The 55,172-nt window shown below is 71.7% G+C and carries 59 protein-coding genes and 1 rRNA gene (1 of these 60 running past the window's edge); 33 read left to right on the top strand and 27 right to left on the bottom strand.

The features are described from left to right. From ACF073_RS15445 to ACF073_RS15425, 5 genes are all read right to left on the bottom strand, one after another. Positions 1–297, bottom strand: the 5' portion of a protein-coding gene (locus ACF073_RS15445) for a phosphotransferase (RefSeq protein ID WP_392070116.1). Its footprint begins 1,992 nt before the window's first position; the window shows 297 of its 2,289 coding nt (coding positions 1–297); it begins with the start codon at positions 295–297; the stop codon falls past the left edge of the window. 391 nt (positions 298–688) lie between these two features. Then, complete coding sequence (locus ACF073_RS15440; protein ID WP_392070114.1) at positions 689–1,426, bottom strand: HAD family hydrolase; 738 nt, start codon at positions 1,424–1,426, stop codon at positions 689–691. Continuing rightward, positions 1,426–2,307 carry a GntR family transcriptional regulator gene (locus ACF073_RS15435; RefSeq protein WP_392070112.1) on the bottom strand — a complete coding sequence of 294 codons (882 nt, stop codon included), beginning with the start codon at positions 2,305–2,307 and terminating at the stop codon, positions 1,426–1,428. Before ACF073_RS15435 ends, ACF073_RS15440 begins: the two co-directional genes overlap by 1 nt. Positions 2,308–2,477: 170 nt before the next feature. Next, complete coding sequence (locus tag ACF073_RS15430) at positions 2,478–3,386, bottom strand: winged helix-turn-helix domain-containing protein (RefSeq protein ID WP_392070110.1); 909 nt, start codon at positions 3,384–3,386, stop codon at positions 2,478–2,480. 414 nt (positions 3,387–3,800) lie between these two features. Beyond that, the gene (locus tag ACF073_RS15425) at positions 3,801–4,403 is read right to left on the bottom strand and encodes an aerial mycelium formation protein (protein ID WP_392070108.1); all 603 of its coding nucleotides are present in this window, start codon (positions 4,401–4,403) and stop codon (positions 3,801–3,803) included. Between the two features lie 159 nt (positions 4,404–4,562). Here ACF073_RS15425 and dtd point away from each other — a divergent pair, with 159 nt between their 5' ends. Further along, positions 4,563–4,988, top strand: a complete 426-nt coding sequence (gene dtd, locus ACF073_RS15420) for a D-aminoacyl-tRNA deacylase (protein ID WP_392070106.1) — start codon at positions 4,563–4,565, stop codon at positions 4,986–4,988. A gap of 36 nt (positions 4,989–5,024) precedes the next feature. On the opposite strand, the gene ACF073_RS15415 is transcribed toward dtd, so the two are convergent. Genes ACF073_RS15415 through ACF073_RS15405 form a run of 3 tightly spaced genes read right to left on the bottom strand, consistent with a single transcriptional unit; the run spans position 5,025 to position 7,068 of the window. After that, positions 5,025–5,990 (bottom strand): YgfZ/GcvT domain-containing protein, encoded by a 966-nt coding sequence (locus ACF073_RS15415; protein ID WP_392070104.1) that lies wholly within the window; start codon positions 5,988–5,990, stop codon positions 5,025–5,027. A gap of 9 nt (positions 5,991–5,999) precedes the next feature. Next, positions 6,000–6,437, bottom strand: coding sequence for a Fur family transcriptional regulator (locus tag ACF073_RS15410; RefSeq protein WP_392070102.1), 438 nt, complete (start codon positions 6,435–6,437; stop codon positions 6,000–6,002). 55 nt (positions 6,438–6,492) lie between these two features. Next, on the bottom strand, positions 6,493–7,068 hold the full coding sequence (locus tag ACF073_RS15405) for an FABP family protein (protein ID WP_392070100.1): 576 nt from the start codon (positions 7,066–7,068) through the stop codon (positions 6,493–6,495). Positions 7,069–7,365: 297 nt separating this feature from the next. Here ACF073_RS15405 and ACF073_RS15400 point away from each other — a divergent pair, with 297 nt between their 5' ends. Then, on the top strand, positions 7,366–7,728 hold the full coding sequence (locus ACF073_RS15400) for a DsrE family protein (RefSeq protein WP_392070098.1): 363 nt from the start codon (positions 7,366–7,368) through the stop codon (positions 7,726–7,728). Positions 7,729–7,827: 99 nt separating this feature from the next. Here ACF073_RS15400 and ACF073_RS15395 read toward each other — a convergent pair whose 3' ends face one another. Then, a complete protein-coding gene (locus ACF073_RS15395) occupies positions 7,828–8,091 on the bottom strand; it encodes a DUF3099 domain-containing protein (protein WP_392070096.1) in 264 nt (87 codons plus the stop codon). 129 nt (positions 8,092–8,220) lie between these two features. On the opposite strand from ACF073_RS15395, the gene ACF073_RS15390 reads away from it, so the two are divergent. From ACF073_RS15390 to ACF073_RS15375, 4 genes are all read left to right on the top strand, one after another. Further along, positions 8,221–8,958 carry a DUF2993 domain-containing protein gene (locus tag ACF073_RS15390; RefSeq protein WP_392070094.1) on the top strand — a complete coding sequence of 246 codons (738 nt, stop codon included), beginning with the start codon at positions 8,221–8,223 and terminating at the stop codon, positions 8,956–8,958. 211 nt (positions 8,959–9,169) lie between these two features. Continuing rightward, positions 9,170–9,250, top strand: a complete 81-nt coding sequence (locus ACF073_RS15385; RefSeq protein WP_350751515.1) for an Ms5788A family Cys-rich leader peptide — start codon at positions 9,170–9,172, stop codon at positions 9,248–9,250. 130 nt (positions 9,251–9,380) lie between these two features. Next, on the top strand, positions 9,381–10,226 hold the full coding sequence (locus ACF073_RS15380; protein WP_392070092.1) for a sulfurtransferase: 846 nt from the start codon (positions 9,381–9,383) through the stop codon (positions 10,224–10,226). A gap of 44 nt (positions 10,227–10,270) precedes the next feature. Further along, positions 10,271–10,558 carry a DUF1416 domain-containing protein gene (locus ACF073_RS15375; RefSeq protein ID WP_359621824.1) on the top strand — a complete coding sequence of 96 codons (288 nt, stop codon included), beginning with the start codon at positions 10,271–10,273 and terminating at the stop codon, positions 10,556–10,558. A gap of 134 nt (positions 10,559–10,692) precedes the next feature. On the opposite strand, the gene ACF073_RS15370 is transcribed toward ACF073_RS15375, so the two are convergent. From ACF073_RS15370 to ACF073_RS15360, 3 genes are read right to left on the bottom strand one after another with little or no spacing between them, the layout of a single operon-like run. Continuing rightward, on the bottom strand, positions 10,693–11,973 hold the full coding sequence (locus tag ACF073_RS15370; RefSeq protein ID WP_392070090.1) for a hypothetical protein: 1,281 nt from the start codon (positions 11,971–11,973) through the stop codon (positions 10,693–10,695). Between the two features lie 3 nt (positions 11,974–11,976). Then, a complete protein-coding gene (locus tag ACF073_RS15365; protein WP_392070088.1) occupies positions 11,977–12,231 on the bottom strand; it encodes a MoaD/ThiS family protein in 255 nt (84 codons plus the stop codon). A gap of 50 nt (positions 12,232–12,281) precedes the next feature. Continuing rightward, positions 12,282–13,142: an alpha/beta hydrolase gene (locus ACF073_RS15360; protein WP_392070087.1), complete on the bottom strand. Its 861-nt coding sequence runs from the start codon at positions 13,140–13,142 to the stop codon at positions 12,282–12,284. 181 nt (positions 13,143–13,323) lie between these two features. On the opposite strand from ACF073_RS15360, the gene ACF073_RS15355 reads away from it, so the two are divergent. From ACF073_RS15355 to ACF073_RS15325, 7 genes are all read left to right on the top strand, one after another. After that, positions 13,324–14,103 (top strand): winged-helix domain-containing protein, encoded by a 780-nt coding sequence (locus ACF073_RS15355; protein WP_392070085.1) that lies wholly within the window; start codon positions 13,324–13,326, stop codon positions 14,101–14,103. Between the two features lie 95 nt (positions 14,104–14,198). Further along, the gene (locus ACF073_RS15350) at positions 14,199–15,224 is read left to right on the top strand and encodes a LacI family DNA-binding transcriptional regulator (protein WP_392070083.1); all 1,026 of its coding nucleotides are present in this window, start codon (positions 14,199–14,201) and stop codon (positions 15,222–15,224) included. Positions 15,225–15,334: 110 nt separating this feature from the next. Further along, positions 15,335–16,420: a S1C family serine protease gene (locus ACF073_RS15345; protein ID WP_392070081.1), complete on the top strand. Its 1,086-nt coding sequence runs from the start codon at positions 15,335–15,337 to the stop codon at positions 16,418–16,420. A 61-nt stretch (positions 16,421–16,481) separates the two neighbouring features. Next, positions 16,482–16,706: a hypothetical protein gene (locus ACF073_RS15340; protein ID WP_392070080.1), complete on the top strand. Its 225-nt coding sequence runs from the start codon at positions 16,482–16,484 to the stop codon at positions 16,704–16,706. A 95-nt stretch (positions 16,707–16,801) separates the two neighbouring features. Next, positions 16,802–17,536: a response regulator transcription factor gene (locus ACF073_RS15335; RefSeq protein ID WP_392070078.1), complete on the top strand. Its 735-nt coding sequence runs from the start codon at positions 16,802–16,804 to the stop codon at positions 17,534–17,536. After that, positions 17,533–18,993, top strand: coding sequence for a sensor histidine kinase (locus ACF073_RS15330; RefSeq protein WP_392070076.1), 1,461 nt, complete (start codon positions 17,533–17,535; stop codon positions 18,991–18,993). The genes ACF073_RS15335 and ACF073_RS15330 overlap by 4 nt, the downstream gene beginning before the upstream one ends. A gap of 279 nt (positions 18,994–19,272) precedes the next feature. Continuing rightward, a complete protein-coding gene (locus tag ACF073_RS15325; protein ID WP_392070958.1) occupies positions 19,273–19,596 on the top strand; it encodes a peptidase inhibitor family I36 protein in 324 nt (107 codons plus the stop codon). An 83-nt stretch (positions 19,597–19,679) separates the two neighbouring features. Here ACF073_RS15325 and ACF073_RS15320 read toward each other — a convergent pair whose 3' ends face one another. Beyond that, positions 19,680–21,473, bottom strand: a complete 1,794-nt coding sequence (locus tag ACF073_RS15320; protein ID WP_392070074.1) for a bifunctional metallophosphatase/5'-nucleotidase — start codon at positions 21,471–21,473, stop codon at positions 19,680–19,682. A gap of 194 nt (positions 21,474–21,667) precedes the next feature. On the opposite strand from ACF073_RS15320, the gene mshD reads away from it, so the two are divergent. The 8 genes from mshD (at position 21,668) to ACF073_RS15280 (ending at position 29,965) form a co-directional block, all read left to right on the top strand. Further along, positions 21,668–22,594, top strand: a complete 927-nt coding sequence (gene mshD, locus ACF073_RS15315; protein WP_392070072.1) for a mycothiol synthase — start codon at positions 21,668–21,670, stop codon at positions 22,592–22,594. A 92-nt stretch (positions 22,595–22,686) separates the two neighbouring features. Further along, positions 22,687–23,073, top strand: a complete 387-nt coding sequence (locus ACF073_RS15310) for a GntR family transcriptional regulator (RefSeq protein WP_392070071.1) — start codon at positions 22,687–22,689, stop codon at positions 23,071–23,073. Then, positions 23,070–23,990, top strand: coding sequence for an ABC transporter ATP-binding protein (locus ACF073_RS15305; protein ID WP_392070069.1), 921 nt, complete (start codon positions 23,070–23,072; stop codon positions 23,988–23,990). Before ACF073_RS15310 ends, ACF073_RS15305 begins: the two co-directional genes overlap by 4 nt. Beyond that, entirely contained in the window at positions 23,987–25,015 is a 1,029-nt protein-coding gene (locus ACF073_RS15300; protein WP_392070067.1) for an ABC transporter permease, read from the top strand. The genes ACF073_RS15305 and ACF073_RS15300 overlap by 4 nt, the downstream gene beginning before the upstream one ends. After that, a complete protein-coding gene (locus ACF073_RS15295; protein WP_392070065.1) occupies positions 25,012–25,782 on the top strand; it encodes a hypothetical protein in 771 nt (256 codons plus the stop codon). The genes ACF073_RS15300 and ACF073_RS15295 overlap by 4 nt, the downstream gene beginning before the upstream one ends. 158 nt (positions 25,783–25,940) lie before the next feature. Next, positions 25,941–28,358 carry an RNA degradosome polyphosphate kinase gene (locus ACF073_RS15290; protein WP_392070063.1) on the top strand — a complete coding sequence of 806 codons (2,418 nt, stop codon included), beginning with the start codon at positions 25,941–25,943 and terminating at the stop codon, positions 28,356–28,358. Further along, positions 28,339–29,520: a CHAD domain-containing protein gene (locus ACF073_RS15285; RefSeq protein WP_392070061.1), complete on the top strand. Its 1,182-nt coding sequence runs from the start codon at positions 28,339–28,341 to the stop codon at positions 29,518–29,520. The genes ACF073_RS15290 and ACF073_RS15285 overlap by 20 nt, the downstream gene beginning before the upstream one ends. Before the next feature lie 19 nt (positions 29,521–29,539). After that, a complete protein-coding gene (locus tag ACF073_RS15280) occupies positions 29,540–29,965 on the top strand; it encodes an NUDIX hydrolase (RefSeq protein WP_392070059.1) in 426 nt (141 codons plus the stop codon). Positions 29,966–29,998: 33 nt separating this feature from the next. On the opposite strand, the gene ACF073_RS15275 is transcribed toward ACF073_RS15280, so the two are convergent. Then, a complete protein-coding gene (locus ACF073_RS15275; RefSeq protein ID WP_392070058.1) occupies positions 29,999–30,184 on the bottom strand; it encodes a hypothetical protein in 186 nt (61 codons plus the stop codon). Positions 30,185–30,323: 139 nt separating this feature from the next. On the opposite strand from ACF073_RS15275, the gene ACF073_RS15270 reads away from it, so the two are divergent. Both ACF073_RS15270 and ACF073_RS15265 read left to right on the top strand, forming a co-directional pair. Then, a complete protein-coding gene (locus tag ACF073_RS15270) occupies positions 30,324–31,184 on the top strand; it encodes a hypothetical protein (RefSeq protein WP_392070056.1) in 861 nt (286 codons plus the stop codon). Positions 31,185–31,303: 119 nt separating this feature from the next. Continuing rightward, a complete protein-coding gene (locus ACF073_RS15265) occupies positions 31,304–31,465 on the top strand; it encodes a hypothetical protein (RefSeq protein WP_392070989.1) in 162 nt (53 codons plus the stop codon). A 26-nt stretch (positions 31,466–31,491) separates the two neighbouring features. Here ACF073_RS15265 and ACF073_RS15260 read toward each other — a convergent pair whose 3' ends face one another. After that, positions 31,492–31,800 (bottom strand): metal-sensitive transcriptional regulator, encoded by a 309-nt coding sequence (locus tag ACF073_RS15260; RefSeq protein ID WP_392070054.1) that lies wholly within the window; start codon positions 31,798–31,800, stop codon positions 31,492–31,494. 218 nt (positions 31,801–32,018) lie between these two features. Between ACF073_RS15260 and ACF073_RS15255 the strand changes: the two genes are divergently transcribed. Together ACF073_RS15255 and ACF073_RS15250 are read left to right on the top strand one after the other, a co-directional pair. Then, positions 32,019–32,639, top strand: a complete 621-nt coding sequence (locus ACF073_RS15255) for a DUF47 domain-containing protein (RefSeq protein WP_392070052.1) — start codon at positions 32,019–32,021, stop codon at positions 32,637–32,639. 7 nt (positions 32,640–32,646) lie between these two features. Beyond that, positions 32,647–33,645, top strand: coding sequence for an anion permease (locus tag ACF073_RS15250; protein ID WP_392070050.1), 999 nt, complete (start codon positions 32,647–32,649; stop codon positions 33,643–33,645). Between the two features lie 507 nt (positions 33,646–34,152). Here the strand turns inward: ACF073_RS15250 and pstB are convergent. The 4 genes from pstB to pstS form a co-directional block, all read right to left on the bottom strand. Next, positions 34,153–34,929: a phosphate ABC transporter ATP-binding protein PstB gene (gene pstB / locus ACF073_RS15245; RefSeq protein ID WP_392070048.1), complete on the bottom strand. Its 777-nt coding sequence runs from the start codon at positions 34,927–34,929 to the stop codon at positions 34,153–34,155. A gap of 76 nt (positions 34,930–35,005) precedes the next feature. Then, a complete protein-coding gene (gene pstA, locus ACF073_RS15240; protein ID WP_392070046.1) occupies positions 35,006–36,067 on the bottom strand; it encodes a phosphate ABC transporter permease PstA in 1,062 nt (353 codons plus the stop codon). Further along, positions 36,064–37,068 carry a phosphate ABC transporter permease subunit PstC gene (gene pstC, locus ACF073_RS15235; protein ID WP_392070044.1) on the bottom strand — a complete coding sequence of 335 codons (1,005 nt, stop codon included), beginning with the start codon at positions 37,066–37,068 and terminating at the stop codon, positions 36,064–36,066. Before pstC ends, pstA begins: the two co-directional genes overlap by 4 nt. Positions 37,069–37,183: 115 nt before the next feature. Beyond that, entirely contained in the window at positions 37,184–38,314 is a 1,131-nt protein-coding gene (gene pstS / locus ACF073_RS15230; protein WP_392070042.1) for a phosphate ABC transporter substrate-binding protein PstS, read from the bottom strand. A gap of 322 nt (positions 38,315–38,636) precedes the next feature. Between pstS and ACF073_RS15225 the strand changes: the two genes are divergently transcribed. Next, positions 38,637–40,208 (top strand): FAD-binding oxidoreductase, encoded by a 1,572-nt coding sequence (locus ACF073_RS15225; RefSeq protein WP_392070040.1) that lies wholly within the window; start codon positions 38,637–38,639, stop codon positions 40,206–40,208. A 3-nt stretch (positions 40,209–40,211) separates the two neighbouring features. On the opposite strand, the gene ACF073_RS15220 is transcribed toward ACF073_RS15225, so the two are convergent. The 6 genes from ACF073_RS15220 to ACF073_RS15195 form a co-directional block, all read right to left on the bottom strand. Beyond that, positions 40,212–40,697 (bottom strand): hypothetical protein, encoded by a 486-nt coding sequence (locus tag ACF073_RS15220; protein WP_392070038.1) that lies wholly within the window; start codon positions 40,695–40,697, stop codon positions 40,212–40,214. 16 nt (positions 40,698–40,713) lie between these two features. Continuing rightward, entirely contained in the window at positions 40,714–41,418 is a 705-nt protein-coding gene (locus ACF073_RS15215) for a phosphatase PAP2 family protein (RefSeq protein ID WP_392070036.1), read from the bottom strand. A gap of 239 nt (positions 41,419–41,657) precedes the next feature. Next, entirely contained in the window at positions 41,658–42,659 is a 1,002-nt protein-coding gene (locus ACF073_RS15210) for an NlpC/P60 family protein (protein WP_392070034.1), read from the bottom strand. 92 nt (positions 42,660–42,751) lie between these two features. Next, positions 42,752–43,531 carry a trypsin-like peptidase domain-containing protein gene (locus ACF073_RS15205; protein WP_392070032.1) on the bottom strand — a complete coding sequence of 260 codons (780 nt, stop codon included), beginning with the start codon at positions 43,529–43,531 and terminating at the stop codon, positions 42,752–42,754. Positions 43,532–43,680: 149 nt separating this feature from the next. Continuing rightward, the gene (locus tag ACF073_RS15200; RefSeq protein ID WP_392070030.1) at positions 43,681–44,415 is read right to left on the bottom strand and encodes an SDR family oxidoreductase; all 735 of its coding nucleotides are present in this window, start codon (positions 44,413–44,415) and stop codon (positions 43,681–43,683) included. Between the two features lie 45 nt (positions 44,416–44,460). Then, a complete protein-coding gene (locus ACF073_RS15195; RefSeq protein WP_392070028.1) occupies positions 44,461–45,387 on the bottom strand; it encodes an oxidoreductase in 927 nt (308 codons plus the stop codon). A gap of 89 nt (positions 45,388–45,476) precedes the next feature. On the opposite strand from ACF073_RS15195, the gene ACF073_RS15190 reads away from it, so the two are divergent. The 7 genes from ACF073_RS15190 (at position 45,477) to ACF073_RS15160 (ending at position 54,402) form a co-directional block, all read left to right on the top strand. Further along, positions 45,477–46,082, top strand: a complete 606-nt coding sequence (locus ACF073_RS15190) for a TetR/AcrR family transcriptional regulator (protein ID WP_392070026.1) — start codon at positions 45,477–45,479, stop codon at positions 46,080–46,082. 1,182 nt (positions 46,083–47,264) lie between these two features. Beyond that, a complete protein-coding gene (locus ACF073_RS15185; protein WP_014673544.1) occupies positions 47,265–47,573 on the top strand; it encodes a hypothetical protein in 309 nt (102 codons plus the stop codon). Between the two features lie 173 nt (positions 47,574–47,746). Continuing rightward, positions 47,747–48,577 carry a hypothetical protein gene (locus tag ACF073_RS15180; RefSeq protein ID WP_392070024.1) on the top strand — a complete coding sequence of 277 codons (831 nt, stop codon included), beginning with the start codon at positions 47,747–47,749 and terminating at the stop codon, positions 48,575–48,577. Further along, complete coding sequence (locus ACF073_RS15175; protein WP_392070022.1) at positions 48,567–49,901, top strand: hypothetical protein; 1,335 nt, start codon at positions 48,567–48,569, stop codon at positions 49,899–49,901. The genes ACF073_RS15180 and ACF073_RS15175 overlap by 11 nt, the downstream gene beginning before the upstream one ends. Beyond that, positions 49,898–51,454 (top strand): SCO6880 family protein, encoded by a 1,557-nt coding sequence (locus tag ACF073_RS15170; RefSeq protein ID WP_392070020.1) that lies wholly within the window; start codon positions 49,898–49,900, stop codon positions 51,452–51,454. Before ACF073_RS15175 ends, ACF073_RS15170 begins: the two co-directional genes overlap by 4 nt. A gap of 14 nt (positions 51,455–51,468) precedes the next feature. After that, entirely contained in the window at positions 51,469–52,881 is a 1,413-nt protein-coding gene (locus ACF073_RS15165) for an ATP-binding protein (RefSeq protein WP_392070018.1), read from the top strand. 12 nt (positions 52,882–52,893) lie between these two features. Beyond that, a complete protein-coding gene (locus ACF073_RS15160; protein WP_392070016.1) occupies positions 52,894–54,402 on the top strand; it encodes a type IV secretory system conjugative DNA transfer family protein in 1,509 nt (502 codons plus the stop codon). On the opposite strand, the gene ACF073_RS15155 is transcribed toward ACF073_RS15160, so the two are convergent. After that, positions 54,399–54,965 carry a GNAT family N-acetyltransferase gene (locus tag ACF073_RS15155; protein WP_392070015.1) on the bottom strand — a complete coding sequence of 189 codons (567 nt, stop codon included), beginning with the start codon at positions 54,963–54,965 and terminating at the stop codon, positions 54,399–54,401. The genes ACF073_RS15160 and ACF073_RS15155 overlap by 4 nt on opposite strands. Before the next feature lie 114 nt (positions 54,966–55,079). Continuing rightward, positions 55,080–55,172, bottom strand: a 5S ribosomal RNA gene (gene rrf, locus ACF073_RS15150); the annotation flags it as partial.

Here is a 55,172-nt window from a genome sequence, read left to right as displayed (position 1 = left end):
CCCGGGCAGCACACCCCCGACGGCCCGCAGGACCGCCGCCTCGTTCCGCCAGGTGCGGATCACCACGGGCAGGGCGTCCGCGCGGGGCAGCCGTACGGTCACCAGGGTGCCCGGCGCCCGGCCGAGCAGGGCGGCCATGGGTTCGGTGAGCGGCAGGACATGGTTGTGGTGGTGGAAACCGCCGTCGGCGCGGCCCCGTGCGACGGCCTCCGCCACGAAGGCCCGGCAGACGGCCTCCGGCAGCGCCCGGCCGGCACGCGCCCCGGTCGTGCCGCGGGGGACAGAAGGTGCGCCCACTGGCCGCTCCGGGTTCGATCGCGCTGCGCTGGAAGGACGGAAGGAAAGAAGGAAGGGAGGGAGGGAGGACGGGACGTCGGCGAAGGACGACGGGGCGGGGCGGACGACGGGACGGGGCGGGGAAACACTGACTTCCCGGCGGGTGGTCGACACGTCCGGATGCCGGACCAGCAGCCCGATGGGTGGTCGGCCGCCAGTCCGCGCCGGTCGGCCGGGGCCGGCTCGTTCGCCGTGCCGTACGCGGTAACCCGAGCGGTCGCTCAAGCGGTTGGGCGGATGCTATCGCATGCGTGCCGCCGTTCCGGCGCTTGCGCGCGCGGTGCCGCGTGTGGTGCCGCGTGTGGTGCGCGGGGGCGGCACGGTGACCGCGGACGGGGGGCCGGGGCCCGGGTCACCGGCCGCGCAGCGTGCGCAGCAGGGGTTCGAACGAGCCGACGACCCGTGCGGCTCCGGCCTCCCGCAGGATCTTGCCCTTCCGCTCGCTGGGCGCGTAGCCGAGGAACGGCACGCCGGCCTCGTTCGCGGCGGCGAGGTCGGAGGGCGAGTCGCCGATCATCAGGGCCGCCGAGGGGGCCGAGCCCATCGCGTTCAGGGCCCGGTCGAGGCAGTGCGGGTCGGGCTTGAGCAGGCTCAGATCGGCCGTGCGGCCGTAGATGTGGGGTGCGAAGCAGGGGGCGAGGCCGCGGTCGTCCAGGTAGGCGCGGACCACCTTGGGGGAGTTGTTGGTGGTGATGGCGAGGCGGGAGCCGACCGCGGCCCAGGTGCGGATCAGGGGGTCGGCGTAGGCGGTGGGCCACGCGGAGCCCGCGGCCCGCAGCTCCTCCTGGGTGAGGCGTTCCTCCAGTTCGGCCACGAGGTCGCTGCCGGGGTGCCGCAGGTCCACCGCCCGCAGCACCGCGTGCGGGTCGAGCGTCTCGCGCTCGGAGTCGCTGAGCAGGTTGCGCAGCCCGCGCCCGGCCAGCCAGTCCACCAGCTCGGCCGCCACCCGTTCCGCCTTGTGCCGCGCGAACAGACGGCAGATCGGTCCGTCGAAGTCCCACAGGACCACCCGGGCGCGCTCGATCAGATCCCGCAGGCCGCCGCGGTCGTCCGCGCTCTGTCCGGTCCGCGTCGTCGCATCAGAAGTCACTAGGAGAGTGTCAGGTCCGTCGTGATGGTTTCCCAGAGGGCGTCGAACCACTTCTGCGACTGCTCCACGAACGCCGCGTCCCGCTGCCCGGCCCGCCGCTCGAAGGAGAACAGGAGGGACTCCGAGCCGAGGGTGTCGTACATCTCCAGCGTTCCGCCGCTCTCGGTGGGCTCCTCGCGGCGGGTGACCATGTAGTACGCGTACAGCGCCTCGGCGCCGTTGAGCAGGTACAGCTTGGCCGGCGGGGTGAACGGCAGCGCCCGGAAGGTGACCCGCACGTCGATGTCGTGGGTGCCGCGCAGGGCCTGGAGGTTGTACTGGAGGACCTGGCCCTGGGCGTTGCGCATCGCCAGCCAGCGCTGGTGGACGGTGTCGTCGTCGCTGCCGGCGTCGACCGAGACCGGGAAGGCGAGGTTGATGTCCCGGGAGGGCAGCAGGATGCGGGCGTCGATCCGCTCGGGCCGCAGCCGGCCGTCGTGGATCAGGCGCAGCGGCTCGCCGAGGGCGGGGATCAGGCTCTGCGCGGTCAGGCAGACGGCGTCGATGCGCACGTGCGGCGCGGCGAAGGCCTCGATCAGCCGGGGGGCGAGGGCCACCATGGTCGGCTGCGGCCCCTCGTGCGCGGGCGGCGGACCGGCGACCCGCGGCGGACTGCCCTTGCTGACGTTGCTGAGCAGCCCGTCGTCCTGCAGCACGCGCAGCGCCTGGCGCACGGCGCCCCGCTCCACGCCGAACTCCTCGGCCAGGTCGGCCTGGGTGGGCAGCCGCTCGCCGACGCGCAGGGCTCCGGTCCGGATGCGTTCGCGCAGGGTGTCGGCGATCTCGTGGGGTGTGAGCCTTCTGCTGCCGTTCACTGCCACGTTCTCCTGGGTCACAGCCAAACGCTACAACCCCCATCCATCTACCGGGAGTTGTCCCGAAGTTGTTTGCAATCATCGACCAGGTGAGCACAACGCAAACGGAGTTGTCTGCCAACTTGGCCAAGTTGGCAGACTGAAAGGGGAAGCCCGGCGGGCGCGGTCCCGCTCGCTGTGCCGCCGCCGGCCCCGCGCTACGGCGTCAGCACCAGATCCGAGCTGATCGTCTCCCACAGCGCGTCGAACCACAGCCGCGACTGCTCCACGAACGCCGCGTCCCGCCGCCCGGCCCGCCGCTCGAAGGCGAACAGCATGGACCGGGTGCCGTCGGCGTCGTACAGCTCCACGTGCTCGTGCTCGATCTCCCGCTCCCGGCGCCCCAGCGTGTAGTACGCGAAGAGCGCCTCGGAGCCGTTCAGCAGGTACAGCTTCACCGGCGGGGTGAAGGGCAGCGCCCGGAAGGAGACCCGCACGTCGACGCCGTGCGTGGTGCACAGCGCCAGCAGGTTCTGCCGCAGCACCAGGCCCTGGGCGTTGCGCTGGGCCAGCCAGCGCCGGTGCAGCAGGCCCCCGTCGCCGGCGCCCACCGGGGTCGGGAAGGCGAGGTCGATGTCCCGGCTGGGCAGCAGCAGCCGTACGTCGATCTTGGCCGGTTTCAGCTGTCCCGCGTGGATCTGCCGCAGCGGCTCGCCGATCGCCAGCGTCAGCGAGACCGAGGTCAGGCAGAGCGCGTCGATCCGCACGTGCGGCCCGGCGAAGGCGGCGGCGATCCGCGGGGCCAGACCCACCATGGTGGGCTGCGGCGGCGCCGGGGAATGGGTCGCGGGCAGGACGGGCGCCGGACCGGCCGCCACGGTGGCGGGGCTGCCCTTGGAGACGTTGGTGAGCAGCCGCTCCGCCTGCAGGATGCGCAACGCCTGGCGCACGGCACCCCGTTCGACCCCGAACTCGTCGGCCAGTTTCGCCTGCGTGGGCATGCGTTCACCCGGCCGCAGCACACCGGACCTGATCCGGTCGCGCAGTTCGTCGGCGATCTCGCGGTGGGACGAGCGGGGCCGCTGTGGCCTTGGCCGTCCACTGGCGGAGGCGTGCTCCGGTTCCACGATGAAACCCTACAACTTCCCGCCAACTTAGGGCAGTTCAGCGACAGCTGGTTATGAGTCTCATCGAACGGAGATAAGTACAGTGAAGTTGGCTACCAACTTGAACGACATGGTCGAGCTTCCCAGTGGTTGGCCGACCGGGCTCCCTTCCGGAGGGGAGCCGGGAGCCCGGGCAGGGGGCGGCCGTCGGAGCGCACAGCCACAACTGAACAGCCGGCACAGCCACAACCGAACAGCGACATCTGCATACGGACAGCGCACAGCCACAACTGAACAGCTCGCTACGGATGAACAGTCAGCCTGTCATCGGGAGAGGGGAGCGACCGAGAGGGTCCGGGCAGCACCGTCACCCGGACGCACACACCAGGGCGTCGGCCTCACGGGGGCGACGCCCTCTCGTGCGGCCCCGGCTCCTCACATCAGCAGGTCGTCCACCTGCGCCTCGCCCACCCGGTACCGGCGCGCGATCTCCCCGCTGCAGTCGTCCGCCGTGCGCTGGAGCCGCTGGCGGCACCGGGAGACCTCCTGCTCGTAGCGGACCAACCGGCCCATGGCGGCGGAGAGTTCCAGATCCGTGCGCGCCGTCAGATCGGACAGCTCGACCTCGGCGAGCATCTCGGCGGCCAGCTGCCCGTACTCCTCGTTGTGCGGGGTGCCGAGCGTGACATGGCGGGCCGAGGAGCGGTGCCGGGCCGGGGCGTCCTTGAGGATCTCCGGCAGCCGGTCGACCACGGCGCCGTCCGCCGGCGCCGGTACGGACGCCCGGCCGCGCCGGCCCAGCTCCGCGCGCAGGATGTCGATCCGGCCCTGCAGCAGCCGCCGGACATAGCTGAGGTCCGCCTCGTCGCGCTGGGCGTCGCGGCGCAGGGCGCGCAGCTCGGGCAGGCTCAGCCGGGCCAGGTCGTGCTCGGGCGGCTCGTCGGGCAGCGCCGGACCCGTGGTGCCGTCAGCGCGCTGCGCGGGCGGCCGGTACGTCCCCTGCGCGTCCAGCCGCCCACTGGTACTCGGTGTGCTCATCTGCTTGTGACCGTCCCCTCGACCGGCGTGTGCAAGCATCGTGCCACCCCAACTGGCCGCAATGTGACCGAGTGCCCCCGAACGGCCCCAGATGGGCGGTAAGAGATCCATATTGGGCCCCCTGCGGCCCGGCGCCGCACACCCGGCATGATGGTCCGCATGCGTGCGGTGGTGCAGAGGGTGGACGGCGCGAGCGTCGTCGTGGACGGCGAGACGGTCGGCGCGATCGAGGGCGAGGGGCTGTGCGTCCTGGTCGGGGTGACCCATGAGGACACCGCGGAGAAGGCGGCCCAGCTGGCCCGCAAACTGTGGACGGTCCGGCTGCTGCACGACGAGAGGTCGTGCAGCGACACCGATGCCCCGCTGCTGGTGATCAGCCAGTTCACGCTCTACGGCGATGCCCGCAAGGGCCGCCGCCCCACCTGGAACGCGGCGGCCCCGGGCGATGTCGCCGAACCGCTGGTCGACGAGGTCGTGGCCCGGCTGCGGGCCCTGGGCGCGACGGTGGCCACGGGCCGCTTCGGCGCGCAGATGCGGGTGTCCTTGACGAACGACGGCCCGTTCACCGTACTGATCGAGGTCTAGGCGCCGGCCGAGGTCCGGATCGAGCGCCGCGCGGCGCTAGGGCTCGACCACGACCTCCTGGGCCGCGGCCGTCTCCCCGGCCACGAGCCGCGCGTCCAGGGGCACGTTCCGCTTGACCAGCGCCAGCGCTACGGGGCCCAGCTCGTGGTGGCGTGCCGACGTCGTCACGAAGCCGATCTTGCGCCCCTCCGGGCCGTCGTCCGCGAGCCGGATCTCGGTGCCCGCCACCGGCAGGTGGACCTCGCTGCCGTCCAGGTGCAGGAAGACCAGCCGGCGCGGCGGCTTGCCCAGGTTCTGGACCCGGGCGACCGTCTCCTGGCCGCGGTAGCAGCCCTTCTGCAGATGCACGGCCGTACCGATCCAGCCCAGCTCGTGCGGGATGGTCCGGTGGTCGGTCTCGAAGCCGAGCCGGGGCCGGTGGTGCTCGACGCGCAGCGCCTCGTACGCGAGCAGGCCCGCGGCGGGCCCGTGCGCGTCCGCGAAGGACTCCAGGTCCTCGCGCGGCAGGAAGACGTCACGCCCGTGGGCCGTCTCGCGGACGACGGCACCGGCGGGCACCTCGGCGATCGAGCCGGCGGGCAGATGCACCACGGCGGTGTCACCGGTCCGGTCGGCGACCTCCACCCGGTAGAAGAACTTCATCGACTCCAGGTACGCGATCAGCGCGTCCTGGGTGCCGGGCTCCACATGCGCCCAGACCGTCGTGCCGTCGTCCACCAGGTACAGCGCGTGCTCGATGTGCCCGTGCGCGGAGAGGATCAGGGCCTCGGCGGCCTGGCCCGCGGGCAGGTCGCTGACGTGCTGGGTGAGCAGCAGATGCAGCCAGCTCAGCCGGTCCGCGCCGGAGACGGCGACGACCCCGCGGTGGGAGAGGTCGACGAATCCGGTGCCGTCGGCGAGGGCGCGCTGCTCGCGGAACAGGTCGCCGTAGTGGGCGGCGACACCTTCGTCCACGCCCTCGGCGGGGACGGCGCCTGGCAGGGACAGCAGGGGGCTCTTCATACCGCCAGCCTACGACGTGGTAGTTGAACTCTTCAGCGAGCAGCCCTCGCAGCGGCCGAAGATCGCGAAGTGCTTCAGGTCGGTGTCGAAGCCGAACTGCGCGCGCAGCTTCGCCGTGAACTCGGACGCGACCTCCACATCGGCCTCGATCACGTTCTCGCAGTCGCGGCACACCAGGTGCAGATGGTGGTGGCGGTCGGCGAGGTGATAGGTCGGCGCCCCGTGCCCGAGGTGGGCGTGGCTGACCAGGCCCAGCTCCTCCAGCAGCTCCAGCGTCCGGTAGACGGTGGAGATGTTGACCCCAGACGCCGTCTTCCGCACTTCCACGAGGATGTCGTCGGGGGTCGCGTGCTCAAGGGTGTCCACGGCTTCGAGGACAAGCTGGCGCTGCGGCGTCAGCCGGTAGCCGCGCTGCCTGAGGTCGCTCTTCCAGTCGGTGTTCACCACACCGGAAGTCTAGGTCGGCCGGGGCGCTCGCGGCAGCGTCCGCCCCGGGCGCGATCTACTTGAAGAAGGCGATGCCGTCGTCCGGCATGTCGTCGGGCAGGGCCTTGGCCCAGCGCTCGACGTCCTCGGCGGAGACGACCTTCTTCAGCTGGGCCGACATGTAGGGGCGCAGCGAGACCTCGGGGGTCTGCTTCTCGCCCACCCACATCAGGTCGCTCTTCACGTACCCGTACAGCCGCTTGCCGCCGCTGTAGGGCTGCGCGCTCGCGATGCGGGCGACGGCGTCCGTCACCAGGTCGATCTGCGGCTTCTGGTCGGCCATCTCGCCGTACCAGATCTCGATGACGCCGTCGTCGCGGGTCATCGTGACCTCGACCTTGCGGTCGGCGTGGATCCGCCAGAAGCCGGACTCCGACTCCAGCGGGCGGACCTTGTTGCCGTCCTTGTCCAGCACCCAGGTGCTGGAGCGGTACTCCAGGAAGTCCCGGCCGTCGTGGCTGAAGCTGACCTCCTGGCCGAAGTTGCACTTCTCGGCGCCGGGGAAGTCGTGCACGCCCGCGCCGGCCCAGTTGCCGAGCAGGAAGGCGAGCGGGACGAGGTCCTTGTGCAGGTCGGACGGGATCTCGATCATGAGCGCAAGCTTTCGTGGATGGGGATCAGCGCTGGCCCTGGTACAGCTTCTTCACGGTCAGACCGGCGAAGGCGAGTACGCCGACGCAGACCAGGACCAGCAGGGTTTCGAAGAAGATCTCCACGGGTGCTCCTTGAGCGAGGGTCGGGGGCCCCCTGCCCGAAGGGCCTGGGGGAATACGACAGAGCCGGGGCCCAGCTTACGCGGCCGGGGCCGGGCGCTCCTGACGAGGGCCGCCCGGGCGTCCGGCCGGCTCGGCGGGGCCGGCGCCCGCCTGATCCGCTCTACGATTCGGGCATGGCGAAGAAGCTCGTGATCAAGGTGACGGCGGGGGCCGATGCGCCCGAGCGGTGCTCGCAGGCGTTCACGGTGGCGGCGGTGGCCGTGGCCAGCGGGGTCGAGGTGTCGCTGTGGCTGACCGGGGAGTCGTCCTGGTTCGCGCTGCCGGGACGGGCCGCCGAGTTCGAGCTGCCGCACGCCGCCCCGCTGCCGGACCTGATCGAGTCCGTCCTCGCGGCGGGGCGCGTCACGCTGTGCACGCAGTGCGCCGCCCGCCGGGAGATCACGGAGAAGGACGTCATCGAGGGCGTACGGATCGCGGGCGCGCAGGTCTTCGTGCAGGAGGCCCTGGGCGAGGGCACCCAGGCCCTCGTCTACTGACCGAGCCCGGTGCTCGCAGGCCCGTGACGGACCGCACCGTCGGTCCGGCGGTCCAGCCGCCGTCGACGCCGGTCTTCGTCGGGCCCCGCAAGCCCCCGTCTAGCGGGGCGGGCGCTTCTTGCCGTCCAGCTCGTCCCACCAGTCGTCGGACTGGGGGTCGCCGGACGGGTCGTCCCACCAGCGGTCGTCCGGGCCGCGCCGGTTGGCGATCATCGCGGCCACCGGCGGGATGACCATGGCCACGACGCACATGCCCACGGCCGCGGGCACGGACCAGATGCGCACGACTCCCCAGGCCAGGACGAAGAGGCCGATACACGTCCCCATCATGGTGAAGTAGATGTGCCGACGCCGGGCGTACATGGTTCAAGGGTAGGTCCGGCGCCCCTGTCACAACTGATCCACAATTCCCCGGCGGCCGGACCCGGCAGGGTTACCGTGGCGTATCCGTACCGGACTCCGAACACCGTCACCGACCGGGGGAACCACCACATGCGAGCCCTGCGAATACTCCTGATCGTCGTCGTGATCCTGGGCGCGCTGTTCGTGATCGTGGACCGGGTGGCCGTGCACTTCGCCGAGGGCGAGGCGGCGGACAAGCTGAAGGCGAGCGAGAACCTGGCCTCGACCCCGGACGTGGACATCAAGGGCTTCCCCTTCCTCACCCAGGTCGCCGGCGGTTCCCTGGACGACGTCGAGGTCGGCATCGACGACTACGAGGCGGCCACCGGCAAGCCCGGCCAGACCATCCGGATCGACGACCTCAAGGCCGACATGAAGGGCGTCGAGTTCTCCGGCGACTACAGCTCGGCCACCGCGGCCACCGCGACCGGTACCGCGACCGTCTCCTACGCCGAGCTGCTGAAGACCGCCAAGTCCGAGCCGACCGAGGTCGCCCCCGGGGTCAGCGCCCGGGTCGTCGGGCTCTCCGACGGCGGCAACGGCAAGATCAAGGTCAAGGTGGAGGGCACCGTCGCCTCCCTCGGGATCAAGCAGACGGTGTCGGTGCTCAGCTCGGTGAGCGTGGTGAACGACAAGGTCGAGGTGCACGCGGACTCCCTGCCCAAGCTGGGCGCCGCCGCGGTCGCCGAGGACCGGGTCCGTACGATCACCGACTTCCAGCAGGCCATCGACCAGCTGCCCGGCGGCATCAAGCTGGACAAGGTGCAGGCCGCGCCGGACGGCGTGGAGATCAGCGTGCGGGGTTCGGACGTGAAGCTGGCGGGGTAGGCGGGACAGGGACGGGGCCCGCCGGTCTGGACACCGATTGTCCGACTGGCGAGACGGCACCGTCCGCAGCGCAGCTCCCCCGACGCCCCCGAGCGCCCGGAAGGCCCGTGACGGCCATCCGGGCCCTTTTCATCCCGCCATTCGGACGATCGCGTCTCGCCATATGACACCCCGGTGACATGTCCGCCCGGACGTCCCTACGATCGAGCCCATGAAGCGTCAGGCGGATCTCACGAAGCGGCGGGCAGTGGACCTGTGCCGCGTTGCCGCCATGCTCTGTCGCCCCTTCTGAGCGGAAGCCCCGGGCTCCCGCGTCTCACCCCCGCCCTGCGCTCAGGGCACCCCCGCGCCGCTCCGTGCATCGAGCGCGCGCCCCTCGCTACCCGCACGCCCCGCCGCACCTGCCCCGGAGGAGAACGAGCATGAGCCGCAGCGACGTCCTGGTCGACGCCGACTGGCTCCAGGAGCACCTGGACGACCCGACCATCGCGATCGTCGAGGTGGACGAGGACACGTCCGCCTACGAGAAGAACCACATCAAGAACGCGATCCGCATCGACTGGACCAAGGACCTCCAGGACCCGGTCCGCCGCGACTTCATCGACCAGGAGGGCTTCGAGAAGCTCCTGTCGAAGAAGGGCATCGCCAACAACACGCTGGTGATCCTCTACGGCGGCAACAACAACTGGTTCGCGTCGTACGCCTACTGGTACTTCAAGCTGTACGGCCACGACAGCGTCAAGCTGCTCGACGGCGGCCGCAAGAAGTGGGAGCTGGACGCCCGCGAGCTGGTCGACGGCTCCGACGTGCCCGAGCGCGCCGCGACCGACTACAAGGCCAAGGCGCAGGACACCTCGATCCGTGCCTTCCGCGACGACGTGGTCGCCGCGATCGGCTCGCAGAACCTGGTCGACGTCCGCTCGCCCGACGAGTTCTCCGGCAAGCTGCTCGCCCCGGCCCACCTGCCGCAGGAGCAGTCGCAGCGCCCGGGCCACGTGCCGAGCGCCCGCAACATCCCGTGGTCGAAGAACGCCAACGACGACGGCACCTTCAAGTCGGACGACGAGCTGAAGGAGCTGTACGCCGAGGAGAGCGTCGACCTCGCCAAGGACACGATCGCCTACTGCCGCATCGGTGAGCGCTCGGCCCTGACCTGGTTCGTGCTGCACGAGCTGCTCGGCGTCCAGAACGTCAAGAACTACGACGGCTCCTGGACCGAGTACGGCTCCCTGGTCGGCGTGCCGATCGAGCTCGGCGCCAACAAGTAACCCACCCGACCGGCGTTCCGGTCAGACCCCTCTGGAGAGACAGCATGTGCGGAGCGAAGGCCGGCGGCCCGGACGCCTCGACGATCAAGCCCGGTGAGACCACGATCCAGGGCCAGGTGACGCGCGACGGCGAGCCGGTGACGGGCTACGTCCGCCTCCTGGACTCGACCGGCGAGTTCACCGCGGAGGTGCCCACCTCCGCGACCGGGCAGTTCCGCTTCTACGCGGCCGAGGGCACGTGGACCGTTCGCGCCCTGGTGCCGGGCGGCACGGCGGACCGTACGGTCGTCGCCCAGCAGGGCGGACTGTCCGAGGTCGCCATCGCGGTCTGAGCGGGCCCGTACGGGCTCGGTGACGGCGGAGGGCCGCATCCCCTGGGTTGGACACCGGCGGGGATGCGGCCCTTCCGTCTGCTTGCGCGGCGCCGGCCCGCCCCTCCCGGGACCGGCCGCCCGCGCCCCGGCGGCTAGCCGAGTGCGCGCCCCAGGACCCAGACGACCGGTGCCGCCGCCGACAGGGGCAGCGCCACGCCGGCCGTGAAGTGGACGAAGCGGGACGGGTAGTCGTAGCTCGCCGTCCGGTGGCCGATCAGGGCGCAGGCCCCGGCGGCCCCGCCCAGCAGCGCGCCCTTCGCGCCGAAGCCGGTCATGCCGCCCACGGCGATCCCCGCGCCCGCCGCCGCCAGCAGCGCGACCACGACCGACGCCGGGCCCGGCAGGGGCAGGGCACGGGCCAGGACCGCCACCGCGACCGCCGCGGCGCCGACGGACACCGCGTGCGGGTCGGCGGCCAGGTAGCCGGTGGCCAGGACCGCGAACGCCGCCGAGGCGACCGTCGCCATCAGGCCGTACATCCGCTCGTCCGGCGAGGCGTGCGAGCGGAGCTGGAGGACGAGGGAGAGCAGGACCCACAGGCCGAGCGAGCCGAGGATGGCCACCAGGGCGTGGCTCCGGCCCGCCGCCAGCACCGCCACGTCGGCGGTCAGCGCGCCCGCGAAGGCCAGCGCGATGCCCTGCCGGGCGGGCCACATGCCGTTCAGCCGGAACCAGCCGGCGGCCGTCACGGCCTGGAGCGCCACCAGCGGCACGGCGAGGGCGTACGAGGCGAGGGGCGCCGCCGCGGCCAGCAGCAGGCCGAGCAGCGCGGTGAGCAGCGCCGGCTGCATGCCGGGCTCTATGACCGGGGAACGGCCCTCGAGGCGGGCCCGCTGGGCGTCGGTGATGCGCGCGTTGCCGGCGAGGGTGGCGGGGCCGTAGGCCGGCCCGGTCACCGACTCGGCGGCGGGTCCGGGGGCCGGCGCCACCTGCGGTCCGGGGGCCGCCGGTCCGGCTTCCGGCGCCGCGGCGGGCGCGTAGGGCTCCGCGTACTGCTGACCGGAGTACTGCTGGTCAGCGTACGGCTGCTGCGGCTGCGGCTGGTGCGGCTGCTGCTGGTACTGGCCCTGCTGGCCCTGCGGCTCCTGATAGGAGGACTGCTCGTAGCGCTGCTGCGTGTATGCCTGCTGCGGGTACGCCTGCTGCGGGTACTGCGGCTGGGCGGGCTGGGCCTCCTGCCGCGGCAGGTACGCCGTCTCCGCCGCCTGCACCGGCGCGTGCGTCTGCGTCTCCCAGGTCTGGCCCTGCCACTGCTGGGCGGGCTCCGGGTCCTGGCCGGGCTGCTGCCCGTACGGCGCTTCGTGCCCCGGCCACTGCTGCTGGTAGGGGTCGTAGCCCTCGTAGGGGCCGCCCTGATAGGGCTGGTTGGTCATCGCTCACCCTCCTGCGAACGGCGGGAGCACCTCGACCGTGCCGCCCTCGGCCAGCCGTACCGTCTCATGCGCGCGGGTCCCGACGGGGTCGCCGTCCACGAGGAAGGAGCATCGCTGCAGCACGCGCGTGAGCTCACCGGGGTGGCGCGCGCGCACGGCGGTCAGCGCGCCGGCCAGCGTCTCCGCCTCGTACGGCTCCTCGGCGATCCGGGCCGCGGCCTTGGCGGCGGCCCAGTAGCGCACCGTGACCTTGGGCATCTGAATCCTCAATCGACGGCAAGAAAAGTCAAAGACAGTGTGGGGTCAGGCTAGCCCGCCGCCGACACCGCCCAGTCCCCGATCCGGGCCACCAGGGCGTCCTGCGCCGCGTGCTCCGCGTGGCCCATGCCCGGTTCGACCCAGAGTTCGCCGTGCCCGCCGGCCGCCTCGGCGAGCATCCGGGGGTGGTCGAGCGGGAAGTAGCCGTCGCGGTCGCCGTGCACGATCAGCAAGGGGGTCGGGGCGATCCGCGGGACCGCCTGCACCGGGGAGAGCGGGACCGGGTCCCAGTCCCGGTGGTGGATGCGCGTGCGCAGGCCGTAGCGGCCGACCAGGCGGCCCGCGGGCCGGGTGACCAGCCAGTGCAGCCGGCGCATGGGGGCCGTGCCCCGGTAGTACCAGCGGGCCGGCGCGCTCACCGAGATCACCGCGTCGGCCGTGCCGGGGCGCAGGGCCGCGTGCCGCAGGACCACCGAGCCGCCCATGGAGAAGCCGACGGTCACCACGCGCGCGTGCCCGAGGCCGCGCGCCCACTCCACGGCGGCGGCCAGGTCCAGCACCTCCTTGTCGCCGACCGTGGACCGGCCGCCGGAGCGTCCGTGGCCGCGGAAGGAGAAGGTGACGACGGCGCCGTAACCGCGCAGCACGTCCGCCACCCGTCGCACATGTGGCCGGTCCACGTCCCCGGTGAAGCCGTGGGCGACCACGAACACCAGGTCACGGGAGGGAGAAGAGGAGGCGTCCGGCGCATCGGAAACGGCTTCGTATACGGCCGCACCCGGGTCGTATACGGAATCGATCGGAATTCCGTCGGCCGTGTGCAGGAACGTCCGGATAGGGGCACGTCTGTATGTCTCGCCATGCGGACGAACGGTGGAATGCGCCTCTTGACCTGCCCGGCGATTGCTCATGTGGGCTATTCTGCTGGGCAGAGGACTCGGGCAGCGTAGCCCCCGGGTCCTTTCGTGCTTTCGGAAGCGTTGTATACGAAGCGGGAAACCACAGGTGACCGCCGGTGTACGGGGCCTTCGGGATCGCAGAGCAGTGCCGTACCGCACACGTCCTCGCAGGGACCGAGGAGGAAACAGACGTATGAGTTCTCTGCTGCTCCTGACCAACGCCCTCCAGCCGTCGACGGAGGTGCTTCCGGCCCTCGGCCTGCTCCTGCACAACGTGCGGGTGGCTCCGGCGGAAGGACCCGCCCTGGTCGACACCCCGGGCGCCGACGTCATCCTGGTCGACGGCCGACGTGATCTGCCCCAGGTGCGCAGCCTGTGCCAGCTGCTGCGCTCCACGGGCCCCGGCTGTCCGCTGGTCCTCGTCGTCACCGAGGGCGGCCTGGCCGCCGTCACCGCCGACTGGGGCATCGACGACGTGCTGCTCGACACCGCGGGCCCCGCGGAGGTGGAGGCGCGGCTGCGGCTCGCCATGGGCCGGCAGCAGATCGTCAACGACGACTCCCCCATGGAGATCCGCAACGGCGACCTCTCCGTGGACGAGGCGACCTACTCGGCCAAGCTCAAGGGCCGCGTCCTCGACCTCACCTTCAAGGAGTTCGAGCTGCTGAAGTACCTCGCCCAGCACCCGGGCCGGGTCTTCACCCGCGCCCAGCTGCTGCAGGAGGTGTGGGGCTACGACTACTTCGGCGGCACCCGGACCGTCGACGTGCACGTACGGCGGCTGCGCGCCAAGCTCGGCCCGGAGCACGAATCGCTGATCGGCACCGTGCGCAACGTCGGTTATCGATTCGTTACGCCCGAGAAGGGCGACCGGTCCGGCGAGGACGCCAAGGCCAAGGCGGCCCGGGCAAAGCCGGAAGATGCGGACGCATCCGCCGTGCCGGCCGGCACCGAGGTCCACGCCGAGGCGTAGCCGCCGCACGGGGGCGCCCGGGCCGGTCCGGTCCGGGCCCGGCCGCCATGCGATACGCCCTGCCCGGAGGGGGTCAATCCGCGTAGACTCCGCGCGTGGCCAAGGTGACTCGGGATGATGTGGCACGGCTGGCGGGGACTTCCACCGCCGTCGTCAGCTATGTCATCAACAACGGACCCCGGCCGGTCGCCCCGGCCACGCGCGAGCGTGTCCTCGCCGCGATCAAGGAACTGGGGTACCGCCCCGACCGGGTCGCCCAGGCGATGGCCTCCCGGCGCACCGACCTCATAGGCCTGATCATCCCGGACGCCCGCCAGCCCTTCTTCGGGGAGATGGCGCACGCGGTCGAGCAGGCCGCCTCCGAGCGCGGAAAGATGGTCCTCGTCGGGAACACGGACTACATCGGCGAACGCGAGGTCCACTATCTGCGCGCCTTCCTCGGCATGCGCGTCTCGGGCCTGATCCTCGTCTCGCACGCCCTGAACGACCTCGCCGCAGCCGAGATCGACGCCTGGGACGCCCGCGTGGTGCTGCTGCACGAGCGTCCGGAGGCCATCGACGACGTGGCCGTGGTGACGGACGACCTGGGCGGCGCCCAGCTCGCCGTGCGCCATCTCCTGGAGCACGGCTACCCGTACGTCGCCTGTATGGGCGGTACGGCGCAGACCCCGGCCGTCGGCGACCCGGTCTCCGACCACGTCGAGGGCTGGAAGCGGGCCATGTCCGAGGCCGGTCTGTCCATCGAGGGCCGGCTGTTCGAGGCGCCGTACAACCGCTACGACGCCTATCGGGTGGCGTTGGACGTCCTGGCCGGGCCGCACCGGCCGCCGGCGGTCTTCTGCTCCACCGACGACCAGGCGATCGGCCTGCTGCGGGCCGCGCGCGAGCTGCGCATCGACGTGCCCGGGCAGCTGGCGGTGGCCGGCTTCGACGACATCAAGGAGGCCGCGCTCGCCGATCCGCCGCTGACCACGGTCGCCTCGGACCGCTCGGCGATGGCGCGGGCCGCGGTCGACCTGGTGCTGGACGACGGGCTGCGGATCCCCGGCTCGCGGCGCGAGCGGCTGAAGACGTTCCCGTCCCGGCTGGTGGTGCGCTCCAGCTGCGGCTGCGTGGACTGACCGCTCCCGCCAGGCCCGCCGCGGGCCTTTATATCGGGCAAACGAGGTTCTGCCGGGCTTCTCAGGGAGCCCTCAGGAAGCTCTCATGGTCACGGGGGAGTCTTCTTGTCATGACCGAGAGCATCCGCCGCAGCGGCGAGTACGAGTACGGCACCCCGCAGGGTGACGCCCACCAGGGCGCGTACGCCCCGCAGGGCACGTACGCCCCGCAGGGCACGTACGCCCAGCAGCACAGCTACTCCGCTCCCGTGAACCCCGAGTGGCCGCCCCTGCCGCAGGAGCCCCCGACGGTGGCGGCGGCGCCGGCCCCCGAGCCGAAGAAGCGCCCCCGGGGCCCGGTCGCCCTGCTCGCGGCGGTCGCGATCGTCGCGGCTGCGGTCGGCGGCGGCACGGCGTACGCCTTCCAGGAACTGGCCGGCAAGGACACCGTGGCCAGCGCCGGCAGCAGCACCACCGTGGTGCCGTCCAGCAAGAAGGGCGACGTCGCCGCGATCGCCGCGGCGGTCAGCCCGAGCGTGGTCGAGGTCAACGCGACCCTCGCGGGCGGCTCCTCCACCGGCTCCGGTGTGGTCGTCACCTCGAACGGCGAGATCGTCACCAACAACCACGTCGTCTCCGGCGCCAGCTCGGTCAAGGTGCGCACCAGCGACGGCAAGAGCTACACCGCCGACATCGTCGGCACCGACAGCTCCAAGGACCTCGCGCTGATCAAACTGCGGGGCGCCTCCGGGCTGAAGCCCGCGGCGCTCGGCGACTCCGGCTCCGTCCAGGTCGGCGACTCGGTCATCGCCATCGGCTCCCCCGAGGGCCTGACCGGCACCGTGACCAGCGGCATCGTCTCCGCCCTCGACCGGGACGTCACCGTCTCCACCGACGAGGGCCAGGGGCAGGACCAGGGCCAGGGCCGCGGGCAGTGGCCGTTCGAGTTCGGCGGCCGCGAGTTCAACGGCGACACGGGCTCCTCCACGACCACGTACAAGGCCATCCAGACCGACGCGTCGCTGAACCCCGGCAACTCCGGCGGGGCGCTGATCGACGCCGGCGGCCATGTCGTCGGCATCAACTCCGCTATGTACTCGTCGGGTTCGCAGGCGTCCTCGTCCTCGGACGCGGGCAGCATCGGCCTCGGCTTCGCCATCCCGATCGACACCGTCAAGTCCGACCTCGCCAAGCTTCGGGCGGGCTCGGGCAGTTGACACCCCCCGCGCGGAAGTGCGGCGCGAGCCGGCTTCGGCGCACGTCAGCAAGGAGCAGGTCATGATCAAGCACGTTCCCCACCACATGACCGAACGCGGTCCGGCCGGCATCACCCTGGCCCTGTCCATCGTGTCCCAGCTGCACGTGCCGGTCCCGGCACCGCGCGCCCCGGAGGTGACCGTGACCCCGGTCCCCCAGATGATGGGCCTGCGCACCTCCGCCGACCGCCCGCACCTGCGGCGCCGCCGGGTGCCGCTGCACCGGCTGAGCACGGTCCGGGCCTGACCGGCCCGCGTGTCCCTCCCCCGGGCCGCCCGACGTGGCACGCTGAGAGGCACCGTGACCATCCGCCCCCACCGCACCCCGAGGTATCGCGAGCGATGAGCCCCGCCGAAGGCGACCGTGACCCCCAGCGCATCCTGATCGTCGACGACGAGCCGGCCGTACGCGAGGCACTGGAGCGCAGCCTCGCCTTCGAGGGGTACGACACCGAGGCCGCCGTCGACGGCGCGGACGCCCTGGAGAAGGCCGCGGCCTACCGGCCGGACCTGGTCGTCCTGGACATCCAGATGCCGCGCATGGACGGCCTGACGGCCGCCCGCCGGATCCGGGGTGCGGGGGACACCACCCCGATCCTGATGCTCACCGCCCGCGACACGGTCGGCGACCGGGTGACCGGTCTGGACGCCGGCGCCGACGACTACCTGGTCAAACCCTTCGAACTGGACGAACTCTTCGCCCGCATCCGCGCCCTGCTGCGCCGCAGCTCGTACGCGGCGGCGGTGTCCGCCGAGGCCCAGCAGGACGAGGCGCTCACCTTCGGCGACCTGCGGATGGACCTCGCCACCCGGGAGGTCACCCGCGGCGGGCGGCAGGTCGAACTGACCCGCACGGAGTTCACCCTGCTGGAGATGTTCATGGCACATCCGCGCCAGGTGCTCACCCGTGAGCAGATCCTGAAGGCGGTGTGGGGCTTCGACTTCGAGCCGTCCTCCAACTCGCTCGACGTCTATGTGATGTACCTGCGCCGCAAGACCGAGGCCGGCGGCGAGCCGCGCCTGGTGCACACCGTGCGCGGCGTCGGCTACGTCCTCAGGCAGGGCGGCGCGGAGTGAACCGGCTGGCCCGCCGCTACCGGGCGCTGCCGATCCGGGCGCGGCTCGCGATGCTGGTCGCGGCGGCGGTGGCGTTCGCGGTGGCCGCGGTCTCCATGACCTGCTGGTTCCTCGTGGAGCGGAAGCTGTACGAGCTGGTCGACAAGGATCTGCAGAACTCGTCGCCGCGTGCGGTGCCGTACGGGCAGGCGGCCGATCTGCTGACCGCCTGCCCGAAGAGGCCGACCCAGGCCACCTACGACAGCCTGCGGGCCCACGACACCGCCTATGCCCAGTTGATCAGGGACGACGGCACGAGCTGTGTCTCGGCGGCCTCCGCGGGCGTGCTGAAGACCGATGCGGCCGACCGGGCGGTGATCGGACGGGACCGCGGCCAGGGCGGCATCCTCCGCAACGGAACGGACACCGAGGGCAATGCCGTCCGCATCCTCACGGTGCCGCTCGTGGTCCTCACGGACAACGGAGCGCAGGCGTACCCCGGTGCCGCCCTGATGACCGCCGTTCCCTTGAAGAACACCGACAACACCCTCAATGACCTGGCCCTGGTCCTCCTCCTCGTCTCCGGCGTGGGGGTCATCGGCGCCGGTGCCGCGGGCCTCGCGGTCGCGCGGGCCGGGCTGCGCCCGGTCGACAAGCTCACCGAGGCCGTGGAGCACGTGGCCAGGACCGAGGATCTGACCATCCGGATCCCGGTGGAGGACGTCAGCGAGGACGAGGTCGCCCGGCTCTCCAGGTCGTTCAACTCGATGACCGCCTCGCTGGCCAGCTCCCGGGAGCTCCAGCAGCAGCTGATCGCGGACGCCGGCCATGAGCTGCGGACGCCCCTGACGTCGTTGCGGACCAATGTCGAGCTGCTCACCCGCAGCGAGGAGACGGGCCGCCCGCTGCCGCCGGAGGACCGCAAGGCGCTGCTGGCCTCGGTGAAGGCGCAGATGACCGAGCTGGGCGCCCTGATCGGCGATCTGCAGGAGCTGTCCCGCTCGGAGGGGCAGCGCGGCGAGCGCGTCCAGGTGGTCGACCTCCAGGACACCGTGGAGGCGGCCCTGGGCCGGGCCCGGCTGCGCGGGCCCGAGCTGTCGATCACCGCGGAACTGAAGCCCTGGTTCGTCCGGGCGGAGCCCTCCGCGCTGGAGCGGGCGATCGTCAACGTCCTCGACAACGCGGTGAAGTTCAGCCCCGAGGGCGGCACGATCGACGTGGGCCTGGCCGACGGCGTGCTCACCGTCCGCGACCACGGCCCCGGCATCCCCGAGGACGAACTCCCGCACGTCTTCGACCGGTTCTGGCGCTCCCCCGACGCCCGCGCGCTGCCCGGCTCAGGGCTGGGCCTGGCCATCGTCGCCCGTACGGTGCGGGAGGCGGGCGGCGAGGTCGTGCTGGCCCGCGCGGAGGGCGGCGGCACGGTGGCGACGGTACGACTGCCGGGGGCACCGACCCCGCCGCCGGAGATGCCGTAATTCTTTTCGGGCTGCATACGCGGCGGGCAGCCGGCGTTATTACGCCTTCAGAACGCGATGGCACCAGCAGGCGCGACGACTGGCGCTATTGCGCCGTTCGGTCGGCGATAGCACTTTCCCGCCGAAAAGACTGTCCAAATATACGCGTGTGCCACCGCCTCGATCTGCATAGAGTCATCGCGATCTCGCGAAGTTCTCATAGGAGGCACACAGGTGAAACGCTTACTCGCCGCCACTGCCAGCACTCTTACCGCATTGTCGCTGAGCGCGGCCGGCATCATGGCTTCGGCGCCGAACGCCGGCGCGGCCGAAGCGCGGTGTTACTTCTTCTGCGTGTGGGAGCACGACGACTTCGGGGGGAAGCACTGGGGCATAAACGTGCTCCAGGAACCACACGTGGGGGAATGCAGGAACATATCAGCCGACCTGAACAACAAGGCGAGTTCCATGAGCAACCCTTCCACTGCCAGGGTCCTCTTCTACGACGCGAAGAACTGCTCCGGCAGTTCGGGCTATGCGGCGCACTCCGACAGCTCGGACAAGGACCTGACGAACAACCACTTCGACAACAAGACGTCCTCCGTGAAGTTCGTACGACCGTGACGCGCCTCCAGGAGGCAGACCTAAAATGCCCCTGACAGGAAATGTCAGGGGCATTTCGGAACCGTAGGGACGGTACCCGGGCCCTACCGCACGACGGTGATCCGGTCGGCCTTCGGCGGGGTGAGGGGGTTGGCGGCGGACGAGTTCGCCGTCAGGTACTTCGCCAGCGCGGTGAGGTCGTCCGAGCCCACCAGGTCGCCCGTGCCCTGGCCCAGCGTCGGGAAGCCGTCGCCGCCGCCCGCGAGGAAGCTGTTGGTGGCGACCCGGTAGGTGGCCGCCGGGTCGATCGCGGCGCCGTTCAGCCGGATGGAGCCGGTGACCACGCGGTCCGCGCCGGACTTGGTGAGGTCCAGCGTGTAGGTGAGCCCGGCGGACGGCTGCAGGATCTTCGGGGCCGCCGCGTTGGCGCCGCTCACCTGCTCCTTGAGCACCTGGACCAGCTGGGCACCGGTGAAGTCCTGGAGGTTCACCGTGTTGGCGAACGGCTGGACGGTGAAGCCCTCGGCGTAGGTGACCACGCCGTCGCCCTCGGCGCCCTTGGCCGGATAGGTCAGGCCGGCCCGGACGCCGCCCGGGTTCATCAGGGCGAGGCTGGTCCTCGGGTCCAGTTCACGGCCGTGGGCGAGCTGCGCGTCGGCGATCAGGTCGCCCATCGGGGACTCGGTGCCGGTGTTGTCGACGTCGGCGGCAACGTAGCCGATGGGGCGGTTGCCGATCGGGGCGGCCAGGGTGTTCCAGCGGGAGATCAGGTCCGTCATGTCCGCGGCCTTGGGGACGTCCCGGGTGACCACGTGGTTCGCGGACTTCACGGCCGTACGCGCGATGTCGCCGGTGCGGCGGTCGTAGGTCAGCGTGGTGTCCGTGTACAGGCGCCCGAAGGAGGCCGCGGAGGTGACCATGCGGGGGCGGCCCGCCGGGTCGGGGACGGTGCAGACGTACGCGTTGTGGGTGTGGCCGGTGACCAGGGCGTCGACGGCGGGCGTCACGTTCTTCGCGATGTCGACGATCGGGCCCGAGATGCCGCTGCCCGCGCCCGCCGAGTCGCAGTCGTAGTTGTACGCGCCCGAGGCCGGGAAGCCGCCCTCGTGGATGAGGGCCACGATCGACTGCACGCCCTGGCGCTGGAGCACCTTGGCGTACTTGTCGATCGTCTCGACCTCGTCCTTGAAGGACAGCCCCTTGACGCCGTCGGCGGAGACGATGTCCGGGGTGCCTTCGAGGGTGACCCCGATGAAGCCGATCTTGACGTCCTTCTTCTTCCAGACCCAGTACGGCTTCAGGATCGGCTTGCCGCTCTTCTGGTCCAGGACGTTGGCGGCCAGGTACGGGAAGTCCGCGCCCTTGAACTTCTTGTCCGTGTAGCAGCCGTCCGTCGGGTGGCAGCCGCCGTTCTGCAGCCGGGCCAGCTCCTTGGCGCCCTCGTCGAACTCGTGGTTGCCGACCGAGGTGACGTCCAGGTCCAGCTTGTTGAGGGCCTCGACGGTGGGCTCGTCGTGGAAGAGGCCCGACAGCAGCGGGGAGGCGCCGACCATGTCGCCGCCGGCCGCCGTGATCGAGTACGGGTGGCCCTTGCGGGCCTGGCGGAGGTGGGTCGCGAGGTACTCGGCGCCGCCCGCGTCGATCGTCTTCGTCGTGCCGTCCGGCTGGAGTTCGCTGACCCGGCCCGAGGAGCCGGCCGGCGGCTCCAGGTTGCCGTGCAGATCGTTGAAGGACAGCAGCTGGACGTCCTGGTAGCGGCCCGGACGGTGGTGGTGGCGGTGGCTCTCGTGGGCGTCCGCCGGAAGGGCGGTGGCGAGCGCGGCGACCGTGGCGAGGCCGGCCGCCGACGCGAGAAGGACAGAGGTACGGCGTCTGGTGCGCCGGGGCACGACGGTCATGGAACCCCCCTGTGGGTCGGCTGTGGTGGCTCGGCGCAGCCTAGGGTCAACGCGCGTAGCACGACAGGGGGTTCAGGGTTACATCCTGGTTTCCCTTTGCCCTTTCCTTTGCCGGTCCCCCCGCCGGGCCGGATAGCGCCGCTCGCGCCCGGGGTACCGGGACTTCACCCCGGCCGCGCCGTACCCTCGTACGCATGAGCAGCGACGACACCGTACGGGGCCTCCCCGCCCGTTCCATCGAGACCTACTCCGCGCTCACTCCGGACCGGGCCGAGGCCGTGCTGAGCCTGCTCGGCGAGGCCGCCCGGATCGACGGGCAGCAGCCGGTGTCCGAGCAGGGCCGGCTGCAGCTGCGCGGCGGTGCCCGCGAGGGCGTCTCGCATCTGCTGCTGGCCGCGGACGGCGAACTCGTCGGCTACGCCCAGCTGGAGGACACCGACCCGGTGGAGGCGCCGGCCGCCGAGCTGGTCGTGCATCCCGCGCACCGCGGGCACGGACACGGCCGGGCGCTCGGCGCGGCCCTGCTCGCCGCCTCCGGCAAGCGGCTGCGGGTGTGGGCGCACGGCGGCCACCCCGCCGCCCGGCATCTCGCCCAGGTGCTCGGCCTCACGCTCTTCCGCGAACTGCGCCAGATGCGGCGGCCGTTGGACGGCCTCGACCTGCCCGAGCCGGCCCTCGCCGAGGGCGTGACCGTGCGCACCTTCGTGCCCGGCAAGGACGACGCGGCCTGGCTCGCGGTGAACGCCGCCGCCTTCGCCCACCACCCGGAGCAGGGCTCGCTGGTCCAGCGGGACCTCGACGACCGCAAGGCCCAGCCGTGGTTCGACCCGGCCGGGTTCTTCCTCGCCGAGCGGCGCGGCGAGCTGATCGGCTTCCACTGGACCAAGGTGCACGCCGAGGAGGGGATCGGCGAGGTGTACGTCCTCGGGGTGCGGCCCGGCGAGCAGGGCGGCGGCCTCGGCAAGGCGCTCACCACGATCGGGCTGCGCCATCTGGCCGCCCAGCAGCTGCCCACCGCGATGCTCTACGTCGACGCGGACAACAAGGCGGCGGTGACGGTCTACGAGCGGCTGGGCTTCACGGTCCATGAGACGGACCTGATGTACCGCACCGAAACCTGACATTCCCGTACAGGAGGGGCGGCCGTGTTGACGGCCGCCCCTCTTTTACACCACCCTTTCACTACTCAATTAGTGAAAGGGTGGTTGTACCGATGGTCGAGTACCGCATCGACCGGCACAGCGGCGTGGCCACCTATGTGCAGATCGTCCAGCAGACCAAACAGGCCCTCCGCCTCGGCCTGCTGGAACCGGGGGACCGGCTGCCCACGGCGCGCGAGGTGGTGGAGGCCACCGCCATCAATCCCAACACCGTTCTGAAGGCCTACCGCGAGCTGGAGCGCGAGGGTCTGGTGGAGGCGCGGCGCGGGCTCGGCACCTTCGTGCGGCGCTCCCTCGGCACCGCCCCCGCCGACTCCCCGCTCCGCGGCGAACTGGAGGAGTGGGCGGACCGCGCCCGCGCCGCCGGACTCGACCGCGACGACGTGGCCGCACTCTTCACTGCCGTACTCGACAAGCACTTCCAGGGAGACCCGACATGAGCAGCCACCCGGCGTTGAGGGCCGAGGCTCTGGGGAAACGGTTCGGCCGGCGGTGGGGGCTCGCCCTGCCCGGACGGGGCCGGGGGCCGCAGGGAGCGTGGGCGCTGCGTGACTGCTCGTTCACGCTGCCCGCCGGACGCGTGTGCGCGGTCGTCGGCCCCAACGGCGCCGGCAAGTCCACCCTGCTGGCCCTGGCCGCCGGGCTCACCACCCCCACCGAGGGCGGCCTGAGCGTCCTCGGCACCACCCCGGCGGCGGCCCGCCCCCGGGTCGGCTTCGTCGCCCAGGACAAGCCGCTGTACCCGCAGCTCACCATCGCCGAGACGCTGCGCATGGGCGCCGACCTCAACCCCGGGCACTGGGACGCGGCCACCGCCGAGCGGGTCGTCGCGGGCGGCGCGCTGGACCCCGGGGCCCGCGTCCGCTCCCTCTCCGGCGGCCAGCGCACCCGAGTGGCGCTCGCCCTCGCCCTCGGCAAGCGGCCCGAGCTGCTGCTCCTGGACGAGCCGATGGCCGACCTCGACCCGCTGGCCCGGCACGAGCTGATGGGCACGCTGATGGCCGACGCCGCCCAGTACGGCACCACCATCGTGATGTCCTCGCACGTCGTCGCCGAGCTGGAGGACTCCTGCGACCATCTGCTGCTGGTCGGCGACGGCCGGATCCGGCTGGCCGGGGAGATCGACGAGCTGCTCGCCGCCCATCTGCGGGTGACCGGCGCCGCCGAGGCCACCCGGCTGGACACGCACACCGTGGTCGAGTCCCGGGTCACCGGCCGCCAGCTCACCGCGCTGATCCGCCCCGCGGGCCCGGTCACGGGCGACTGGCGCACCGCCACGCCCTCCCTGGAGGAGCTGGTCCTCGCCCATCTGCGCAACCCCGGCGCACCGAGCCTGCCCGCGGAGCGTGCCGCATGACCACCGCCCTGACCGGGCCGGCAGCCGTACGGCGGGACGCCGGGACACCGCGCCTGACCCGCTGGATCCTGCGCCTGCACCGGCCCGCGCTGTACGCGTGGACCTGCCTGGTGCTCGCCCTGGCCGCCCTGCTGCTCGCCCTGCACGGCCCGCTCGCCGACGCGGCGGCCGAGGGCTGGCGCCAGTACGACGCCTGCCGCTCCACGGCCAGGTGCGGCTACGACCAGGCCGCGATCCTCCGCTACAAGGACTTCTCCACCTACGGCACCCTCGCCGTGAACGCACTGCCCTTCCTGGTGGCCGCCTGGGCGGGGGCCGCGCTCACCGGCCGCGAGCTGGAGTCCGGCACGGCCGGGCTGGCCTGGACACAGGGACTGTCACCGGTGCGCTGGCTGGCGCTGCGCCTCGCCGTGCCGGCGGTCGCCGTCGCCGCCGGGTGCGCCCTGCTCGCCTGGCTGCACCACGCCGCCTGGACCGCGGGCCGGGGCCGGATCGACACCGCCAAGGACTGGTACGACCGCACGACCTTCCACGCCGGCGGCCCCGCCCTCCTCGCCCTGGCCCTCGCCGGGCTCGCCGCCGGCACCCTCGCCGGCCTGCTGCTCCGCCGCACCCTGCCCGCGCTGATCGCCGGCACCCTGGTCACCGCCGGTCTGCGCGGCGCGACCGAGCTGGCGCTGCCGCACCTGTGGCCCCCGGTCACCCGCGTCTCCGGCATGGACCAGGGCTTCGTGGGCTCGGGCCTCGTCGTCGACCAGGGCATGGTCACCCGCTCCGGCGCCCATGTGCCGGTCCCCCCGTGCGGTTCCTCCGCCCAGTGCGAGGCCGCGTACGCCGACCTCACGGGCCACTGGAACAGCTACCACCCCTACGCCCACTTCTGGCCCCTCCAGCTCACCACCGGCGCGCTGCTCCTGGCCGCCGCCGGGCTGCTCGCCCTCGGCTGCTTCCTGGCCCTGCGCCGGCTGACCGGGCCGGCCGGCCGGGCCCCGAAGACCACCGCGACCCGGAAGGCCGCCGTATGACCAGCGCCCTCGCCCCCGGCCGCCCCGCCGGCCGCCGCCCCGCCACCCGCCGCACCCTGCTGCGGCTGCACCGCCCGGCCCTGCTCGCCTGGACCGCCTTCGTGCTGCTCGTGGCCGGCGCGCTGCTCTGGGTCCACCAGTCCGCGGCGCCCCGGGACCGGGCCTGCGCCACCAGGTGGTGCGCCTACTCGTACACCGCGTTCACCGACACCGGCAACGTCATGAACTTCCTGGGCGACGCCCTCTGCTACGCCCCCTGCGCGGTGGCCGCCTGGGCCGGTGCCGCGCTGATCGGCCGCGAGCTGGAGTCCGGCACCGCCCGGCTGGTGTGGACCCAGGCCGTCACCCCGGCCCGCTGGCTGACCGCGAAGCTGACCGCGGCCGCGCTGCCGCTGCTCGCCGGCAGCGCGCTGCTCGCCCTGGTCTTCGGCCAGGTCTGGTCCGCCGACCAGGACGTCCTGGTCACCAACTGGACCTGGGACCGCGTCTTCGTGCCGCGCGGCCCGCTGCTGCCCGCGCTCGTGCTGTTCGCCCTGGCCGCCGGCGCGCTGGCCGGCCTCGCCCTGCGCCGGGCCCTGCCCGCGCTGGCCGTGGCCGGTGCCGCCGCCCTGGTCCTGCGGATGTGCCTGCGCGACCTGTGGCAGCCGCTGCGCGGCCCGCGGACCGGATTCTGGCCCCTGCATCTGGCCGCGACCGGCATGGTCCTCGCCCTCGCCGCCGCCGTCACCACCGCCGCGTACGCCGTACTGCGCCGCCGCGCCGCCTGAGGCCGGACCCCGCCGGTACGGCCACGTCCCGCCACGGGGGGCGGGACGTGGCCGTACCGGCGTCCTCGCGGCCCGGAACCCCTTCGAGCCGCCCCCCGCTATCCCGCACGTCATGTCGCCGTAACCATTGATTCAGCCAGACTTGCGACGCTCGGCCAATGAAGCCCGCCGTGCCAGAGCCTTCGCCGCCCCCCGAGGAGCGAGCAGCGGGGAACGGGGCCGTGAAGCTCCCACCCGCACGTTCCGACGCGCCTGTGTCGCCCGTTGCGCGGAAGAATGGGTTCATGAGTCAGCAAGACACCCAGGCAGAGGCCCACCCGTCAGCCACCACCGCACTCAGCGCAGGCTCCGCGGGCGACAGCGACAGCACGAAGCAGCAGCCCCCCGTGGGCTCCCTCGCCGCGCACCGCCCGCACACCGTGGCCGCGACGGTCTCCGACCTGGAACCCGACCTCGACGCGGACCTCGACGCCTACGAGGAGTCCCCTGGCGACGGCACCCCCCTGCCCCAGGGCCGCTTCCTCGACCGGGAACGCAGCTGGCTCGCCTTCAACGAGCGGGTCCTCGAACTGGCCGAGGACCCGAACACGCCCCTGCTGGAGCGCGCGAACTTCCTCGCGATCTTCGCCAGCAACCTGGACGAGTTCTTCATGGTCCGGGTGGCCGGCCTGAAGCGCCGTATCGCCACCGGCGTCGCCACCCGCTCCGCCTCCGGCCTCCAGCCCCGCGAGGTGCTGGAGATGATCTGGGCCCGCTCCCGTGAGCTGATGGCCCGGCACGCCGCCTGCTACCACGAGGACGTCGCCCCCTCGCTCGCGGAGGAGGGCATCCACCTGGTCCGCTGGTCCGAGCTGACCGAGAAGGAGCAGGCCCGGCTCTTCACGCTCTTCCGGCACCAGATCTTCCCGGTCCTCACCCCGCTGGCCGTCGACCCCGCGCACCCCTTCCCGTACATCTCCGGCCTCTCCCTGAACCTGGCCGTCGTCGTACGCAACCCGGTCAGCGGCCACAAGCACTTCGCCCGCGTGAAGGTGCCGCCGCTGCTGTCCCGCTTCCTGGAGGCCTCCCCGGGCCGCTACGTCCCCATCGAGGACGTCATCGCGGCCCCCAACCACCTGGAAGAACTCTTCCCGGGCATGGAGATCCTGGAGCACCACGCCTTCCGGATCACCCGCAACGAGGACCTGGAGGTCGAGGAGGACGACACCGAGAACCTCCTCCAGGCCCTGGAGAAGGAACTCATGCGGCGCCGCTTCGGGCCGCCGGTGCGCCTGGAGGTCGAGGAGTCCATCGACCGCGAGGTGCTGGACCTGCTGGTGCGCGAGCTGAAGATCTCCGAGGCCGAGGTCTACCCGCTGCCCGGCCCGCTCGACCTCACCGGCCTCTTCCGCATACACGGCCTCGACCGGCCGGAGCTGAAGTACCGGAAGTTCATCGCCGGCACCCACCGCGACCTCGCCGAGGTCGAGTCGGCGTCCGCGCCCGACATCTTCGCGGCCCTGCGCACCCGGGACGTGCTCCTGCACCACCCGTACGACAGCTTCTCCACCTCCGTGCAGGCCTTCCTGGAGCAGGCGGCGTCCGACCCGGACGTCCTCGCGATCAAGCAGACCCTGTACCGCACCTCCGGCGACTCGCCCATCGTGGACGCGCTGATAGACGCGGCCGAGTCCGGCAAGCAGGTGCTCGTCCTGGTCGAGATCAAGGCCCGCTTCGACGAGCACGCCAACATCAAGTGGGCGCGCAAGCTGGAGGAGGCGGGCTGCCATGTCGTCTACGGCCTGGTCGGCCTGAAGACGCACTGCAAGCTGTCCCTCGTGGTCCGCCAGGAGGGCGAGACCCTGCGCCGCTACAGCCATGTCGGCACGGGCAACTACCACCCGAAGACGGCCCGGCTGTACGAGGACCTCGGGCTGCTCACCGCCGACCCGCAGGTCGGCGCGGACCTCTCCGACCTGTTCAACCGGCTGTCCGGCTACTCGCGCCGGGAGACCTACCGCCGCCTGCTGGTGGCGCCCAAGTCCCTGCGCGACGGCCTGGTCTCCCGGATCCACAAGGAGGTCCAGCACCACCGCGCGGGCCGGCCGGCCTTCATCCGCATCAAGGTCAACTCGATCGTGGACGAGGCCGTCATCGACGCCCTCTACCGCGCGTCCCAGGCGGGCGTGCCGGTGGACGTGTGGGTGCGCGGCATCTGCGCGGTCCGCCCCGGTGTCGCGGGCCTGTCGGAGAACATACGGGTCCGCTCCATCCTCGGCCGCTTCCTCGAACACTCCCGGGTCTTCGCCTTCGGCAACGGCGGCGAGCCCGAGGTGTGGATCGGCAGCGCCGACATGATGCACCGCAACCTCGACCGCCGGATAGAGGCGCTGGTCCGGGTCGTGGACCCCGGCCACCGCGCAGCCCTCAACCGGCTGCTGGACACCGGCATGTCCGACGGCACCTCCTCCTGGCACCTCGGCCCGGACGGCGAGTGGAGGCGACATGCGACCGACGCGGACGGTCAACCCCTGCGCAACGTCCAGGAGATGCTCATAGACGCCCGGAGGCGCCGGCGTGGCACAGCAACACCTTGACCCGACGGACCCCACGGCCGAGGCGGTGACCGGAGACGCCCTCGCGGGGTATCTGCGCGCCCAGGCCACGGAGTTCCTCCGCGCCCTGCGCCTGCACCGGGAGACCGGGGGCAACGGCGGGGGCGCCGCCGCGCGCGGATACCCGGGCGCGGGGGACGGCGGCGCGGAGGAGTGCGTCGACGCGGCACGCGCCCTGCGCCGCTCGGCCCGCCGCATCAGCGGCAGCCTGCACACGTTCCGCCCGCTCCTCGACGCCGACTGGTCCGAGGAGATGCGCCCCGAACTGGCCTGGCTCTCCGGCACGCTGGGCCTGGAGCACGCGTACGAGGCCCGTCTGGAGCGCCTGCTCGCGGCGCTGCACCGGCTGTCGGGGGCGACGGCACTGCCCGTCCAGGCCGTCGGCACCGGGGCCGCCGGCAGCCGTGCCGCCGGACCGGCGTCCCTCTCCGTGAAGGCGGCACCGGAGGGCCGGCCGGCCGGCCCGGCGTCCGCACCGGAGCGCGGCACCCTCACGGTGGGCGCGGCCAAAGCGGGCGCCCTGCTGGAGCGCCAGCTGACCCTGGCCCGGACGAGGGCCCACTCCACGGCGCTCCAGGCCCTCGGCTCCTCCCGCTTCCACGCCGTCGCGGACAAGGTCGCCGTGCTCGCCAGCGAGGTCCCGCTCACGCCCACCGCCGCCGCCACCGGCCTGCGCCCCCTCGCCGCCGCGGCCGAGGAGCGCCTCGCGGACGCCGTCGCCGCACTCCCCCTGATCACCGCGGGCCACCCCTACAACGCGGAGGCCCTGGTCCACGGCCTGTCCCCGGATCCGTCCCCGCACCCCCAGGACGGCCCCTGGCACCAGGTCCGGCTGCTGCTGCGCCTGCACCGCTACGCCCGCGAGGTGCTGTACGGCGGCGGCGCCTGCGCGCGCGAGCCGGGCCGGCGGTTCGGCGGCGCCCCCGTGGACACCCGGCTGCTGGCGGCGGGCCAGGCGCTGAACCGGCACCGGGACGCCTCGGAGGCAGCCGCGGCGGCGGCACAGGCGGCCCGTACGCCCCGGATCACGCCCGCGACCGCGTACGCGCTCGGCGTGCTCCACGCCGATCAGCGGCACGAGGTCGAGGCGTCCCGGTTCGCGTTCCAGCAGGCCTGGCAGACGCGGACCGTCCACGCGCCCTGAACCCCCGCGAGGAGGCGGTGTGAACGACTCGGTGGTCCAGGCGGCCGGCTGTGTGCTGTGGCGCCGCTCCCCGCTCTCCGGCGACCTGGAGATCTGCCTGGTCCACCGGCCGAAGTACGACGACTGGTCCCACCCCAAGGGCAAGCTCAAACGGGGTGAGGACCCGCTCGCCGGCGCCCTGCGCGAGGTCGCGGAGGAGACCGGGTACGCGGCCGATCCCGGCGGCGAGCTGCCGACCCTGCACTATTCGGCCAATGGGCGGCCCAAGCGGGTGCGCTACTGGGCGGGAGAGGCGATTTCCGGCCACTTCACGCCCAATGCCGAGGTGGACCGCATTCTGTGGCTCTCCCCGGCCGCGGCCCGCTCCCGGCTCACCCAGCCCCGCGACCGGGACCTGGTGGAAGCGCTCGGCCGGCCGGCCGGGCGCGGGGAGCGGCAGCGCTGAGCCGGGGGCCGGGCGCGGGTACGGCCGCTTTCGTCACCGGTCCGCCGTGTGCGCCTCCGCGTCCGTGCGGGCCTGGCTGCGGGCCCGGCGGGCGGGGCCGCGCCAGCCGCAGCTGCACCGGGCCGTACAGAAAGGGCCCTGCTCGGTCGTCGTCGTGAGGTGTTCCTGCCCGGGCCGGGCGTGATCCGGCCCGTCCTGCTGCGCCGAGGTGACTGCCACCCCGACAACGTTACCCATCCGCGGGAAAACGGCCGCCACCGCCTCCGCCCGCCCCGGCGACGCGTGACGACGCCCCCTACCCGTCGTTAACCGGACGACAGTGGGCCCGTGACGGACACCGGCTGGGGGTAGGCAGGCCATGGATCGGCGGCAGCACAGACGGACCGGCGCGACGGCCGTCACGGTGGGCATCCTCCTCGGTCTCGGGACGGCCGCCACGGGCTGTACCGGCAGCGGGGCCGCCGCCGAGGACGTCAAGGGACCGTCCGATCCGGTCACCGCACTGCACCGGGCCGCCGACGCGCTGCGCGACGCGGGCAGCTCCAAGGCGGGCACCTCGATGGAGATGGCCACCGGCGGCACCCGGGTCACCATCCGCGGCAAGGGCGTCTACGACTACCGGCGCCGCCTCGGCCGGCTCACCGTGCTGCTGCCCGAGGACCCCGCGGGCGCCTCCGAGCACCGGCCCATCACCGAGCTGCTCGCCCCGGGCGCCCTGTACATGAAGAACCGGGGTGCGGGCGTGCCCGCCGACAAGTGGGTGCGGGTGGAGACCGCGACGCTGTCCGACGGCAATCTGGTCACCGGCGGGGCGACCGATCCCTTCGCCGCCGCCGAGGTGCTGCGCGGCACGCGCGAGGCGACCTTCGTCGAGCGGACCGAGGTGGCCGGGATCCCGGTGCGGCACTACCGGGGCACCGCCGACCTGGGCCGGGCGGTCCGGTACGCCTCGGCCGAGAACAAGGCGTCCCTGGCCGCGGCGGCAAAGGGGTTCGCCACGGCCGCGGTCCCGTTCGACGCCTACCTGGACGACGAGGGCCGGATCCGCAAGCTCCGGCAGCGCTTCAGCTTCGTCAACGGCCGCCAGCGGGCCAGCGTGGCGGTCGCCTCCACCCTGCTCCTGTACGACTTCGGCGTCCCGGCCGACGTCCGGCTGCCGGCCCCGACGGACATCTACGCGGGCCGGATCGCCGAGGACGACACCGGCGGCAGCGCCTGAATCCGGCCGGCGCACTAGTCCGGGACGCCCTCCCGTAAGTAGCCCGTCCGTGCCATGCGCGGTGTGTAGACCACTGCCTACCCTAGGAAGTGGGTGACGGCAGAGAAGAGGTGAGGCGGGTGGCTCCGGTCGGCGGCACGGCGGTTCAGGACCACGTGGCCCTCGCCGAGATCGAGCTGTGCGGCGACCTGATCATCGCGGCCTCGGCAGCCGAGGAACGGCTCAGCATGGAGAGCATCGACGAGGTGCTGCGCGTGGCGGAGGAGCGAGATCCGGCCTGAGCGCGGGCCGGGACGGCCGCGGCGGCTCAGGTGCGCAGCAGCCGGCCGATCGCCTTCGTCGCCTCGTCCACCTTGGCCTCGATCTCGTCGCCGCCCTTGAGGGCCGCGTCCGCGACGCAGTGCCGCAGGTGCTCCTCCAGCAGTTGCAGCGCGAAGGACTGCAGGGCCTTGGTCGAGGCGGAGACCTGGGTGAGTATGTCGATGCAGTAGGTGTCCTCGTCCACCATCCGCTGCAGGCCGCGGATCTGCCCCTCGATCCGGCGCAGCCGCTTGAGGTGCTCGTCCTTCTGCTTGTGGTAGCCGTGGTGCGTGGCGCCGGCCTCGGTCGTCGTCATCGCGGGCCTCCGTCTCGGGACGAGCTGCGGACACAGAACGGGATACATACCCCTACTGGGTATATGGTAACGAACTTTGCGGGGTAGGGAGCCCTTGGTACGCCCCCGTGCTGATCACTGTGCCTGATGGGCGACACTGGGGGACGGCCCATTAGCCGTGGCCGGATGATGCGCCTAGCATCAGCCTGACCGAAACCGAAGCACCCCGAGGATCCCACGTGCGCTTTCGTCTGACCCCCAGGGAGACGAGCTTCTACGACATGTTTGCCGCGTCCGCGGACAACATCGTCACGGGCTCGAAACTCCTGATGGAACTGCTCGGGGCGGACGCGTCTGCCCGGGCCGAGATCGCAGAGCGTATGCGGGCCGCGGAACACGCAGGTGACGACGCCACGCACGCGATCTTCCACCAGCTGAACTCCTCGTTCATCACGCCGTTCGACCGCGAGGACATCTACACCCTCGCCGGTTCCCTGGACGACATCATGGACTTCATGGAGGAGGCCGTCGACCTGGTCGTCCTCTACAACGTCGAGGAACTGCCGAAGGGCGTCGAACAGCAGATCGAGGTGCTGGCCCGGGCGGCCGAGCTGACCGCCGAGGCCATGCCCCACCTGCGCACACTGGAGAACCTGACCGAGTACTGGATCGAGGTCAACCGGCTGGAGAACCAGGCCGACCAGATCCACCGCAAGCTGCTCGCCCACCTCTTCAACGGCAAGTACGACGCGATCGAGGTGCTGAAGCTCAAGCAGATCGTGGACGTCCTGGAAGAGGCGGCGGACGCGTTCGAGCACGTGGCGAACACGGTGGAGACCATCGCCGTCAAGGAGTCCTGAGGCGTCGATGGACACCTTCGCTCTGGTCGTGACCGTCGCGGTCGCGCTCTTCTTCACGTACACGAACGGTTTCCACGACTCGGCGAACGCGATCGCGACGTCGGTGTCGACGCGGGCGCTGACCCCGCGGGCGGCCCTCGCCATGGCCGCGGTGATGAACCTCGCGGGTGCCTTCCTCGGCTCCGGGGTCGCCAAGACGGTCAGCGAGGGCCTGATCGAGACGCCCCAGGGCTCCAAGGGGATGGGCATCCTCTTCGCCGGCCTGGTGGGCGCGATCGTCTGGAACCTCGTCACCTGGTACTTCGGTCTGCCGTCCTCGTCCTCCCACGCCCTGTTCGGCGGCCTGGTGGGCGCGGCGCTCGCGGGCGGTACGACGGTGATCTGGCACGGAGTGATCGACAAGGTCATCATCCCGATGTTCCTGTCGCCGCTCGTGGGCCTGGTCGTCGGCTACCTGGTCATGACGGCGATCATGTGGCTCTTCCGCCGGTCCAACCCGCACAAGGCCAAGCGCGGCTTCCGTATAGCCCAGACCGTCTCGGCGGCCGGCATGGCGCTGGGTCACGGTCTCCAGGACGCCCAGAAGACGATGGGCGTCGTGGTGATGGCACTGGTGATTTCCGGCCATGAGACGTACGGCGACCCGATCCCGGTCTGGGTGAAGATCGTCTGCGCCGTGATGCTGTCCCTCGGCACCTACGCCGGCGGCTGGCGGATCATGCGCACGCTCGGCCGCAAGATCATCGAACTCGACCCGCCGCAGGGCTTCGCCGCCGAGACGACGGGCGCGTCGATCATGTTCACCACCGCGTTCCTGTTCAAGGCCCCCATCTCCACGACCCATGTCATCACCTCGGCGATCATGGGCGTGGGCGCGACGAAGCGGGTGAACGCCGTCCGCTGGGGCGTCGCCAAGAACATCGTCCTCGGCTGGTTCATCACCATGCCGGCCGCCGCGCTGGTCGCCGCGCTCTCCTTCGGCGTGGTCAAACTGGTAGCGCTGTAACGCTCCCCCACCCACCCGCCGAAACCTGACCGACGCCGAGACGGCACCCGCCACCGGCGCCCCACCCACCCGCCGGGACCTAACCGGCGCCGGGACCGCACCCGCGCCGGGGCTTCACCCACCCGCCGGGACCTGACCGGCGCCGGGACCCCCACCCACCCGCCGAGACCTAACCGGCGCCGGGACCACACCCGCCACCGGGGCCCCACCCACCCGCCGAGACCTAACCGGCGCTGGGACGGCACCCGACGAACACCCCACCACCCCCAGCCGCCCGGTCCGCGATCACCCCCGCCGGCCTCGCGCACTCGACTCCCGCCTCTCGGCCGACCGAGTCGGGTGGGTGGGTGGGCGAAAGGACCCGGGGCCAGGGGCGAAGCCCCGAAGCCCCGGCCGACGCCCCGTACCGAACGCGGCGGGCCCGCCCCCGGGAGCCAGGGGCGGGCCCTTTTGCATCCTCGCGGTGGCACCGCCATGCAGCACCGCGAGGGGTTCAGAGGCTCCGGCTCAGCCGAAGCGGCCGGAGATGTAGTCCTCGGTGGCCTGGACGGACGGGTTGGAGAAGATCCGCTCGGTGTCGTCGATCTCGATCAGACGGCCGGGCTGGCCCACCGCCGCCAGGTTGAAGAACGCCGTACGGTCCGAGACACGCGCCGCCTGCTGCATGTTGTGCGTCACGATGACGATCGTGAAGCGCTCCTTCAGCTCACCGATCAGGTCCTCGATGGCGAGGGTGGAGATCGGGTCGAGGGCGGAGCACGGCTCGTCCATGAGCAGCACCTTGGGCTCGACCGCGATCGCCCGCGCGATGCACAGACGCTGCTGCTGGCCGCCCGAGAGGCCGGAGCCCGGCTTGTTCAGGCGGTCCTTGACCTCGTTCCAGAGGTTCGCGCCCTTGAGCGACTTCTCGACGACGTCGTTCAGCTCGCTCTTGCGGTAGCTGCCGTTCAGGCGCAGACCGGCCGCCACATTGTCGAAGATCGACATCGTGGGGAACGGGTTCGGGCGCTGGAAGACCATGCCCACCTCGCGGCGGACCGACACCGGGTCGATCCCGGCCCCGTACAGGTCCTCGTCGTCGAGGAGCACCTTGCCCTCGACGCGGCCACCGGGGGTGACCTCGTGCATACGGTTCAGCGTGCGCAGGAACGTCGACTTGCCGCAGCCGGAGGGGCCGATGAACGCCGTCACCGAGCGCGGCTCGACCGTCATCGAGATGTCTTCGATCGCCTTGTGGGAGCCGTAGTAGGCGGTGAGTCCGCTTACGTCGATTCGCTTGGCCATGTCTACTTCACTTCCAGAAAATTCAAGCTCGGTCGCTATGTGGGGCCGCCACGCGGCGCTAGCCGCTGCTCGATGCTCAGCGACCGGTCTTCGGGGCCTTCCAGCGGGCGATGCCGCGGGCCAGCAGGTTCAGGATCATCACGAAGGCGATCAGCGTGAGGGACGCCGCCCAGGCCCGGTCGTAGGCCGCGTTGGCGCCCGCGCTCTGCGCGTACTGCTGGTAGATGTACAGCGGCAGCGAGGCCTGCGCGCCCTCGAACGGGTTGTTGTTGATGAACGGGTTGCCGAACACCAGCAGCAGCACGGGCGCGGTCTCGCCCGCGATCCGGGCGATGGCCAGCATGATGCCGGTGGTGATGCCGCCGATGGAGGTCGGCAGGACCACCTTCAGGATGGTCCGCCACTTCGGCACACCGAGCGCCAGCGAGGCCTCGCGCAGCTCGTTCGGTACGAGCTTCAGCATCTCCTCGGTGGAGCGGACGACGACCGGCATCATCAGGATGGCCAGAGCCAGCGAACCGGCGAAGCCGAACGGCTGCATCTCGAAGATGAGCATCAGGCTGAGGATGAACAGGCCCGCGACGATCGACGGGATACCCGTCATGACGTCGACGAAGAAGGTGACGGCCGTGGCGAGGCGGCCCCGCCCGTACTCGACCAGGTAGATCGCGGTCATCACACCGATCGGGGCGCCGATGGCGGTGGCGAGGCTGACCTGCTCCAGGCTGCCGATGATGGCGTGGTAGATGCCGCCGCCGGGCTCGGAGTCGGCGACGACACCCATCGAGTGGGTGAGGAAGTAGACGTCGAGCACCTTCACGCCGCGCGAGATGGTCGTCCACACCAGGGAGACCAGCGGGATGACGGCGAGCAGGAAGGCGACCCAGACGAGCGAGGTGGCGATCCGGTCCTTGGCCTGCCGGCGGCCCTCGACCCGGGCGGAGATGACGTAGGTGCCGAGGACGAAGAGGAGCGCGGCGATCAGGCCCCACTGGATCTTGCTGTGCAGATCGGCTGCGAAGCTGATCCCGACCCCGAGGGCGAGCGCGCCCGCGGCGATCGCCGGCGCCGTCCACTTCGGGAGGCTGGCGGCGCGCAGCGTGCTGGGGCGCTTGTCGCTGACGGCTGCGGTGCTCATGCGTTGGCCCCCGAGTACTCCTTGCGGCGGGCGATGATCGCGCGGGCCGCGCCGTTGACCAGCAGGGTGATGACGAAGAGGACGAGACCGGACGCGATCAGCGCGTCCCGGCCCTGCTCGGTGGCCTCACCGAACTTGCTGGCGATGTTCTGGGCGAAGGTGCCGCCGCCCGGGTTCAGCAGGCTGGCCTGGATGTCGTAGCTCGGGGAGAGCACGGTGGCCACGGCCATCGTCTCGCCGAGGGCACGGCCGAGACCGAGCATCGAGGCGGAGATCACGCCGGAGCGGCCGAACGGCAGGACGGCCATGCGGACGACCTCCCAGCGGGTGGCGCCGAGGGCCAGCGCGGCCTCCTCGTGCATCCGCGGGACCTGCCGGAACACCTCACGGCTGACGTTGGTGATGATCGGCAGGATCATGATCGCCAGCAGGATGCCGACGGTGAGCATCGCGCGGGGGGCGCCGCCCTCCCAGGAGAAGATGCCGGTCCAGCCGAGGTAGTCGTTCAGCCAGCCGTACAGTCCCTGCATGTGCGGGACGAGGATCAGGGCGCCCCAGAGGCCGTACACGATGGACGGCACGGCGGCGAGCAGGTCGATCACATAGGCGATCGGACCGCTCAGCTTGCGCGGGGCGTAGTGCGTGAGGAACAGCGCGATCCCGATGGCGATCGGGACCGCGATGGCCATGGCGATGACCGAGGAGACGACCGTGCCGAAGGCGAGCACCGCGATGCCGAAGACCGGCGGGGTGAGGTTGGTGTTCCACTCGAAGGTGGTCAGGAAGTTCCCGTGGTCCTTGCTGATCGCGAGCGAGGCGCGGTAGGTGAGGAAGACCGCGATCGCGGCCATGATCACCAGCAGCAGGATGCCGGAACCCCGGGACAGGCCCAGGAAGATGCGGTCACCGGGACGGGTGGCACCACGGGACGCGCGCTTCTGCTGGGCGACCGTGGGCTGTGGCGTGGGGGGAGGGACGTCAGTTGTCGTAGATATGTCCATCGGATTCTCCGGTCTGCGGAGCCACGGGCCCGCTGGGGGCCGCGGCTCGTGGCGGCGGTGCACCGGACGGTGCGGCCCGGCCCTGTGAGGAACCGGGCCGCACTCTCGGATCAGGTCAGCTCAGGCCGTCGACAGTCGTACGGACCTTCGCGATGATCTCGGCGGGGATCGGGGCGTAGTCGTTCTCGCCCAGGACCTTCTGGCCGTCCTCGCTGGCGATGTACTTCAGGAACGCCTTGGTCGCGGGCAGGGTGTCGGCCTTGTTGCCCTTGTCGCAGACGATCTCGTACGTGACCAGGGTGATCGGGTACGCGCCCTCGGCCTTGGTCTTGTAGTCGAGCTGGAGGGCCAGGTCCTTGCCGGTGCCGACGACCTTGGCCGCGGCGATGTCCGCGGTGGCGGACTCGGTGGACGGCTTGACCGGGGTCTTGGCGCCGGTGTTGATGGCGACCGTGTTCATGTCCTTGGCGTAGGACAGCTCGAAGTAGCCGATCGCGCCGGAGTTCTGCTTGACGCCCTGGGCCACACCGGCGGAGCCGGAGGCCGCCTGGCCGCCCTGCGCCTGCCAGGCCTTGCCGCCGGAGTACTTCCAGTTGTCCGGGGCGGTGGCGATCAGGTACTTGGTGAAGTTGTCCGTGGTGCCGGAGTCCTCGGAGCGGTGGAAGGCCTGGATCTTCAGGTCGGGAAGCTTCGCGCCCGGGTTCAGCTTCTTGATCGCCTCGTCGTTCCAGTTCTTGATCTTGCTGTCGAAGATCTTGGCGAGCGTCGGGGCGTCCAGGACCAGGTTGTCGACACCCGGGACGTTGTAACCGAGGGCGATCGGGCCGCCGACCATCGGGAGGTCGATGCCCTGGCCGCCCTTGCAGACCTGCTTGGAGGCGGTGACCTCTTCGGGCTTCAGCGGCGAGTCCGAACCGGCGAAGGCGATCTGGCCCTGGTTGAAGGAGGTCACACCGGCGCCGGAACCGGCACCCTTGTAGTTGATCTGAACGCCACAGGCCTGCGAGAAGGCCTTCACCCAGGCGTCGATCGCGTTCTTCTGCGCGGAGGAGCCGTCTGCGAGCAGCTGGCCCTTGGCGTCGTCGCACTTGACCGAGCCGGCGGCGGCGGACGAGGACGGGTTGCCCGAGGCCTTGCCGCCGTCGCCGTTGTCGTCGGAGCCGCACGCCGTCAGAGCCAGGGCGCCGGTGACGGCGACAGCACCGAGAGAGAGGGCGCGCAGCCGGTTCTTGCGCTGAAGCATCACGTTCGGAAGTTCCTTCCAGGAGCCGCCGCTGTCGGCGGCGCGCGAGGTAAGTGAGTGCGGAGAGCGCATCCGTGACCGCGCCCCGCACCGTGTACGGCCGAAATTAGGCAGATCAGGTGAAGGCACCGATGGCCAGAAGTAAACGGAGGGTGAACCCCTGCCGTCGGCCTGGTTAGGTCACGGAATGCTTACGGGGAGAGCACATGGAGATTCCGACGAAGGGCTGACACGGGCGCGCGTTCGGTGTTCTTCACCCGTCCGGGGGAACCCCGCCGCGCGGGACGTCGTCTCGTTCCACGACAGCCGAGGAAAGGCGACGGACATGGAACGGCGTACGTTCATCTCGGGCGGCGCGGTCGCCCTGGCGACGACCGCACTGACCGGGTGCGGTGCGAGCGGTGGATCTTCCGCCCCTGCGGCGGCGCACCCCGGTACGCCGTCGCGCTCATCCTCTCTTACGTCCCTGAAGACCACCAGCGCGACCGCCGCGGCGAACTGGGCGGCCCTCGCCCGTGACCTGGACGGCAGCCTGGTACGGCCAGGCGACGCCTCCTGGAGGACCGCCCACCAGCTGTACAACACCCGCTTCGACGGCCTGAAGCCCGCCGCGGTGGCCTACGCGGCGCACGCCGCCGACATCCGCACCCTCCTGTCGTACGCCCGCGCGCACGGCATCAAGGTGTCGATACGCAACGGCGGCCACTCCTACGCGGGCTACTCCTCCGGCGACAGCCGGCTGATCCTCGACGTGTCCCGGCTGAACCGGATCCGGGTCAGCGGCGACCAGGCGGTCGTCGGCGCCGGCTCCAAGCTGATCGACGTCTACCGGGCGCTGGGCGCGAAGGGCGTGACCATACCCGCGGGCTCCTGCCCCACCGTCGGCGTCTCCGGGCTCGTGCTCGGCGGCGGCCACGGCGTCGTGTCCCGCGCCTACGGCCTGACCTGCGACAGCCTCACCCAGGCCACCCTGATCACGGCGGACGGCACCCAGGTCACCGCCGACGCGAGCCACCACTCCGATCTCTTCTGGGCGCTGCGCGGCGCCGGCAACGGCAACTTCGGCGTCGTCACCGAACTGCACTTCAAGACCCATGCCGCGCCGCAGGCCGTGACCGCCCACATGACGTGGCCCTGGTCCAAGGCCGCCAAGGTGCTCAAGGCGTGGCAGGAGTGGGGCCCGAGCCAGCCCGACGAGATCTGGTCCTCCCTGCACCTGTCGTGCTCCCCGGGCCGCACCCCGGCCGTCTCCGTGTCCTGCTTCTCCCTGGGCACCTACGGCGAGCTGCAGAACGCCGTGGACCGCCTGGCCCACCTGGCCGGCGCGAACGCCGCCTCGGTCTCCCTGCACCGCCGCGGCTACGAGGAGGCCATGGAGATCTACGCCAACTGCTCCTCCTTCGCCACCGACGCCCAGTGCCATCTGCCGGGCTCCACGCCGGGCCGCTCCCCGCAGGGCAAGCTGGGCCGCGAGACGTACGCGGCCCGCTCCGACTTCTTCGACCGCTCGCTGTCCGCCGCCGGCATCCAGACCGTGCTGAAGCAGATCTCCTCGGTGCGGGGCGGCGGGGGCAGCATCGCGTTCACGGCGCTCGGCGGCGCGGTCAACCGGGTCTCCCCGACCGCGACCGCGTTCGTCCACCGCCGCTCGCGGATGCTGGCCCAGTACATCGCCTCCTGGGGCGCGGGGGCCTCCGGCACCACCGCGCAGTCCTGGCTGACCACGGCCCACGACGCGATGAAGCCGTACGCCTCGGGCGCCGCCTACCAGAACTACACCGACGCGACCCTGAAGGACTGGAAGAAGGCCTACTACGGGGACGCCGCGACCCGGCTGGCCAAGGTGAAGAAGCAGTACGACCCGCAGCGCTTCTTCACCTACGCGCAGGGGCTGTAGCCCTCAGCGGTGGCAGAGCACGCCGACCACCACGGCCTCCGGGTCGAGGTGCTCCAGCTGCTCGTCGGCCCATTCCCGGTACCCGTCGACGCCGCCGTCCCGCCACCGGCCGTCCAGCGTGAGCAGGGCGTGCCCGGCGACGGCGGCGCGCGGCGCGTCGTGCTGCCGTGCCGCCCGCTGCCGCATGGCGGCGAAGTCGAGCAGGCCGCGCGGGCCGCCGTGGCACTCCAGCGGGCCGAGCGGCGCGAGGCCGGCCCTGTGCGCCGGGACTGTGGCGGACGTGAGCAGCCTGGGGTCGCCGTCGTACGCGGGACGGACGAGGTACGGGGCCGCGGGGTGGACCTGGACGATCCACCCGTCCCATTCGCCGACCGGGTTCCAGTCGTCCGTGGCGTTCATGTCGTACGGGGCCATGGCCACGGCGAGGGCGTCCGGCACCCGCTCGGGCGGGGTGGGCGGCAGGCACACCGTGGCGTAGAACTCGGTCATGCGCGGGAGCGTAGGGCTACGCCGCCAGGTCGCGCTCCTCGGTTTCCATCGGCTTGCGGGCGCTGGGCAGCAGGGCGTCCGGGCCGCTCCCGGCCGGCGCTCCGCGCCGGATGAGCCGGCCGGCCCGGGGCGAGCGCTCCACGGCCCGCATCAGCGGCGTGAGCAGCGCCGCGGCCGGCGGGGACAGCAGCAGGACGACCGCCGTACCGAGGGCGAAGCCGCCGATGACGTCCGTCGGGTAGTGCACGCCCATGTAGACCCGGCAGAAGCCCTCCAGCAGGGCCAGGCCGATGCCGGCAAGGCCGAAGCGGCGGTGGGCGACGAAGAGCCCCACGCCGAGCGCCATCGTGATCGTGGCGTGGTCGCTGACGAAGGAGAAGTCGGTCTTGCCGCTGACGAGGACGTCCAGGCCCTGGTGGTCGTTGAAGGGGCGGGGGCGCTCCACGAAACCCCGTATCGGCACGTTCACCAGCACCGCGAGGCCGGCCGCGAGCGGCGCCCACACCAGCGCGGCCACCGAGGGCGCCGCCTCCTCGCCGCCCCGGCGCCGCACGGACCACCAGCACCACAGGACCAGCAGCACCATGGCGAGGAGCAGGCCGTACTCCCCGACGAACTCCATGACCCGGTCGAACCAGCCGGGGGCGTCCTTGGCCAGGCCGTTGATGTCGTAGAGCAGTTCGACGTCGGGGTTCGATCCGGATTCGGCGAGTACAGCCATGGTGCTGCGGCCCCTTCGTCGTTCGTCCGGACGCACCGGGTGTGCGTCGCTCCTGCCCCCCGTGGTTCGTAGATCCGCTTTCGCTGCACTGCCGTACTGCCCGTACTGACGTCCGCTCGGCTACGTCAACAGGAACGCACAGCCCCCATCAATACGTTCCACTCTCCACTGAATGATCACGCAGACGTTATCGAAGAGAGACTCGTCTCCGCAGCTCAGGGGGTGACTTCACGGTCAGTTCACACGGTGGTGGGGAGCGCTTTCGCGCCATCTTCGGTTACCCGGGTCGCGCCGAAGTAGTCGGGGGTGTCGATCGGGTCGAAGCGGATCACGGCGCCGGTGCGCGGGGCGTCGATCATGTACCCGCCGCCGACGTAGATCCCGACGTGCCGGATGGCCCGCGAGTCGGTGAGGTTGTCGGAGAAGAACACGAGGTCACCGGGGAGCAGTTGGTCCCGCGAGGGGTGCGGCCCGGCGTTGTACTGGTCGTTGGCCACGCGCGGCAGGGTGATGCCGACCTTCTCGTAGGCCGCCTTGGTCAGGCCCGAGCAGTCGAACCGGCCGCCCTGGTCGGCGGTGCCGTTGCCGCCCCACAGGTACGGCGTGCCGAGCCTGCTCTGCGCGAAGGAGATGGCGCCGGCGGCCTGCCGGGTGGGGTCGATGCGGGTGACCGGGGCGGCGAAGCTCTTCTCCAGGCTGCGGATCCGCTGGACGTAGTTCCGCGTCTCGCTGATCCCCGGCACCCCGCGGGAGCGGATGACGCGGTAGGCGCCCGCGTTGTAGGCGGCGAGCATGTTGTCGGAGACGTCGCCCGGGACGTCCTTCACGTACTTCGCCAGCTCGCAGTCGTACGAGGCGGCCGACGGGATCGCGTCGTCGGGATCCCAGATGTCCCGCTTGCCGTCCCCGTCGCCGTCGATCCCGTGCGTCGCCCATGTGCTGGGGATGAACTGGGCGATGCCGCGGGCGTCGGCCGGGCTGACGACGGTCGGGTTCCAGCCGCTCTCCTGGTACAGCTGGGCGGCGAGCAGTGCCGGACTGAGCGCCGGACACAGGTTCCCCCACTGCTGCACGAGCCCCTTGTAGGCGGCCGGCACGGCCCCCTTGGCCAGTCCCCGACTCCCCGAGGTCACCCCGTTGACCAGGTTCCCGGCCACGATGTACACGCCGACGACGAGCAGCATGACGAACCCCGTGCCGAGCGCTGTCGCGGCACCACCGATCACCCATACCTTCCGCACGGTTCAACTTTCCCCCATGCGGGCCCCGTTCAAGGCCATTTGAGCGCGAAGTGGCGCCATTTCACAGGTGACCGGCCCGGAGTGACGCGTCCTCAGGCGCTCCGGGGGGCGCCGACCGCCCGCTCGTACACCGCCGCGGCCTCGGCCCCCAGCACCACGCTGTACGAGGTGTCCGCCGTGGTTCCGCCGTGCTCGTGGCCGCCGAGGACGCCGACGACCTGGTGGTCGCCGTTGACCCAGGGGCTGCCGCTGGTGCCGCCGGTGAAGCCGGGGCAGTCGATGCGCTGCTGCGTACTGCTCTGCGGAGCCGGCCTGTTGGTGCAGGTGATGGCCTTCTCGCGGGCGTCGGGATATCCGGTCACGGTCACCGCGGTGGCCCCGGTCGCCACCCCGGGCGTGAACCGGTTGGCCCCCACCGCGTCCTCCAGCCGGTCGCCTCCCCGGTCGGCGACGGCCGCGAAGGCGAGGTCGCTGTCCTCGTCCTCGCCCTCGACCCACCCGCCCGGCAGGAACCGCCGCGTCACCTTCCACACCCCGTACGGCGCCCGCCCCTCCCGGTAGCCGGGCACGAACACCAGATCGCCGCGGGCACCGGCCACGCAGTGCGCCGCCGTGACGATCAGGTCGCCGCGCGGGCTGTGCACCACGGATGCGGTGCAGAAGTGGCCGCCGTCCGGCCGGCCGGCCCGGTCCGCGTCGAACAGCGCGCCGACCCGCGCGCTCGGCCGGCTCGCGACGGCGTCCACGGTGACCCCGAGGGGCCCGCGCCCGTCATCGGCGGCGGCCACGGACGCCGAGGTCAGCGTGAGCAGCACCGCGGCCCCGAGCAACGCGGGACGCGAGGTGACCGAGACGCGTGAGATGCGCTTCATCAGGTCTCACTCTTGCCCACGGAAGTGAGAAACCCGCTCCGGCTTCGCTCAGAATTTCCTGTGAATCCCGGCGGGGCCGCCGGCCGCGGCATTCCCTGCGACTCCCGGCCGGCCCGCCGGCCGCGGCGCGGGAGGTCCCGGCCCGGCGGTCAGAACGTCGTCGTCATCCCCCCGTCCACGGCGATCGTCTGCCCGGTGATGAAGGACGCCGCGTCGCTCGCCAGGAAGACGACGATGCCCGCGATCTCGTCCGGGCGCCCCCAGCGGCCGAGGGCGGTGCGGGTGCGCAGCCAGTGGGCCCACTCCGGGTGGGCGCCGGCGGTGGCGAAGGTGCCCGGTGCCACGGAGTTGACGGTCGTTCCGCTCGGGCCGAGGTCCGCCGCCAGGGCCCGGGTCAGTCCGTCGAGGCCCGCCCTGGCGGTGGCGTAGCCGGTGTCCCCGGTGCGGGCGAGGCGGCCCACCTCCGAGGAGACGTTGATGACGCGGCCCGGCACGCCCCGCGCGGCCAGTCCCCGCGCCACCAGCTGGCTCAGGGCGTACGCCGAGGTCAGATGGGTGTCAGGGGCCGGCTCCGGCCCGTCACGCCGGTCGCGGTGGCCGACGTTGTTGACGAGGATGTCGATGCCGTCCAGCGCCGCCACCGCCCGCTCGGCCGCCTCCCGGTCGGTGACGTCGAAGGCGGCTTCCGCGATGTCGTACCCGCCCTCGGCGCGCAGCCGCGCCGCGCTCGCCCGGAGCGTGGCCGGGTTGCGGCCGTTCAGCACGACCCGGGCCCCGGCCGCCGCGAGGCCGCGCGCCATCTCCAGGCCGAGCCCGCGCACGGATCCGGTCACCAGGGCGGTGCGGCCGGTCAGGCGAAAGCCCATGGGACCGGTGCCGCTCATTCCTCGCCTCCCGGGTCCGTGCGCCGCCGGAGGCGAACGTCCCGGTCACCGTACCGGTGCCGCCAGGGGCCACCGCACGCCCGTCAGCTCCTCGGACAGCGTCCACAGCCGCCGCGCCGCCGCCGGGTCGCTGGCCGCCGCGCTGCGGCCGACCAGGGTCGGGGCGCCGCGCCCCTCGCCCAGGCCGTCGGGGCCGACGTAGGAGGCTCCGGGCAGGTCCTGGGTGGCCGCGTAGAGGGTGGGCAGGGCGCCGCCCTTGTCGTCCTGGGCGAGGAACCGGTTGCCGACCAGCATGGCGGCCCTGAGCAGGGGGTTCGAGGCACGGCTCTGGAGGTTGGTGGCCGCCCAGCCCGGATGGGCCGCCAGGGCGCGCACCCCGGACCCGGCCTCGGCAAGCCGCCGCTGGAGCTCCAGGGTGAACAGCAGGTTGGCCAGCTTGGACTGGGCGTAGGCGCGGGTGGGGCTGTAGGTGCCGCGCAGGTTCACGTCCTCGAAGTGGATCACCTTGTCGCCCATGCGGTGCGCGCCGGACGACACGGTCACCACGCGGCCGGTCACATACGGCAGCAGCAGGTTGGTCAGCGCGAAGTGCCCGAGGTGGTTGGTGCCGAACTGCATCTCGAAGCCCTGCCGGGTGCGCTGCTCCGGCAGCATCATCACGCCCGCGTTGTTGACCAGCAGGTCGAGCGGGCGGTCCCAGCCGGCGGCGAACTCGCGCACCGAGTCGAGATCCGCCAGGTCGAGGCGGCGCACCTCGGTGCTGCCGCTCACCCTCGCCGCCGCGGCACCGCCGCGGGCGAGGTCCCGCACGGCGAGCACCACGTGCGCGCCGGCGCCGGCCAGCGCCTGGGCGGCGGCGAAGCCGATGCCGCTGTTGGCGCCGGTGATCACGGCCGTGCGGCCGGTCAGATCGGGGAGGTGGGTCGCGTTCCAGGTGGCGCGCTTGCCGCGCGCTCCGCTCGTATCAGCCATGCCTTCAATGTAGGCATCGACAACAATGCTGTCAACGACAACAATGGTGACGGGGGCTACAAAGCTGACAGTGACAACACCGCGATACGATGAGGCGCATGCCCAGAACCCGCCCCTACCACCACGGTGACCTGCGCTCCGCCCTCCTCCAGAGCGCCGAGCGCACCCTGCGCGAGAAGGGCGTGGGCGCACTCTCGCTGCGCGAGCTGGCCCGGGACATCGGCGTGAGCCATGCCGCCCCCGGCCGGCACTTCAAGGACAAGCAGGCCCTGCTGGACGCCCTGGCGCAGGACGGGTACGAGCGCATGAACCGGGACCTGGCCACCGCCGCGGCCCTCCCGGACCAGCCCCTGGAAGCGCGCGTGACATCCCTCGCGCGCGCCTACCTGGGCTTCGCCGTCGAGCACCCCGAGCTCCTGGAGCTGATGTTCGCGCGCAAGCACGACCCCGACAGCTCCGCCCAGCTCGCGGCGGCCGTCGACCACTCCCTCCATCTGTTCACCCGGGTGATCGCGGACGCCCAGGAGCGCGGCGAGATCGTCCAGGGCGACCCCGAGCGCATCACCACGGCCGCCGCCGCGAGCCTGCACGGCCTGGCCGCCCTCATCGCCGGCTGCGCCCTGGACGCCCAGGAGACCCTGGCCGGCCTCGACGAACACGTCCGCCTGCTGCTGAACGGCCTGCGCCCGCGCTGAGCCGCAACCCCCGCCGCAGCCGCCGGACTCCTGCCGCGCCCACGCCGATCTCTGCGAGGCTCGTCGCGGGCCGCCGCCCCAGCCGGCCACCCCTGGTGGACCCCCGCACCCGCAGGCCAGCGGTCCACCCCGCCCAGAAGGCTCCGCCTCGCGCACGACTCTCCCCAACACCCCACGCATACAGGCCAGACGACGCCGGACCGGCTCAGCAGCCGCAGCCACCACCCTCCTCGCCGCCCTCCTCCTCGCCGGCCTCGGCACCGCCGCCCACGCCGGCGCCGCCACCCCCGCCGAGACCGCGCCCGCCAACACCGCCGCCGCCAGGGCGACCTGGACCCCCACCCCGTGCGCCACCCCCCGGCACCAGGGCGAACTGGCCTGCCACCCCTTCCGCGTCACCGGCGGCGTCACCGCCTTCGAGCAGGCCCGGGCGCGGCGGACCGGCACCACCGCCCGCCTCACCCCCAGGGCCGCCGCCGACCCCACCGGCTACGGCCCCGCCGACCTCCGCACCGCCTACGGCCTCACCTCGGCCGCCGCCTCCCGCGGCACCGGCGAGACCCTCGCCATCGTCGACGCCTACGACGACCCGGGCGCCGAGGCCGACCTGGCGCAGTACCGCAGCCACTACGGCCTGCCCGCCTGCACCACCGCGTCACCAGCGGCAGCAACGCCAGCTGCTCCACAGGTCACCTCTGCACGGCAGGGCCGGGCTACGACGGCCCGACCGGCCTCGGCACCCCCGCGGGCACGGCCGCCTTCACCGGCTGACCACCGCGCGCGGACCACCCCGTCGGGTCACGGGGAGCTGCCGGCGACAGGGGCGTGGGACCCCTCGGCGGCAGGAGAAGGAGAGACGGGCCACGGCACCCAGCCGCGGCCCGTCTCTCCGTCGTACCGTGAGAACATCGAGACGACCCCTCACCCGACCGGCCGTCAGAAACCCTGCCAGGTCGTAAGAGAGGTCAACGACAGAACCACACGACAGGTTCCGGTCGGATCTCGTTGCCCGGCGTGACCTGCCGTGATACACAGAGTGACCGTAGTGGCTGCGCGTACGAAACCCGCCAGGCAATGACGTCAAGTCGACATACGTTGGCGACGTTGTCGGCGACAATGAGGCCTGACCTCTGCACACCGCAGGGGCACTCACGGAACTACCCACCAGGGGCGGTGACTTACATGCTCTTTGCGGCCGACAAGGGAGACATCAACACCATCATCGGCGGGATCGCTCCGGACTGGGGCCCCTTCGGCAGCCTGGGCAACGAGGCCAAGGTGATGATCGAGGTGGTCATGGCCGTCGCCATCCTCCTCTGCCTCGGTATCGCGGTATGGGGCGCGGCGAAGCAGCGCATCGGCGCCACCGCCCTGCGGGACACGTTCAGCGCGGAACAGGGCAAGGGCCTGATCATCGCCGGCCTCACCGGCGTCTTCATCATCGGCTCCCTCGGCACGCTGTTCACCATCGTGTACGGCATGGCGGTGTAACCCCCGCCCTCCCGGCCACACCCCGGCTGCCGGCAGCCCCCCGAACCCCACCCACCCGTCGCGCCCACCGGCTGAGGTTGCGTTTCCCTGATGTCGAGTCACCACACCGCGCCCGCGCGGCAACCAGCACGGCTACCGTCGTATGTCTACGACGTAGAGGGGGCGTACGCGGCATGAGTCCCGGAGACGACCAGGGCTACAGCGACTACCCGGAGACGGGCCACACCCGGACCCGCCTCCCGGAGACCGACCCCTACGGCGGCGCCCCCCGCCGCCCCGGCCGCTCCTCCTCGAGAAGCCTGGTCACGGTGGTCGGCGTGGTGGTCCTCCTCATCGCGGCGATCGCCTTCGCGAACCGGGGGGGCAACGGCTCCGAGACCAAGGCCTCCACCAAGGCCGACAAGCCGAGGGCCACGTCAACCGCCGCAAGCGGAACCAAGCCGGTGGAGACGAAGTCCGGAAACATCCCGTCCGGCTTCGCGCACACGGAGCAGGGGGCACAGAGCGCGGCGGCGAACTACGCGGTGGCGCTGGGATCGGCGGAGATGTTCAACACCGCGTGGCGGCACCAGATCCTGAACACGGTCTACGCCCCGGAAGTGGCAGCTGCCAAGCAGTCGGCCATGGACAGCGCCTACGCCAACGAGAAGTTCCTCGCCAACATCGGCTTGGCCAAGGACGGCAGCGCCCCGAAAGGCCAGTCGTTCGTCTCCCGGGTCATCCCCGTCGGCACCAAAGTCGCCTCCTCGGGAACGGACAGCACCACGGTCGAGGTCTGGTACACCTCGCTGTTCGGGCTCTCCGGTGAAACTTCCCGCAATCCGGTGACCGAGAGCTGGTACACCACGACGTACACGCTGAAGTGGGCCGACGGTGACTGGAAGATCACCGACTATCAGCAGAAGGACGGACCGGTCCCCGTAGGCCGCGACCAGACGGCCTCCACCGCAGACGACATGACGAAGGCCGTCGAGGAGTACGGAGGGTTCACGTATGCGCGCTAACCACCGAGGCCTCACGATCGCGGCGGTTCTCGCCACGGCGCAGACGGTCACCGTGCTCCTCGCGACCCGGGCCTTCGCCGCCCCGTCACCGTCCCCCACCCCGTCGCCCACGAAGAGCAGTGATGCCTGTGCCCTGATCCGTGACGCGGCCAAGGAATTCTGCGAGAAGGACAGCGGCTCCAAGGGCTCGTCCGGCTCCACCAAAGCCCCCCTCACCGACACCCTCGACCCCTTGTCCTCCCTGGCCAAGGGCTGTGCCGAGGCCGCCTCCTGGACCATCGACAAACTCAGCAAAGCCGTAAAAGAGACCGCCACTGTCGACTTCACCAACCAGGCCTTCCTGAAGCAGTACGCCGTCGTCTTCGCCGCGTCCACGATCCTGACGCTGCTGCTCTGGCTGCTCGCCGTCGCCAAGCGGGCCGTCCGCGGCGTTCCCCTGACCACCGCCATCTCGGAAGCCGTCGGCTTCCTCTGGCTCACCGTGCTGGCCTCCGCCTTCACCCCGCTGATCCTCTACACCGTCGTATCGGCGGCGGACGGCGTCACGGACGTCCTAGCGAAGGCCACCGGCGACCAGGCCGACACCTTCTTCGGCACCTTCTCCGGCGCCCTGAACAAGGGCTCCGACATCGGCGGCGGCCCCATCATGCTGATCGTCGTCTCCCTGGTCAGCATCCTCGCCGCCGGCGTCCTCTGGCTGGAGCTGGTCATCCGCGCCGCCCTGCTCTACGTCGGCGCCCTCCTCGGCACCGTCGTCTACGCGGGCCTCGTGGACAAGAACCTGTGGGGCCACGTCCGCCGCTGGGCCGGCATCATGATCGCCGTCATCCTCGTGAAACCGGTCATCGTCATCGTCCTCGGCCTCGCCGGCGCCCTCTCCGGCGACAGCGGCCCCGACGCCTTCTCCGCCGTCGTCTCCGGCCTCGCCATCATCCTGCTCGCCATCTTCGCCAGCGCGATGATCTACCGCTTCGTCCCCGGCTTCGGCGACGAGATCGCCGGCTCCCGCAGCAACCGCATCATGCAGGGCGCCGAGAGCAAGGCCGCGGCCGTCATCAGCTCCCCCGCCACCCTCGTCGCCCAGGGCATCAAGACCCACAGCACCCGCGCCGACAGCAACGCGGGCGCACAGGGCGGCGCCGGCACCCCCCGCCAGGCCAACCCCGTCTCCGGCGGCGTCGCCGCCCACAGCAGCCGCACCCCCACCGGCGGCACCGGCGGAGCCGTCCCCTCCGCCACGCCCGCGCCCCGCGCGTCCAGCCCGGTCAACACCCCGCACGCCAGCAACGCCCGCAACAACCGCACGGGAGGTGAAGGGCGTTGACGACCGAGTCCCACCTGTCCCATCCGGTCACGCCCCGCCGTACGTATCTCATCGGCCGCGCCCGGCCGAACGCGATCGTCGGCCGGAACCGCGAATCCGGCGAGATCGCGCTGATCATCGCCGGCGCGTTCCTCGGCATGATGTGCGGCCTCCTCGTCCCGGTACTGTCCCTGCGGATCGTGCTGCTCACGGGCTTCCCGATGCTCGCGCTCGCCGCGGTCTACGTGCCGTACAAGCGCCGCACCTTCTACAAGTGGTTCGAGATCAACCGCTCGTACAAGCGGACCCTCAAGAACGGCACCGCCTACCGCTCGACCGTCATGGAGGCCGGGACCCGGCTCGACGGACGCGAGATCGAGATCGGCCCGCCCCCGGGCATCGGACGCATCAACTGGCTCGCCGCCCCCTTCGGGCCCGACGAGATCGCCGTACTCCTGCACGCCGACCGCAAGACCGTCACGGCCGCCATCGAGATCGAGGGCCCCGGCGTCGGCCTGCGCGACTCCGAGGACCAGGAAGCCCTGGTCGACCGCTTCGGCACCCTGCTCAAGCACGTCGCCAACGGCGACGGCTTCGTCACCCGGCTGCAGATGCTCGCCCGCACCCTCCCCGCCGACCCGGACGCCCACGCCAAGGACGTCAACCAGCGCGGCGACGAACGCGCCCCCAACTGGCTGCGGAAGTCGTACGACCAGCTCCAGTCCATGGTGTCCACCAGCAGCGAGCAGCACCGCGCCTACCTCGTCGCCTGCATGCACTACAACCGCGAACTGGCCGCCGAGGCACACGCCATGGCCCGCGCCGTCCGCGCCCACGGCGGCAAGGTCGACCGGGACGCCGGACTCGCCGTCGTCATGGCCCGCGAGCTGACCGACATCTGCTCGCGTCTCCAGGAGGCCGACATCCGGGTACGCCAGCCCCTGGGACAGGGCAGGCTGGCCTCCCTCGTGCACTCCATGTACGACCCCGACCACCCCATCGACCACATCCAGGCGATGACCCAGCGCAACGCCTGGCCGGCCGAGCTGGACGCCATGGAGCCCACCTACCTCCAGGCCAAGACCCGCGAGTCCGGCACCCGCGCGCCCTGGTGCCACGCCACCGCCTGGGTGAAGGAATGGCCCATGACCCCGGTCGGCGTGAACTTCCTCGCCCCGCTCCTCGTCCACACCCCGGACGTCATCCGCACGGTCGCCGTGACCATGGACCTCGAACCCACCGAGGTCGCCATCGAGCGCATGCTGACCGAGAAGACCAACGACGAGGCCGAGGCGTCCCGCGCCGCCAAGATGAACCGCACCGTCGACCCGCGCGACATCGCCGCGCACTCCCGTCTCGACCAGCGCGGCGAGGACCTCGCCAGCGGCGCCGCCGGCGTCAACCTCGTCGGCTACATCACCGTCTCCTCCCGCTCCCCGGAAGCCCTCGCCCGCGACAAGCGCACGATAAGGGCCTCCGCCGGCAAGTCGTACCTCAAGCTGGAGTGGTGCGACCGAGAGCACCACCGCGCCTTCGTGAACACACTTCCCTTCGCCACCGGCATCCGAAGGTAGGGGCTGATTCACCGATGCGGGATCCGCTGTCCGTCCTCACCGAGGCCTTCACCTCCTTCCTCTTCGGGAAGGTGGAGACGACCCGGCTTCCGGTGCGCACCTCCACGGGCCAGGCCCAGGCCGTCTACCTGCCCACGGCCGCGCCCGGCCTCGGCGACTCCGGCGTCATCATCGGCCGCGAGGTGTACTCCGGCAAGGGCTACATCTACGACCCCTTCCAGCTGTACGGCCAGCAGCTGCCGGCCCCGCACTGGCTGGTCCTCGGCGAGTCCGGCAACGGCAAGTCGGCGCTGGAGAAGACGTACGTCCTGCGCCAGCTGCGCTTCAAGGACCGCCAGGTCGTCGTCCTTGACGCACAGGGCGAGGACGGCGTCGGCGAGTGGAACCTGATCGCGCAGGAGCTGGGGATAACCCCCATCCGGCTCGACCCCACGGCCGCCCTCGACCACGGGATCCGGCTCAACCCCCTCGACCCGGCGATCACCACGACCGGTCAGCTCGCCCTGCTCCGGACCATCATCGAGGTCGCGATGGGCCACGGCCTCGACGAACGCTCCGGCTTCGCCCTGAAGGTCGCCCACGCGTACGTCAACGAGACGATCGTCGACCGCCAGCCGGTCCTCACCGACATCGTGGAGCAGCTACGGCACCCCGAGCCGGAGTCGGCGGAGGCGATGAACGTCGCCATAGACGACGTACGCGCCTGGGGCCTGGACGTCGCCCTGGTGCTCGACCGGCTCGTCGACGGTGACCTGCGCGGCATGTTCGACGGCCCGACCACGGTCGGCATCGACCTCGACGCGCCCCTCATCGTCTTCGACCTGTCCCACATCGACCGCAACTCCATCGCCATGCCCATCCTCATGGCGATCGTCGGCGTGTGGCTGGAACACACCTGGATCCGCCCCGACCGCAAGAAGCGCATCTTCCTGGTGGAAGAGGCCTGGCACATCATCAACAGCCCCTTCGTGGCCCAGCTGTTCCAGCGGCTGCTGAAGTTCGGCCGCCGTCTCGGCCTGTCCTTCGTGGCGGTCGTGCACCACCTGTCCGACGTGGTCGACGGCGCGGCGGCGAAGGAGGCGGCGGCCATTCTGAAGATGGCCTCCACCAGGACCATCTACGCCCAGAAGGCCGACGAGGCACGGGCCACGGGCCGGGTGCTCGGCCTGCCCCGGTGGGCGGTCGAGATCATCCCGACCCTCACCCCCGGCATCGCCGTCTGGGACGTCAACGGCAACGTCCAGGTGGTCAAGCACCTGATCACGGAGACGGAACGCCCGCTGGTCTTCACCGACCGCGCGATGACCGAGTCCTCCGCGGAGCGCACGGCCGACGACGCCCTGCGCGCCGCCGAGGAGGAGGCCGAGCAGCGGGCCGCGGCCTTCGTGGAACAGCACCTGGGCGACTCCGAGTCGACGGTGGCGTAGGGGGAGTGCAGGGTGAGACCGGACGATCGCCGTGACGGCCGCCGGGAGGGCCAGGGCGGCATTCCCGACGGCCTGCTGATCGGCGTACTCGCGTTCCTCCTCGGCATGACCGTGCTGGTGTGGACGGCGACGGGACTTGCGGCCCTCTTCACCAAGGGCGGCTGGCCCGCCGGTGTCACCTTCACCCGCACCCCGCTGGCCATGCGCCATCTCATCGGCCGGCCGCACGACATCGCCGGCGCCTGGCCGGACAGCCCGGCCGCCCAGCTCTCCGGCTGGGGCCTGTTCTGGGGCCTGTTCATCGGCCAGCTGATGATCCTGTTCGTGCTCACCATGTTCGTGATGGGCACGGTGGCCCGGTGGCGGGCGGCCAAGGCACGCCGCAAGGCGGCCGGCGCCCCGCAGCCACCGGCGCCGGCCCCCGCACCACGGGCGGCGCCCGCGGAACCGGTGTACGAGGTGCCGGCCCCGCGCAGCGCCCCGGAACCGCGCTCACTCCCGCACCCAGCCCAGGATGTCCCGGAGCCCCCCGCACCGGCTCCCCTGAGCACTCCCCCCGTCGACGGCGCCCGGGAAGGAGTCCTGATCGCCCCCAGGGACACCCGGCGTACGACGGCCCTCCAGGCGGTACGCGACGCGGAAGGCCCCGTCCTCCTCGTCACCTCCGACCCGGCCCTGTGGGCGGAGACCAAGGACACCCGGGCCAAACTCGGCCCCACCCTCCTCTACGACCCGGCGCACCGCTGCGACACCCCGGCCCGCCTGCACTGGTCCCCCACCGCGGGCTGCGAGGACCGGCAGACGGCACTGCACCGGGCGAAGGCCCTGCTCGCTCCCGTACAGCCCACCGCCAGGATCGACCAGGCGATGGCGGACACGGCGACCACCCTGCTGCGCAGCTATCTCCACGCCGCCGCCCTGGAGAACCGCACCATCCGCCATGTCCACCGCTGGGCCCAGGGCACCCAGGTCCAGGACGCCGTACGCACCCTGCGCACCCACCAGAAGGCGGCGCACGGCGCCGCGGGCGAGCTGGAGGCCGCGCTCACCGCGCATCCCGAACGCCGGGACATGGCGCAGGAACTGACCAGCCGTGCGCTGTCCGCGCTGTTCACGGTGAACATCCGGGAAGCCTGCACCCCGAACCGAACTGATGCGCTGGCCCTGGATTCTTTCGTCCAGGAAGGGGGCACGCTGTATGTGGTCGGTGAATCCATCGAGGACCCGAGGAGCAATCCGGCAGCGATGCCGCTCCTGACGGCCCTCGTCTCCAGCGTGGTCGAGCACGGCCGGCACATGGCCGAACGGTCATCCTCCGGTCGGCTCGACCCACCACTCACCCTGGTCCTGGACGACATCGCGGCCGTGGCCCCGTTCCCCGAGCTGCCGTCCCTGCTCACCACCGGCACCGGTCAGGGCCTGCCCACGCTCGCCCTGCTCCGCTCGCGCGAACAGGCCCGCTCCCGCTGGCCGCACCAGGAACTCCCGCTCCAGGGCGCCGGGGCGGCCCCGCCGGTCTAGGCCGGCCGCTCCAGGACGAACTCCAGCTCGTTCTCGGCCTCGTTCTTGGTGAAGGTCACCGCCAGCCCGCTCGGCTCGAAGCCGATCTTCCGGTACGCCGCGAGCGCCCGCGCGTTGTCCGCGTGGACGAACAGCCGTACCCGCTCGGCGTCCCGTTCCCACGCCCAGGCCACGCCGGCCTCGAACAGCGCCTCGACCAGCCCGTTCCCCCGGTGCTCTGGCCGTACGAACACGCCGACCATGTGCCCCTGCCGCCGGTCGATCGGGAATCCGGCCCAGTCCTGCGCCCCGGCTTCCTCGATGAGCGTGGTGACCGAGCCGGCCCAGGTACCGTCGGGCGCCTCGGCGATGAACTGGAGGGCGGTCGTGGACCCTTCACCGGAGCCGACGGCCCGGTCCCGCCAGAAGGTGTCCGGCCGGGCAGCGGCCTCCTCGTACACCTCCAGGAAGGCGAGGTGTGCGACCGGATCCCGCAGCGCGTCCAGACGCAGCTGCTTCACCCGCTCCCACTCGTCGGGACGTATGGCACGAACGACATAGTCGTTCCTGGTCAGCACGGTCATACGGCCACCGTAGCCCGCACGTCGAATCCACACCGCACTTCCCGCGAGGAATTATGTACCCGGAACGCAGAAAACCCCCGTACCGATACCGGTACAGGGGTTTTCTCAAAAATTGTTCGGCGGCGTCCTACTCTCCCACAGGGTCCCCCCTGCAGTACCATCGGCGCTGTGAGGCTTAGCTTCCGGGTTCGGAATGTAACCGGGCGT

It is taken from the genome of Streptomyces sp. NPDC015171, assembly GCF_043079545.1.
Classification (GTDB): domain Bacteria; phylum Actinomycetota; class Actinomycetes; order Streptomycetales; family Streptomycetaceae; genus Streptomyces.
Note: the sequence above shows the minus strand (reverse complement) of the source record. Positions and strands in the feature narration are given on the sequence as shown.

What these genes read in the sequence shown, in the direction of transcription:
- ACF073_RS15205 (WP_392070032.1), bottom strand. Translation starts at nt 43,531, where the DNA reads ATGAAGCGCATCTCACGCGTCTCGGTCACCTCGCGTCCCGCGTTGCTC.
- ACF073_RS15415 (WP_392070104.1), bottom strand. Translation starts at nt 5,990, where the DNA reads ATGAAGAGCCCCCTGCTGTCCCTGCCAGGCGCCGTCCCCGCCGAGGGC.
- dtd (WP_392070106.1), top strand. Translation starts at nt 4,563, where the DNA reads ATGCGTGCGGTGGTGCAGAGGGTGGACGGCGCGAGCGTCGTCGTGGAC.
- ACF073_RS15320 (WP_392070074.1), bottom strand. Translation starts at nt 21,473, where the DNA reads ATGACCGTCGTGCCCCGGCGCACCAGACGCCGTACCTCTGTCCTTCTC.
- ACF073_RS15370 (WP_392070090.1), bottom strand. Translation starts at nt 11,973, where the DNA reads ATGACCAACCAGCCCTATCAGGGCGGCCCCTACGAGGGCTACGACCCC.
- pstA (WP_392070046.1), bottom strand. Translation starts at nt 36,067, where the DNA reads ATGAGCACCGCAGCCGTCAGCGACAAGCGCCCCAGCACGCTGCGCGCC.
- ACF073_RS15190 (WP_392070026.1), top strand. Translation starts at nt 45,477, where the DNA reads ATGAGGCGCATGCCCAGAACCCGCCCCTACCACCACGGTGACCTGCGC.
- ACF073_RS15395 (WP_392070096.1), bottom strand. Translation starts at nt 8,091, where the DNA reads ATGTACGCCCGGCGTCGGCACATCTACTTCACCATGATGGGGACGTGT.
- ACF073_RS15290 (WP_392070063.1), top strand. Translation starts at nt 25,941, where the DNA reads ATGAAGCCCGCCGTGCCAGAGCCTTCGCCGCCCCCCGAGGAGCGAGCA.
- ACF073_RS15295 (WP_392070065.1), top strand. Translation starts at nt 25,012, where the DNA reads ATGACCAGCGCCCTCGCCCCCGGCCGCCCCGCCGGCCGCCGCCCCGCC.
- ACF073_RS15390 (WP_392070094.1), top strand. Translation starts at nt 8,221, where the DNA reads ATGCGAGCCCTGCGAATACTCCTGATCGTCGTCGTGATCCTGGGCGCG.
- ACF073_RS15155 (WP_392070015.1), bottom strand. Translation starts at nt 54,965, where the DNA reads ATGACCGTGCTGACCAGGAACGACTATGTCGTTCGTGCCATACGTCCC.
- ACF073_RS15250 (WP_392070050.1), top strand. Translation starts at nt 32,647, where the DNA reads ATGGACACCTTCGCTCTGGTCGTGACCGTCGCGGTCGCGCTCTTCTTC.
- ACF073_RS15325 (WP_392070958.1), top strand. Translation starts at nt 19,273, where the DNA reads ATGGCTTCGGCGCCGAACGCCGGCGCGGCCGAAGCGCGGTGTTACTTC.
- ACF073_RS15195 (WP_392070028.1), bottom strand. Translation starts at nt 45,387, where the DNA reads ATGGCTGATACGAGCGGAGCGCGCGGCAAGCGCGCCACCTGGAACGCG.
- ACF073_RS15270 (WP_392070056.1), top strand. Translation starts at nt 30,324, where the DNA reads ATGGATCGGCGGCAGCACAGACGGACCGGCGCGACGGCCGTCACGGTG.
- ACF073_RS15310 (WP_392070071.1), top strand. Translation starts at nt 22,687, where the DNA reads ATGGTCGAGTACCGCATCGACCGGCACAGCGGCGTGGCCACCTATGTG.
- ACF073_RS15260 (WP_392070054.1), bottom strand. Translation starts at nt 31,800, where the DNA reads ATGACGACGACCGAGGCCGGCGCCACGCACCACGGCTACCACAAGCAG.
- ACF073_RS15300 (WP_392070067.1), top strand. Translation starts at nt 23,987, where the DNA reads ATGACCACCGCCCTGACCGGGCCGGCAGCCGTACGGCGGGACGCCGGG.
- ACF073_RS15185 (WP_014673544.1), top strand. Translation starts at nt 47,265, where the DNA reads ATGCTCTTTGCGGCCGACAAGGGAGACATCAACACCATCATCGGCGGG.
- ACF073_RS15305 (WP_392070069.1), top strand. Translation starts at nt 23,070, where the DNA reads ATGAGCAGCCACCCGGCGTTGAGGGCCGAGGCTCTGGGGAAACGGTTC.
- ACF073_RS15165 (WP_392070018.1), top strand. Translation starts at nt 51,469, where the DNA reads ATGCGGGATCCGCTGTCCGTCCTCACCGAGGCCTTCACCTCCTTCCTC.
- ACF073_RS15405 (WP_392070100.1), bottom strand. Translation starts at nt 7,068, where the DNA reads ATGATCGAGATCCCGTCCGACCTGCACAAGGACCTCGTCCCGCTCGCC.
- pstB (WP_392070048.1), bottom strand. Translation starts at nt 34,929, where the DNA reads ATGGCCAAGCGAATCGACGTAAGCGGACTCACCGCCTACTACGGCTCC.
- ACF073_RS15355 (WP_392070085.1), top strand. Translation starts at nt 13,324, where the DNA reads ATGAGTTCTCTGCTGCTCCTGACCAACGCCCTCCAGCCGTCGACGGAG.
- ACF073_RS15175 (WP_392070022.1), top strand. Translation starts at nt 48,567, where the DNA reads ATGCGCGCTAACCACCGAGGCCTCACGATCGCGGCGGTTCTCGCCACG.
- pstC (WP_392070044.1), bottom strand. Translation starts at nt 37,068, where the DNA reads ATGGACATATCTACGACAACTGACGTCCCTCCCCCCACGCCACAGCCC.
- ACF073_RS15200 (WP_392070030.1), bottom strand. Translation starts at nt 44,415, where the DNA reads ATGAGCGGCACCGGTCCCATGGGCTTTCGCCTGACCGGCCGCACCGCC.
- ACF073_RS15340 (WP_392070080.1), top strand. Translation starts at nt 16,482, where the DNA reads ATGATCAAGCACGTTCCCCACCACATGACCGAACGCGGTCCGGCCGGC.
- ACF073_RS15385 (WP_350751515.1), top strand. Translation starts at nt 9,170, where the DNA reads ATGAAGCGTCAGGCGGATCTCACGAAGCGGCGGGCAGTGGACCTGTGC.
- mshD (WP_392070072.1), top strand. Translation starts at nt 21,668, where the DNA reads ATGAGCAGCGACGACACCGTACGGGGCCTCCCCGCCCGTTCCATCGAG.
- ACF073_RS15425 (WP_392070108.1), bottom strand. Translation starts at nt 4,403, where the DNA reads ATGAGCACACCGAGTACCAGTGGGCGGCTGGACGCGCAGGGGACGTAC.
- ACF073_RS15400 (WP_392070098.1), top strand. Translation starts at nt 7,366, where the DNA reads ATGGCGAAGAAGCTCGTGATCAAGGTGACGGCGGGGGCCGATGCGCCC.
- ACF073_RS15335 (WP_392070078.1), top strand. Translation starts at nt 16,802, where the DNA reads ATGAGCCCCGCCGAAGGCGACCGTGACCCCCAGCGCATCCTGATCGTC.
- ACF073_RS15365 (WP_392070088.1), bottom strand. Translation starts at nt 12,231, where the DNA reads ATGCCCAAGGTCACGGTGCGCTACTGGGCCGCCGCCAAGGCCGCGGCC.
- ACF073_RS15220 (WP_392070038.1), bottom strand. Translation starts at nt 40,697, where the DNA reads ATGACCGAGTTCTACGCCACGGTGTGCCTGCCGCCCACCCCGCCCGAG.
- ACF073_RS15215 (WP_392070036.1), bottom strand. Translation starts at nt 41,418, where the DNA reads ATGGCTGTACTCGCCGAATCCGGATCGAACCCCGACGTCGAACTGCTC.
- ACF073_RS15225 (WP_392070040.1), top strand. Translation starts at nt 38,637, where the DNA reads ATGGAACGGCGTACGTTCATCTCGGGCGGCGCGGTCGCCCTGGCGACG.
- ACF073_RS15360 (WP_392070087.1), bottom strand. Translation starts at nt 13,142, where the DNA reads ATGAGCAATCGCCGGGCAGGTCAAGAGGCGCATTCCACCGTTCGTCCG.
- ACF073_RS15345 (WP_392070081.1), top strand. Translation starts at nt 15,335, where the DNA reads ATGACCGAGAGCATCCGCCGCAGCGGCGAGTACGAGTACGGCACCCCG.
- ACF073_RS15380 (WP_392070092.1), top strand. Translation starts at nt 9,381, where the DNA reads ATGAGCCGCAGCGACGTCCTGGTCGACGCCGACTGGCTCCAGGAGCAC.
- ACF073_RS15375 (WP_359621824.1), top strand. Translation starts at nt 10,271, where the DNA reads ATGTGCGGAGCGAAGGCCGGCGGCCCGGACGCCTCGACGATCAAGCCC.
- ACF073_RS15180 (WP_392070024.1), top strand. Translation starts at nt 47,747, where the DNA reads ATGAGTCCCGGAGACGACCAGGGCTACAGCGACTACCCGGAGACGGGC.